Below are 57,671 nucleotides of genomic sequence, written 5' to 3'. Positions count from 1 at the left end.
CCGAAACTATTGGCGAGTGAAGGCCATGCGCGCTACATCGGTTACGGCGGCATGCTGATGGAATCGTTCGTGGCGGTGATGGCGCTGGTGGCGGCATCGATCATCGAACCGGGCGTGTACTTCGCCATGAACAGCCCGCCGGCCGTGGTCGGCACCGATGTGCATGCCGTCGCTGCGGCCGTGTCGCAATGGGGTTTCACGATCACGCCTGATCAGTTGGAAGCCACGGCACGCGAGATCGGCGAGACCACCGTGCTCGCCCGCGCTGGTGGCGCACCGACACTGGCTGTCGGCATCGCACAGATCCTGCACAGCGTGCTGCCCGGCGAAGGCATGATGGCGTTCTGGTACCACTTCGCGATCCTGTTCGAAGCATTGTTCATCCTCACGGCGGTGGACGCGGGCACGCGCGCAGGCCGCTTCATGCTGCAGGACCTGCTCGGCAACTTCATTCCGCCGCTGCGCCGCACCGAATCGTGGACCGCCAATCTCATCGCCACCGCCGGCTGCGTGGCGCTGTGGGGCTATCTGCTCTATCAGGGCGTGGTCGATCCGTTCGGCGGCATCCAGACGTTGTGGCCGCTGTTCGGCATCTCCAACCAGATGCTGGCGGGCATCGCCTTGATGCTCGGCACCGTGGCGCTGTTCAAGTTGAAACGCGACCGTTACGCCTGGGTGTGCGCGGTGCCTGCGGCGTGGCTGGTGATCTGCACCAGCACCGCCGGGTTGATCAAGATCTTCGACAGCAATCCCGCGCAAGGTTTCCTGGCGCAGGCCGGTAAGTTCCAGAAGGCGATCGACAGCGGCGAGATCGCCGCGCCCGCGAAGTCGGTGGAGCAGATGCATCAGGTGGTCACGAACGCCTACGTCAACACCGGGCTGACCGCGCTGTTCCTGTTCGTGGTGTTCAGCGTGCTGATCTATTCGGTGCTGAGCATCGTCAAGGCGCGTCGAAATCCGCAGCGCAGCGACAAGGAAACGGCATACGTCGAACTCGATCCGCGGCAGCTGGCGAACCTGTGATGGGCACTGCACTCGTCACGCTCGATCACTACCAGGCGCACAAACGCGTCTGGCGACGGCTCGTGCAGACCGCGCGACTGTGCTGCGGCGTGCCGGACTACGACAACTATGTCCGGCACATGCTGGAGAAGCATCCTGATCGCGAGGTCATGGATTACCCCACTTTCTTCCGCGAGCGGCAGGAAGCGCGGTATGGCGGTGGGAAAGGCTTTCGCTGCTGTTAGTAGCGGTGCGAGCGGGCAAGCCTGCGCCACGTAGCGGTCATCACGCCGTGGCGCAGCGTCCTCTTATCCAGCGCCAGCCATGGTGCGCAAGGTGATGCCCACGATATAAGCCAGCACCGTCCCGGTCGCATAACCCAATGCACCGAGCAAGGCGCCCACCGGCGCCAGAGAAGGATGAAACACCGACGCCACGACCGGCGCCGACGCCGGCCCGCCGATATTGCTCTGCGAACCCAGCGCGAAGTAGAAGAACGGCACGCGCAGCAGCCGGCCGACCAGATACAACAGCAGGATATGCACCGCGATCCAGATCAGGCCCAGCGCGAACAGCCAGGGTTTGTCGGCCAGCGCCAGGATGTCCATCTGCATGCCGATGCAGGCGATCAGGAAATACAGGAACAGCGTGCCGATCTTCGAGGCGCCCGCGCCGTCGAACTCGCGCAACCGGGTGAAACTCAACCCCAGGCCGATGAACGTGGACAACACCACAACCCAGACGAAGGGCTCATGCAGGCTCACCGTTTTCGCCCACGACACGTTGGCCAGAAACCAGCCAGCGATGGGCGTCGCGACCGCATGCGATAACCCGACTGCGCCCAGCGCGATGCCGACGATGATCATCAAGTCCGACAAGCTGGCAATGCGCTGGTGCTGCTTCTGATAGCTGACCAAACGCTGCTTCAGATCTTCGATCGCACGCGTATCCGCGCCGCTGCGCGCGTCGATCGCCTGCGCGCGGTTGGCGAGGAAAATCAGTACCGACATCCAGACATAGCCGACGCCGACATCGACGACCACAAACTGGCCAAACGTGGTTTCGTCGACTGCGAACACTTCCTTCATCGCAACCATGTTGGCGCCGCCGCCGATCCAGCTGCCCGCCAGCGCCGCCATGCCGCCCCACGTATCGCCGGCCACCGTTTCCGGATGGAACACGCTCATGATCCAGAACGCGGCGAAGGCGCCGAGCATCACGCTGATCGAGGACGCCGCGTACATGAGCAACAGTTTCGGACCGAGCCGAAGCACGCCCTTCAGGTCGATGGTCAGGGTCAGCAGCACCAATGCCGCTGGCAGCAGAACGCGGCTGGCGACCGGGTTGTAAAGCTTGCTGGCATTGCCATCGATCAAACCGGCGCTGTTGTAGATGCCGGGAATGAAGTAGCACAGCAGCAGGGCCGGCACGTAGGTGTAGAAGCGCCGCCAGAATCCCGATTCGCGCGATTCGGTCCAGAACACCAGCCCCAGCGTTCCGGCGATCAGACCGAGCACGACGATGTCGTTGGTGATCAGGGCGGTGCCGGCGGGTTCGCTCATCGTTCTCCCAAAAACGGTATCGGACACGACCCGGGGTTCTGGCCGAAGGCCGTTGTCCGGATCGACCCGCGCGTCATTGCCGGGTAGCGATCGTCGCTACCCGGCCACAGGTCACTGGCCGATGTGTTGCTTCAACCAGGCATTGACCGTGTCATGCCAGAGAATGCTGTTCTGCGGCTTCAGCACCCAATGGTTCTCGTCGGGGAAGTACAGGAATTTCGACTCGATGCCCTTGCGCTGCAATGCCGTGAACGCACCGATGCCCTGCTCCGCCGGAATGCGGAAATCCTGCTGGCCGTGGATGACCAGCATCGGCACGCGCCAGTCCTTGACGTGGTTGACCGGGTTGAACTTCTCGTAAGCCTCGGGCTTGTCGTACGGCGTGCCGCCCTGTTCCCACTCGGTGAACCATAGCTCTTCGGTGGAGTAGCCCATCATGCGCTGATCGAATACGCCGTCATGGTTGACCAGGCACTTCCACGGCGAATTCCCGCTCTTATCGAACCAGTTGCCGGCAATCCAGTTGACCATGAAGCCGCCGTAGCTGGCGCCGAGCGCGCAGGCCTTCTCGCCATCGAGGAAATCGTACTTCTCGAGCGCAGCCTTCCAGCCTTTCTGCAGATCTTCCAGCGGGCGGTCGCCCCAGTGTTCGCTGATCGCGTCGGTGAATTTCTGTCCGTAACCGGTCGAACCGTGGAAGTCGATCATCACCACGGCGTAGCCTTGTCCGGCATAGGTCTGCGGATTCCAGCGATAGCTCCAGCCGTTGCCGAAGCTGCCCTGCGGGCCGCCGTGGATCAGGAACGCCACCGGATACTTCTTGCCGGCGGTGTAGTTCCAGGGCTTCACGACGTAGCCGTAGACGGTGTCGCCGTCCCAGCCCTTAAAGTTGAACTGTTCGAAATCGCCGAAGCGAACATCCGGAAGCTGCTCCGCGGCGCTGGGAGTGATCTCGCGCATGGCGTTATCACTCCCATCTTCGAGCCCCACCGCGACGAGAATTCGATTGCCGCTCTTCAACGAATTATTGGCGACGGCGAGCGTCTTGCCAGCGATCACGAATTCGGCGACCGACTCACCACCCACCATTTGCGAAACACTGCCATCCTCTATCGTGACTTCGAACAGCGGGTGATTCCCCAGTTCCTGCGCGGTGGTGTAGATCTCCTTGCCGTCCGCGGACAAGGTGATGCCGTCGGCGGAGCGATCCCATTCCGGCGCGATCTCGCGCGTGGTGCCGCTGGCCAGATCCATCGCCATCAGTGCGAAGCGATCGGCCTCGAAGCCGGGACGCTTCATGGCGCGGTAGTACAGCGTCTTGCCATCGGCGGAGAATGCCGGACCGGTGTCCCAGGCGGGATTGGATGCGGTGAGATTCTTCGCCGTACCCGTGCCGTCCGCGCTCACCAGATACAGATCGAAATTGGTCGACCACGGTTCCGTGCGATCGGCCTTGCGCGCGCTCAGCACCAGCGACTTGCCGTCCGGTGCCCAGGCATATTCGCTGCTGTCGCCGAACGGTTTCGACGGAACGTCGCCGGATACGTCGGCGCCGGCCAGCGTCGCGGCCGCCGCGGCCTTGGCCTTCGCGGCCGGAAGCGCGGCGACGAAGACGCGATTGAGACGGCCATCGTTCCACGCGTCCCAGTGGCGGATGAACATGCGATCGAAGATCTTGCCGCTGGCCTTGGCCTTCTCGGCGGTGTCGGCCTTGTCCTTCGTGCACTTGAAGTCGGCCTTGCAATCGGCGAAGGCGACGGCACTGAATGCCACTCGCATGCCATCCGGCGACAGCTTGTAGCTCTCGACGTCGGCGGCGAAAGCAGTGAGCTGACGCGGTGCTCCGCCCGCGGCCGGAATCGCGTACAGCTGCGATGAGCCCGATTTCGCGCTCAGGAAGTACACGATGGAGCCATCCGGCGAGAACGACGGCGAATTGACGTTCCAGCCTTCCGGCGTCAGCCGCTTCGGCGGTGCCGCGTCGCGCGCGAACAGATCCTCGATCCACAACGACGTCGAACGCTTCGCAAGCTGGTCGTCGATGACCGCCTTGGCGAACACCAGTTTGCGTCCGTCGGGCGACAGCGTCGGCGAGGAATAGCGATCGAGCTTGACCAGATCACGCACCTCGAAGCCACGTTCGGCGAACGCCGATACGGGCAATGCGAGCAGGAGCGCGGCGGACAGGACGGCGTGTCGAAGCTTCATGGAAATCCTCAATCAGAAAGTCGATCGCCATCGCGTCGCGCTTCGGCGACGCGATGACACTAAACGATCACATCGGGCCGGATTCGGCGTCGCCCAGCGCCTTGGACTTGGCGCCGGTGCGATAGAGCAGCCAGCCGACCAGCACGAACACAGCGAGGCCGGCGATCTGGCCGAAATGGAATTTCTCGGGCAGCGCCAGCACGTCACCGCGCCCGGACACCACGATCGGAATCGCGATGAAGATGCCCATCAAGGCCTCACCGGTAATCAGACCCGCGGAGAACAGCGTGCCCGGGCGATGCAGGCGATCCCGCGCTTCCTCATTGCCACCGATCAGACCATGGCGGCGCTCGACCAGATACGACAGCAGGCCGCCGAGGAAGATCGGCACCATCAGTTCCAGCGGCAAGTAAATGCCGATGGCCGCCGCGAGCACGGGCACGCGGAAGTTCGAGCCGCGCTTCTTCAACACTTCGTCGAGCGCGATCACGATCGCGCCGATCACGCCACCGGCGATGATCATGTCCCAAGGCAGTTCGCCGCCAAACAGGCCCTTGGCGACGGACGCCATCAGTGTCGCCTGCGGCGCGTTGAGCGAATTCGGATGTTCCGGCGTGGCCGGTCCGATGCCGTAGGCGGTGGCGAGCAGATTCAGCACCGGCGCCATGATCAGCGCGCAGGAAAAGGCACCGATGCCGAGCATCAGCTGCTGCTTCCACGGCGTGGCGCCGACCAGATAACCGGCCTTGAGGTCCTGCAGGTTGTCGCCGCCGACCGCCGCCGCGCAGCACACCACCGCGCCGATCATGATCGCCGCAACGGCACCCAATGGAGCGCCGCCAGCGCCGATCGGGGTCCGCCCCTGATCACCGAGCAGAATCAACAGGACCACCGATGCGAACAGGATCGTCGCGATAGTGATGCCCGACACCGGATTGTTTGACGAGCCGACCAGGCCCGCCAGATACGCCGACACCGATACGAACAGGAAGCCAGCGACGATCATGATGATCGCCATCGGCACGCTGACATGCCACATGCCGACGATCGCCTGATACAGGCCCAGCAACGGCAGCACGAATACCAGCAACGCGATCAGCATCCACTTCATCGGCAGATCGCGCTCGGTCTCGGCGACGATATCACCAGAGCCCTTGCGCGCGGCGGCGATACCGCTCTTGATGCCCGACAGCAGTGATTTGCGCAGCGAGAACAGCGTCCAGATACCGCCGATCAACATGGCGCCGACGCCGAGATAGCGCACCTTCTCGCCGCGGATGATGCCGGCGGCCTCGAACGCGGTCTTGCCCACCAGTTGGGCCGCGAACGCCGGATCGGTATCCAGCAGGAAGGCGTGATAGATCGGAATCGCAATGTTGTACGACAGCACGCTGCCGGACAGCACCACGATGCCGATATTGAGACCGACGATGTAGCCGACACCTAGCAGCGCGGGCGACAGCCCCGTGCCCATGTAACCGAGATACTTGCCGAAGAAGCCGGCGCCGGCCGCGTTGTCCGGGATCATGCGCAGGCCGCTTTCGGCCATCAGTTTGACCACCGCGCCGATGGTCGCTGAAATGCCGAGAATTTTCAGGCCCGGGCCGGGATTCTCGCCGGCCTTGAGCACTTCCGCCGCCGCCTTGCCTTCGGGGAACGGCAGCGGTTCCTCGACGATCATCGAGCGACGCAGCGGCACCGAGAACAGCACGCCAAGCAGGCCGCCGAGGCCGGCGATCGCCAGCACCCATGAATAACGGAAGTCCTGCCAGTAGCCGAGGATGATCAGCGCCGGGATCGTGAAGATCACGCCCGCCGCGATCGACGAACCCGCCGAGGCACCGGTCTGCACGATGTTGTTCTCGAGGATCGTGCCGCCGCCGAGCAGGCGCAGCACGCCCATCGAGACGACCGCCGCGGGGATCGCGGTGGCGATGGTCAGGCCGGCGAACAAGCCCAGGTAGGCATTGGCCGCGGAGAGGATCACCGCCAGCACCATCGCCAGCAGTACGGCCCGGAAGGTCAATTGCGGCGGCGCCGGCTTGTTCATTTTCTAGCCTCAGAACCAAATTAGCCCGCCAAGCTAATCGCTGGCAGAGGGCAAGTCCAGTGCCCGGCTTTCAGGCGCCTGCGCCTGAAAGCCCCCAAAGTTTGCTGGGCAAACTTCGGGCCCCGGGGCTCGTTACCTCCAAATCCCCGCCGCTTCGCGGCGCCCCCTTTACCAAAGGGGGCTGTTCTCCAGCAGGCGTCGACATCGGCAATGCGCTTCCACGTTCCCAGGAAGGAAAACGGCGAGGCGTACTCCGTCTTACAATCGCGCACTTTCGCACGGAACCGAAGCGTGTCCACCAGCAGCCTCAGCGAAATCCCCGCACGCGAAGATTTCCTCGGGCACCCAAAAGGCGTCTACGTCTGCTTCTTCACCGAAATGTGGGAGCGCTTCTCGTTCTACGGGATGAAGGCGCTGCTGCTGTTGTATCTGCTCAAGCACCATGGCTTCGGCGACGACGCCGGGTACGACCTGATCGGCGCCTACGGCGGCCTGGTCTACGCCGTGCCGGTGATCGGCGGCATGATCGCCGACCGCTGGCTCGGCATGCGCAAGTCGGTCGTGCTGGGCGGCGTGCTGCTCTGCCTGGGCCATCTCGGCATGGCCGTGGAAGGCGAGCAGGCGCGAATGATCAACGGCGTGATGGTGCGCGATGAAACCGCGCTGCAGGTGTTCTATCTGTCGCTGGCATTGATCGTGATGGGCGTGGGCTTCCTCAAGCCCAACATCTCCACCATCGTCGGCAAACTGTATGCGGAAGACGATCCACGTCGCGATTCCGGCTTCACTGTGTTCTATGCAGGCATCAATATCGGCGGCCTGTTCGCCGGCCTGGTGTGCGCTTTTCTCGGCGAAACCTACGGCTGGAAATACGGCTTCGGCGCGGCCGGAGTCGGCATGGTGGCGGGACTCGCCATGTTCCTGTGGGGACAACGCTATCTCCACGGGCATGCCGAGCCGCCCGATCCGGGCAGATTGCGCGACAGCATTGGCGGATTGCGGCGCGAATACTGGATCTATCTCGGCACCTTCGCCGGCGTGTCGCTGATCTGGCAATTGATCCAGCGCAATTGGACCGTGCAGGGCGCGATGCATCTGGTCACGCTCGCCTTCGGCCTGTGGTTCGTGTGGTTCCTGATCCGCCACTGCAGCAAGGTCGAACGCCAGCAGATGATCGCGCTGCTGGTGATGATTCTCGCGGTGCTCGTGTTCTTCACTCTTTACGAGCAAAGTTACGGCTCCTGGGTGACCTTCACCGATCGCCTGATGACCAAGGACATGTTCCCCTCCCTGGCCAGCGACGCCAGCGGCACCCTGCCCTGGTCGCTGTTCGTGATGGCCGCCAGTCCGATCCTCATGGTGATCGCGCTGCGCGCGAGCGATCACGGGGATCGCACGCGCGCACTCGCGATGGTCTGGTTGCTGGTGATCGGCATGGCCGTGGCCTGTTTCCGCGACGTCGTGCTAGTGCCGCAGACCGCGGGCTCCCTCACCTTCCTCGGTTCGTTCTTCATCGTGCTGCTGTCGCCGCTGTTCGCCTGGCTGTGGCCGTGGCTGGAACGACGCGGGCGCAATCCGAGCAAGCCATTCAAGAGCGGCATCGGGCTGCTGTTCGCCGGGCTGTCGTTCCTGCCGCTGCTGATCGCCGCGCAGACGGCCGGCACCGGCGTTCCCGCCAGCGTGTGGTGGCTGGTGCTGGCCTATCTGCTGCTGGAGATCGGCGAGATGTGCCTGTCGCCGATCGGATTGTCGGCGGTCACCCAGTTGTCGGTGGCGCGCGTGGTCGGCCTGATGATGGGCGGTTTCTGGCTGGCGACCGCGTATTCGGAGTTGCTGGCCGCGCAGTTCGGGAAACTGGCATCGATCGAAGTGCCGGAAGGCACGGCGATGAACATTGCCGAGGCCGCGTCGAAGTACGCGCACCTGTTCTCGCTGATGCTGTGGATCGGCTTGGGCTGCGCCGTCGTTGCCTTCACCATCGCGCCGCTGCTGCGGCGGATGATGCATGGCGTGAAATGAAGCGGGCCGGAGAGTCCGGCCCGCTGGGGTTCGCTTATTTCGAAGATTGCGCTGATGCCGCCACCGCGCCTCCAATGTTGCGACCAAGAAAATCCAACAACTTTGTATAGAACTCCGCCCGATGGGACTGGGTATAGAAACCATGCCCTTCGGTCGAGTAATACAAAGTTTCGACCGGCACGTTAGCGGCTCGCAGAGCTTTCTCCATCGCTTTGGTGTGCTCGATCGGCGCACGTAAATCTTCGCCGCCGGCAGCGAGGAACACTGGAGCCTTGATGCGGTCAGCCATGCGGCTCGGCGAAATGGGCCCGAGGGCATCCTTTTCACCGATCCACTTACGTATGTAGTCTTCACCAGACTCGCTATCTTGTATATCGCCGCGTTTGTACATCATCGGCAGATCGTACACACCGACATATCCCGCCACGCATTTGTAGAGTGAGGGCTCCTTCGCCGCCCCCATCAGCGCGGCATAACCGCCATAGCTTGCGCCATACATGCAAATGCGGTTTGCATCGGCAATACCTTCGCGAATCGCCCATTTCGTCGCATCGGTCAGATCGTCTTGCATCTTCCCGCCCCACTCCCGTGCGCCTGCTTGCTGGAAGGCGCGGCCACGGCCACCAGAACCACGAAAATTGATCTGCAATACCGCGTAGCCTGCACCCGCAAGCATCTGAGCGTCATCGTCATATTGCCAATCATCGTAAATGCCGATGGGTCCGCCATGCGGGAGCACAACCATAGGCAAGTTCCGCGCTTCCAGACCGACCGGGAGCGTAATGTATCCCTTTAGCTCCAGGTCATCGCGCGCCCGCACAGTAATGGAGCGGCGTTCGCCTCGTCGCTTGGGATCAATCCATGGGCGCGTATTAAGCAAGAACGCAGCGGTTTTGACCTGTGTGTCGAAGACATAGAACTCATCTGCCTGCCGGTCTCCGCTCACCTGCACCAGTGCAAGCTTGCCGTCACTGGTATAGGAAGTGATGAATGGTGAGTGTTCCGGAAATGCCGCTTCGAGTGATCTATACAGCCTTGCCTCCGGAGATCCCGCGTCGAAAAAGGCCGTATGCAACTTACCGACGTGATAACGCGCCCCCACGGGAATCGAAGTTCCCTGCCGATAGATGATCTTGCCTGGGTCGGCATCAGCATCTTGCAGCACATCCTTGCGCGCCTTGGACTCCATGTTTACCGATATGATCTTGTTAGGACCCTTGGCTTGTTCAACTAGGATATAAGCAGTCTGGTTGTCTTCGGCAAAGCCGATGGGAGCTTCAGCATGGCCGCTGATGCTTTCATCGTTGATCAGTTCCCAATCGGTATCAACTCTGGGACGGTGATACAACTTGTTTACATTGTCGACGCCCCTTCCATAAACGAAGCGCACCTGGCCAGCATTGTCGGTCACAAAATTGGCATTTCGGATAGGCGCGCGTGCAATCTGCCTGCGCTTCCCGCTTCGCACATCCATGACCTCAGCGCGTGAGGCATAGTCAGCCCCGTACGTACTGGCCGAGATCACCACATTGTTTTCATCGTGCGGCAAATCATCGATTAGGAAAGCTGCGACAGCTTCGTTTTTCTTGGTGACGATATTGGTACCAGTCGTCATCACATCGACGCTCTGGCCAACCAATATTTCGGCATTCTTGCCATCAGCATCAACGGCGTAAAGATCGCCAGTCAGCCGCGGCTGATCCATTGCGCCAATTTTTCTCGCTGTGCTGATTAATACACGTTCTGGGTTCACCCATGCAAAATCGTAAACGATGGTGTTTTTTCCAATACTGAATCCACCAGTTACTTTATTGTCGGCCCGGCGCAGGATGACCAGCCCCGTCCTGTCCTCGAACGGAATGGTGGCGGCGTAGTATTCGCCGGTCGGCGAGATCTTGATGTCTCCGAATTCGGCCTTCTTGATGTAAGGCGTGATGTCGAATTGTTTGACCGGCTTGTCCTGTGCCGTTGCTGACATCGTGAACGTCAGCGCCAACGGCAGGAATGCGGACGATGCCGCCTTGAGTACTCGCTTCATGATGCCCCTCTAGTCTCTGCTTTACCGCTTATCGACGGTGATATGCGTCGGTGAACGGCGAACTTCCACCCCACCGGCAACCCGGCCGCTGCGATCCGCAACGGCCGGTGCCGGCACTACTTCATTTCTTTGCTGTTTCTGATGCCGCAGCTGTCGCCCCACCATTCCCGATATGCTTGTCGAAGAACGACAGCATCTTGGTGTACAGGTTGAGATTGTTCTCTTCCTTGTAATAGCCGTGCATCTCGCCGGACTGGATGATCATCCCTTCGGGCGGATTGCCCGCGGCCGTCAATGCCTTGTTCATCGCCTCGGTGTGCTCCGGCGGGCAACGCGGATCGCGCGCGCCGGCGGCCAGATAGACGGGCAGCTTGATCTTGTCGACGTAGTTGATCGGCGACATCGCATCCTGCTCCGCGCGGGTCTTGCCGAAAGCGCGCAGCAGGTAGCGGCGGCCGTCTTCGCGTTCGCTGGTGTCGCTCTTGTCCATCTGGATCTGCGCGTCATACAGACCGACGTAGCCAAAGGCACACTTGAACAACCCGGGATCACGCGCCGGTGCCATCAAGGATGCATAACCGCCAAAGCTGCCGCCGTAGATGCAGATGCGGTTCTTGTCCGCATATCCCTGCTGCACGGCCCAGTTGGTGGCATCGATGACGTCGTTCATGATGCCCTGCGCCCACTGGCCGTAGGCCTTGTCCTGGAAGCCCTTTCCGAAACCGCCCGAGCCACGGTAATTCACCTGCAGCACGAGGTAGCCGCGGCTGGCCAGCAGCTGCGTCTCCCAGTTGAAGCGCCAGTCATCGCGCGGCCCCATCGGACCGCCGTGCGGATTGACGATCATCGGCAGGTTCTTGCCGTTCGATCCGTTGGGAATCGTCAGATAGCCGTAGATCTTGAGCCCGTCACGCGTGGTGAGCGCGAAGGATTTCACGCTTGCCATCTTTTTCTGATCGAGCCACTTGCGACCCTGCAGCAGGAAGCGTGCCTTGCCGGTGTCGCGATCGTACAGATACAGCTCACCGGGATTGCTGTCGCTGTAGACGGAAACGACGATCTTCTTGCCATCCGTGGTCGCACTCGAGAAATCGACGAACTGGCCAGGGAATGCCTCTGCCAGCGATCCGTAAATCTCGGCATCCGGATGCTTCTCGTCGATCATGGTGACGCGAGGCGCGCCAGCCTCGGTGACCACCGCCAAAATCGTGCCGCCGTCGGACGCTTCGATATATCCGGCGGGATCGGAAACGGGGTCCTGGAACAGGCTGCGGAACTCGCCGCTGGACTTGTCGATGGTGCCGAACGCCTCTGGCTTGTTGCCGTCGCTCTGGGTCGCGTAGATCGTGCCGTCAGGTGACGCGCTCACCACCGAGAGCATCTTGCCCGAAGACTTGGAGCTATTGAGCAGCTTCCACTTGCCGCTCTCCTCGCGCACGTACAGCTCGTTCTGCGAGTCGTAGTCGCCCTCCTCGTTCTCGCTGTCGTGGCAGATCGCGTAGCGCGGTTGCTTGGCGTCATCGAGCACGATCTCGCAATTCCCACGTGGCGCGCGTGCCAGCGACTTGCGGCGACCGCTGATCGTATCCAACAGCACTATCTCGGTGCCGACGTCTTCCGACGAACGCGGATAGTTCACGCTCATCACGACGTTGGTATCGTCGTCCCTGAGAGTGTCCAGCAAGGCGAAGCTTTCGCTGCCGGTCTGCTTGCCGCGCTGCGTGACATCGCGCGTTCCGTAGAACACGAGCGGGCGCGGCTGCGAGCCATCGGCATTCACGCCATACCATTCGCCGGTACCGAACGGTCTTGCGAAACGTCCGACCTTGCGCACGGAATTGAACAGGAGCCGCTCGGGGCTCACCCAATAGAACTGTCCGACGCTCTTGTCGTCGGGCAGCTGATTGAGTTTGACCAGGCTCAGATCCTTGGTGCGCATCACCGCGAGGACGTCCTGCTCGCCCTTGTCGACGGTCATGGCCAGGTATTCGCCGGTTGGCGAAATCTTGACCTCGCTGTAGGTCGGATGCTTGACGAACTCGCTGATCGGAATCTGATCAGCGGCAAGCGCCGAAACGGATGACGCAGTGGTGGCGACAGCAACGAGCGCCGCGAACGCGGTGACACGTGATTTCACGAATTCCCCCTAGACACGTCCTTGACCAATCGGTCGGTCGGGCGATTCTAATGTCAGCCTGGGGCGAGGTCACCCAAAACCCGGGCCAGGTCCTGCTGCCAGAGCGGCAATTGCAGGGACAGGCCGGCTTCCAGGCTCGTGCAGTCCAGCCTCGAATAGGCCGGGCGCCGCGCGGGCGTGGGGTATTCGGCGGTGGTGATCGGCTTGACGGCCGGCGGCGCCTTGCCGAGCAGCCCCTGGGCGGCGGCCTGCGCGATGATCGCCTCGGCGAAGCCATGCCACGTCGTTTCCCCGGCCGCGGTCAGGTGGTGCACGCCGCGGAAGGACGGCTGCGCCACAGCGCGCGCGGTAACGTCCGCAATCAAGGCGGCGGATGTCGGCGTGCCGACCTGATCGGCGACGACACGCAGCTCGTCGCGTTCCTTCGCCAGGCGCAGCATGGTCAACAGGAAGTTCTTGCCGTGAGCGGCATACACCCAGGCCGTGCGCAGGATCAGGTGACGGGCGCCGCTGTTCTGGATCGCCTGCTCGCCCGCCAGCTTGCTGGCGCCGTAGACGCCGAGCGGCGCGGTCGGGGCATCTTCGCGGTAAGGATGCGTCGCGGTGCCATCGAATACGTAGTCCGTCGAGTAATGCACCAGCGGCACGTCGCGCCTGGCGCAGGTGTCGGCGATCACGCGCGGCCCCTCGGCATTCGCGCGGAATGCCGCCTCTTGGTCCTGCTCGGCACGATCCACCGCCGTGTAGGCGGCGGCGTTCACGACCAGATCGGGCACGATGCGATCGATCAATGCGGCCAGGCTCGCCGGCTGATCGAAATCGGCCGTCTCGCAGGGCACGCCGCCCGGCAATTCACCGCCGCGCGTGGCGGGCACGACTTCGCCGAGCGGCGCGAGACTGCGCCGCAGCTCGGTCCCGACCTGTCCGTTGGCGCCGAACAGCAGGATCTTCAAGGCGTACCCTTCGCCGGCACGTAAACCGGCAGGCGCGCTTCCGGCACGTCCGCGAGCAGCGGCGCGCGCGTGTCCTTCTCCGACAGGAGCGGCTCGGCCACCGGCCAGTCGATCGCCAGCTGCGCATCGTTCCAGCGCACGCCGGCGTCGGCGTCGCGGTCGTAGGTCTCGGTGCAGAGATAGGTGAACGTGGCGAATTCGCTCAGCACGGCGAATCCATGCGCGAAGCCTTCCGGAATCCAGAAATGACGGCGGTTCTCGCCGCTCAGCACCACCGCCGTCCACTTGCCGAAGCTCGGCGAACCGCGACGGATGTCGACGGCGACATCCCATACCTCGCCTTCCAGCACCGACACGTATTTCCCCTGCGGCTTCGGCCACTGGTAATGCAGGCCGCGCAGCACGCCACGCGCCGAACGCGAGACGTTGCCTTGCACGAAGTTCGGCGTCAGCCCATGCGCGGCAAGCTTGTCGCGATTGAACGATTCGAAGAAATAGCCGCGGTCGTCGCCGAACACTTGCGGTTCGAGCACCACGCAACCCGGCAGATCGGTCTCGATCACTTTCATGGCACGTGCCCGCGTTCGGCCAGGCTCAGCAGGTACTGGCCATAGCCGTTCTTGGCGAGGGCATTGCCCAGCACTTCGAGCTGCGCGTTGTCGATCCAGCCGTTGTTCCAGGCGATCTCTTCCGGACAGCACACGCGCAGCCCCTGCCGCGCCTCGATGGTTTCGATGTAGTTGGAGGCTTCCAGCAGCGATTGATGCGTGCCGGTATCGAGCCAGGCGTAGCCACGACCGAGCTGCTCCAGATGCAGGGCATTCTCTTCGAGATAGCAGCGGTTGAGATCGGTGATCTCCAGTTCGCCGCGCGCGGACGGCTTGAGGCTCGCCGCGAAATCACTGGCGCGCCCGTCGTAGAAATACAGACCAGTGACCGCATAGTTCGAACGCGGCTTCGCCGGCTTCTCTTCCAGGCCGATCACCTTGCCGGCGTGATCGAATTCGGCGACACCGTAGCGCTCCGGATCCTTGACCCAATAGCCGAACACCGTCGCGCCTTGATCGCGCGCATCCGCGCGCTTGAGCAGCGCGCTCAGGCCCGGGCCGTGGAAGATGTTGTCGCCGAGCACCAGACAGCTTGGCTTGCCGGCGACGAATTCCCGGCCGATCAGATAAGCCTGTGCGAGTCCGTCCGGGCTTGGCTGTACCGCGTATTCGATGCGCATGCCCCAACGCGATCCGTCTCCGAGCAGGCTCTGGAACAATTGCTGCTCGTGCGGCGTGTTGATGATCAGGACTTCGCGAATCCCCGCCAGCATCAGCACGCTGAGCGGGTAGTAGATCATCGGCTTGTCGTAGACCGGCAGCAGCTGCTTGCTGATCGACTGGGTGATCGGATACAGCCGGGTGCCGGAACCACCCGCCAGAATGATGCCTTTGCGTTCAGTCATAGATTGCCTTTAGGAAAGTCCGCGCCAGCCGGACAGGCTCTTACGAAGGATCAGGTTTTTGGAAAGCCCGCACTTGAATCTGCGGGCTCTTGCGAGGAACTCGGCTTACGCCGCATTGCCGATTCGTTCGAGGCGGTAACTGCCATCGAGCACACGCCGCACCCACGCCTGATTGGCAAGATACCAATCGACCGTATCGGCAATCCCCTGCTCGAAGGTGTGCGCCGGCGTCCAGCCAAGCTCGCTTTTCAGCTTGGAGGCATCGATCGCGTAACGCCGATCATGACCGGGGCGATCCTTGACGTAGGTGATCTGCGAGTTGCGCGGCTTGCCGTCCTCGCGCGGACGGCGCGTGTCGAGCAGCGCGCAGATCGCGTTCACCACTTCAATGTTCTGGCGTTCGGCATCACCACCGACGTTGTAGGTCTCGCCGACGCGGCCGCGTTCGAGCACGGCGCGAATCGCCGAGCAATGGTCGCCGACGTAGAGCCAGTCGCGCACGTTCTTGCCGTCCCCGTAGATCGGCAGCGGCTCGCCCGCGATCGCCTTGGCGATGACCAGCGGGATGAGTTTTTCCGGGAACTGGTACGGACCGTAATTGTTCGAGCAATTGGTGGTCAGCGTCGGCAGGCCATAGGTATGGTGGAAGGCGCGGACCAGATGGTCGGAAGCCGCCTTCGACGCCGAGTACGGCGAGTTCGGTGCATAGGCCGTCTGTTCGGTGAACTTGCCGTCATCGCCGAGCGAGCCGTAGACCTCGTCGGTGGACACGTGCAGGAACCGGAATGCCGTGGCCGCTTCGCCCTGCAGCGACTTCCAGTAGTCGCGCGAGGCTTCCAGCAGGGCCAGCGTGCCGACGACGTTGGTCTGGACGAAGGCGCCGGGGCCATCGATCGAACGATCGACATGGCTCTCGGCGGCGAAGTTGATCACCGCGTCCGGACGGCGCTCGGCCAGCAACCGGGACACCAGGGCGCGGTCGCCGATGTCGCCTTGAACGAAGGTATAGCCCGGACGCCCCTCGATCGATGCGAGGGTGTCGCGATTGCCGGCATAAGTAAGGGCATCGAGGTTGATGATCTCGATCCCTTTCGCAACCGCTTCCAGAACGAAGTTACCGCCGATGAATCCGGCTCCGCCGGTGACCAGCCAGGTTGGCATGCAGGGGGACTCCTAACGAAGTAATGCGAACCCGGCCGAGCGGCCGGAACAAGAATCCTGAACGAAATCAGGGCAAGGCCGGCATTGTACATGGCGCGATATGTAGCCCCGGTGCAGAGCCGGAGCGCCATCACGGTTGCTTTGGAAATCGTTTCCAAGTTGATGAAGACGCGTCCTGGCACACATGTGTGGCTTGAACACATACGGATTTCGTCTCATCCGGCGTCATAACCAATGACTGGGGTGATGCAGGTCCGCATGCCGCGATGCCGGTCACCACGATCGATCGAGCATGGGGGGCGATGCAATTCAAATCGTGGTGCGCACGAGTTCTTCGGCTGCCTGGGTCTGGAACCGGTTCCATCATCGCCGCCATTCCGGGCCGCGCCTGATGCGTACACGTTCGCCGAATTTGACAGTCGACATAGCTTGTTTTGTCGACCGCTAGACAAAATTTGGTCGCTTGTCAAGTAGTCGGTTGGCGCGCATGATGCTCGGTATCCCCCCGATCGCACCAGCGATATCAGCCCTGTTCCGGCTGGAGTCCGGACACCCAAGAAGCCAGGTTCCGGATGACGCAGCCAGTAGTAGAGATCGACAACCCGATGCAAACCAACAGAGGCGTGAGACAACCGCCCGCGGACAAATTCCACGCGCGGCGCGCCGAATTGGCGGAAGCAGCGCTGGAAACGCTGGGCGAACTTGGCTACGCGCGCACCAGCCTGCGCGAGATCGCGCAAAAGTCGGAATTCACGCACGGCGTTCTTCACTATTACTTCACGGACAAGCTGGATCTGATCACCTGCAGCATTCGCCACTACAAGGCGAAATGCGTCACCCGCTACGACGCGGTGATCGCTTCAGCGCAGACGCGTGAAGAATTGCTGGAAGGATTCATCGACAGGCTCTCGGAGACGATCCGCGAAGAGCCGCGTATGCATTGCCTGTGGTACGACCTGCGCTCGCAGGCGTTGTTCGAGGACGGATTCCGCGGCGACGTGGCGGAGATCGACCACAAGCTCGAGGACATGGTCTGGCGCATCATGAGCCGATACGCCGAGCTCGGCGACCGCGAGCTCATGATTTCCTCGAGCGCGCTCTACGCGTTGTTCGATGGGCTCTTCCAGCAGTATCTGCTGCGGCATGTGTCGAACGATCCCGATGCGGTGCCCGAACTGCTGCAGGAAGTCCGGCGCCTGATGCCGATGGTCGGCTGACCGCGAAGACATCTCCCCTCCGGCAAGCACCGCGGGCACGGGTATCGCTGGCCCTGGGGCGGCGCATCGCTTCGACAACGCAGTCCCTCGGCCGCATCGTTCTAGCGGGAATACATCGTCCCGTCTTCACGGCATCGCCTTGACGCGTCGTCCGCGTACATTGCGCGAATCCATCCACCGCTGTTGCTTCCATGACCCCAAATCCATCGGTGTCGGGCGCCACGCCCATCGACATCGCCGCGCTCATCGACAAGCGCAAGATCGGCGCATTCCAGATCGGCCTGTTCGCGCTGTGCGGCTTGTGTCTGGTCATCGATGGATTCGACGTGCAGGCGATGGGCTATGCCGCGCCGGCGATCCTCCAGGACTGGAAGATCGACAAGGCCAGTCTCGGCCCGGTCTTCGGCGCAGGATTGTTCGGCATGTTGATCGGCTCGTTGGTGTTCAGCCCCGTCGCCGATCGGATCGGACGTCGCCCCGTGCTGATCGGCGCCACGGTGTTCTTCGGTGTGTGCATGCTCGCCACGGCGCACGTCGGGACGATCGACGGCCTGCTGGCACTACGTTTCATCACCGGCATCGGACTCGGCTGCATCATGCCCAATGCCATGGCGCTGGCGGGAGAATTCAGTCCGTCGCGAAGCAAGGCTTCGATGATGATGATCGTCTCGTGCGGATTCACGCTGGGCGCGATCGCGGGCGGACTCGTGTCGGCGATGCTGATTCCGGCATTCGGATGGCGCGCGGTGTTCCACGCGGGCGGCATCGCGCCGCTGGTCCTCGCGGCCTTCATGATTGTCTATCTGCCGGAATCCTTGCAGTTCCTGGCGCTGCGCGGCGGACGGGAGGCGCGCATCACCGCAAGCCTGAAGCGCATCGCGCCTGATTTTCGATTCGATGGAGATGTTCGATACGCGATACACGAACAGGCTTCCACTGGAATCCCGATCGCACGCCTGTTCCAGGACGGCCGCGTTGTCGGAACGCTGCTGCTGTGGGCGATCAACTTCATGAACCTGATCAACCTGTATTTCCTTTCGAACTGGCTGCCGACATTGATCCACGATGCCGGACACGCGACCACCTACGCGGTGCTCGCGGGAACCACGCTGCAAGTGGGCGGCGCGATCGGCACACTGGCGCTCGGCTGGATCATCGATCGCAAGGGGTTCGTCCCGGTGCTGGTGGCCTCGTTCCTGCTGGTGACGTTCGCGATTGCGGCGATCGGACAACTCGCGGCGGAGCTGATCCCGGCATTCGTCGTGATCTTCATCGCCGGCTTCTGCATCGTCGGCGGACAGCCCGCCGTCAACGCGCTCGCGGCGAATTACTACCCGACCGCGTTGCGTTCCACCGGCATCGGCTGGAGCCTCGGCGTCGGCCGTGTCGGTTCGATCATCGGGCCCGTGTTGGGTGGCGCGCTGATCGGCATGCAATGGTCATCCACATCCTTGTTTCTCGCCGCCGCAATGCCTGCGGCGGTGTCGGCGATTCTGATGCTGGGCATGAAATCCCGAACCACATCTACACATAGGCATGCTTCGCCATGATCATCGACCATCTCGACCATCTGGTGCTGACGACGACGGACATCGACGCCTGCCGGGATTTCTACACCCGCGTCCTGGGCATGCGCCTGGAAACCTTTGCCGAAGGCCGCATCGCGTTCCGCTTCGGCAATCAGAAGATCAATCTGCACGAGCGTGGGCACGAGTTCGAACCGAAAGCGCACCTTCCAGTTCCGGGAGCGCTGGATCTGTGCTTCATTGCCGCCGTCGGCCTGGATGAAGTGATCGAGCATCTGCGCCGGGAATGCTGTCCGATCGTGGAAGGACCGGTGCAACGCACCGGCGCCACCGGCCCGATTCGTTCGGTATACGTGCGCGATCCCGATCTGAATCTGATCGAGATATCCGAATATCTGTGAAATCGCCTCGGGGTCTGCTTCCGATCGTTTGGCCGACGATCGCATCAGGATCAGCTACGCGCCCTTGTCCTTGGCGCGGCGACAGCGAGCGCGAAGATCGCGAGACCGAGCACGGCCGCCAGCCAGAACGGCAAGACCGGCCGCCAGTCGAATAACGCGCCAGCCAACGCGGTCGCAGTCGAAAATCCCACCGTATGCGCCACTGACAGCGCGCCGGCCACTCGTGACTGCCCTGCTTTCCGGGCCGACAACGAAGCCAGCGCGGTGTAGGTCGGCACGAGCAGGGCGCTGGCGATGCCAAGTGCCGCGAATCCCAGCCAGATGCCGCTCATGTTCGATGCCAGCGCGAACGAGATGCCGGAAAGCGCCAGAGCGCTGGCGCCAGCCCACAGCATTGCGCGTCCGGGACGGCAACGCGGCACGATCCACAGCTGCAGCACGATCACGATCGCCGCCGTCGCGGTGAGCATCCAGCCCAGAGACGCGGATGCCGCCGTCGACGACAGGCCGAAATGCACGCCGAGCCATGGCCCCGCCGCATACTGGATTTGCCCGAGCGCAGCCTGCATCGCGAAGGCCAGCGACAGCCACAGCCCGATCGAACGCCAGGGGAGTTTCGTCTTCTCGATCGCGCCGGCATGCCTCTTCGCGGTTCTGGCCAGCGGCAATGCAAGCAATGCGGGACACGCCGCCAGACTCAACAACCACAGCGGCCCATCCTGGCTAAGCCAGAGACTGACGGCCGCCAGCGCAGGCCCAAGTAATCGCCCCAACGTGAGCCCGGCCGACAACCGCGACAGCACAGCTAGACGTTGCCCGGGCGTGGAAAGATCGGCGAGCCAAGCCTGGCAGGTCGGCACCAGGCCGGACACCGTCAGCCCATACAGCACGCGCCCGGCCAGCAGCATCGTGTCGTGCCCTGCCCAATGCGGTCCACGACCGAGCTGCCACAACAGCAATCCATGGCTGAGCGCGAATCCGAGCAAGCCCACGGCCACCACCGCGCGCCGTCCGATGCGATCGGAGCATCGACTCCATGCCGGCGCGCCGATCAGGAACAACGCCGAACCGATCGCGAATGCGGTGGCGACACGCGCTGGCGACAAGCCGGTGCGTTCGAGCAGCACGGGTACGAACGTCAGCAGCGTCGTCTGCCCCAAGCCCATCACCAATACCGACGCGGCAAGCACGATCACCGTGCGTCGATCGACGCTTTCGTACTGCTGCTGATCGCGTGCGGATGCCGCCTGCGGCGCGAGGGACGCATCGGTAATCGCGATTTCTGTTGCGTCCGCTCGACTCGCGTCGTGCACTTTCACCTGCCGTATACAAACCTTTCTGTCACCCGGAATTTTAAGCGAAAGTCTTTATTTTGCAAACGATAATCGTTATCTTTTGACCACTTTCCGGGACAGCAGTCCCCACTCCAAGCACGCTCCCCCGACGTGGACACTCTCTCGATACGCCGCGAATTCGCTTCGCTCAGCGCTTTCATGAATTCGATTTGCCGCGAGTGGCCGGCCGCCACATGGCTTGCGCGCGACGAACATGCCCTGGCACAAGCTGACGGCGCATTGCACCTGCCGCTCACCCGCCCTGCCGGTGCGTTGCTGATCCCCGTCATGCATCGTTCGCCGGCGGGCCGTCATCGTTTCGCTGGCACGATCCATCTCGTGCTCGCGAATGGCACGGAGAGTGAAATCGATTTCGCGCAGGCGGTGGCCTTTCTCGCCGCGGAACCATCGCTCGCGCCCGGTGCCAGCGATCGCACGCGACGCCTGTTTCTGCGTCGCGTGCTCGACAGTGCAGCGAATGTGCTCGATGCAGAGTTCGAGCGTTCCGACGAACTGTCGAAACTGGCCTGGCCGGAGGCGGACTATCTCGCTGCCGAACAGGGATTGGTCTACGGCCACGCGGTGCATCCCACGCCGAAGAGCCGAGATGAATTCACGCGCGAGGACCTCGCCCGCTATAGCCCCGAATTCGGCGGCCGCACGCCACTGTGCTGGTTCGCCCTGCGCGAGGAAGCCTTGTGGCATACCGACGTCGGCGCCGGACATGCCGGTGGCTCGGCTTCGGATCAGATCTCCGCACTGATCGAAGCCGACCCGGCACTGGCGATGATGGCGGCGAAATATCCGCATGCCGAAGGCTGGCAGTTGCTGCCAGTGCATCCATGGCAGGCGCGCCTGCTGCGCCAGAACGCGGCTTATCTGCACTGGCGCGAGTGCGATCGCCTCGTGGATCTTGGCGAAGCCGGCGCCGACTGGTTCCCGACCTCATCGCTGCGCACGCTCTACGCGCCGCATGCGCCGGCGATGCTGAAATTCTCGCTGTCGGTACGGCTCACCAATTCCAAACGCGTGCTGCAGCCGGCTGAAGTCGCGCGCGGTCGATTGATCCACGGCGCATTCGCCAGCCGCATGGGACAGGCGCTGCGCGAGGAATGCCCGACGATCGGCATCCTCCACGAAACCGCCGCGCTCGCGCTCGCCGCACCGGATGGAAGTCCGCTGCCTGAAAGCTTCGTGATCTTCCGCGACAACCCGTTCCGCACCGGCGCCACCGCTTACACGATGGCGACGTTCTGCCAGGACGGCGTCGCCGGTCTGCCCTCGATGGCCGCGCGCCTGGTCCAGCGACTCGCCGACGATGCCGGCCGCTCCGTGCCCGAACTCGCATCGGAATGGTTCGGGCGTTTCCTCGACGTCGCGCTGAAGCCGTTCCTGATCGCGCAAGCCGATTATGGTTTTCTATTCAGCGCGCATGCGCAGAACACAGTGCTCGAACTCGAGGCGGGTTGGCCGGCGCGGATGTGGTTCCGCGACTGCCAGGGCACTACTTTCCACGCCGATACCATCGCTGCGCTGGCGACGGAAGTTCCCGGTATCGAAGCAGCGAGCGAACTGAGCTTCGACGAAGCCGCCACCAACCGCCTATTCGGTTATTACCTGATCGTCAACAACGTGCTCAATCTGGTGTCCACGCTCGCGGCCGACGGCGTCGCGACCGAAGCAGCACTGCTCTCGCGCATGCGCGAGTTCCTGCACGCGCTGCGCGCGCGACGCGCCTTCCAATATCCCCATTTCATCGACTACCTGCTGACCTCCCCCGAGCTGATGAGCAAAGGCAATTTCATGATCTGTTTCGCCGACTTGAACGAAACCACGCAGCCGGAGGGATCGTTCCGTTCCTACGTGCCCTTGCCCAATCCGCTCGCGGAGGCACAGGCATGAGCCACTATTGCCTGCCGCTTGGCGATGGCCGCGTCGCCCATGCCACACGTAGCGGCGCAGGCTATGCCCTGATCATCGGAGGCAAGCCGCAGGCGTTGCTGACGACTGTGGCGTCGGATCCGCAGCAGATCATCTTGCGCGGTCCCGCTCCCGGTGCCGATACGCTCGCCCTGATTCCCGTCCTCGCCGAACTGTTCTGCCGGCAGCCGGAACTGCAAACGGTGGCATTGGAACTCGACTGCGACCACACCTATGCCGCGGCTGCCACCCGCGCCGGCGTGGCCACCCAGGCGAGCGCGATCGACTCCCGCTGGCGCCTGCAAGTCGAACGCGGCAGCTTCTGGCAACACCCGGCGCTGTGGCTCACCGCGACGAATTCCGCCGGCATGGCGCTGCGCTACACGATGACCGGCGAGAAGCGCCACCCGCTGCGCGCGCCGCAGGCACGCGGCACGGTCTATCGCCGTTATCTTCCGGATCTGGATATGACGTTGAGTTTCCGCGTCGCCGATCTCAAGCGAGATCTGGACACGTTCCATGCCTGGATGAATCAGGATCGCGTGCACCGCTTCTGGGAATTGGCGGGCGATCGCGAGTCGCATGCCCGCTATCTGCAAGGCCAGCTCGATGATCCCAAGGGACTGCCGCTGATCGCGGAATTCGACGACGAACCCTTCGCCTATCTGGAAACCTACTGGGCCAAGGAAGACCGGCTCGCGCCGTTCTACGACGTGCGCGACTTCGATCGCGGCTGCCATGTTCTGGTCGGCAACAGCCGCCATCGCGGCCCGGCCAAGGTCACCGCGTGGATGCGGGCGATGTGTCATTACCTTTTCCTCGACGACCCACGCACGCAGCGCATCGTCGGCGAGCCGCGCGTGGACAACACGCGTTTCATCGACTATCTGCAGGCACAGGGCTTCGCCAAGCTCAAGGAATTCAACTTCCCGCACAAGCGCGCAGCGATGGTGGTTCTGGAGCGAGAAGCGTTCTTCGACCAGTACGGTCCCTGGGGTGAGACATGAACGCTGCCCCGCGATTCGAACAACTTGACGTTGAACAAGACATCATTGAGCAGGGCTTGACGACACTGCATTCCCCCGCACTGTGGCGCCGCGCCAACGTGCGCATGATCGAAAAGGCGCTCTCGGAACTGAGTTTCGAAGGCGTGATCGTGCCGCAGGTGGAAACGACGGACGGTGGCACCCAGGTGTTCACGCTATCGTTGGATGACGATGGCTTCCGTTGGCACGGCCGAATGAACCGTTGGCAGCAGCCGATCATCGTGTCGGGCAGCGTGGTCGATCTGTCCAATGGTGAGTCGGCCACAGATGCCACGGCCGTGCTCGCCGCGGTACTGGCGCCGTTGAAACTTCCTGCGATCACGCTTGCCAACTACCTGCGCGAAACCCTCAACACGCTTGCCACCGATACGCAAATGCTGGCCTCGCGCGAAGGGCTGCGTGCCATCGATTGGCTGGCACTGCCAGGTGATCGCCTGCAAAGCCTGCTCGATGGCCATCCCAAGGCGATTCCGTCCAAAGGCCGCATCGGCTGGGGCATCGAGGACAACCTGCGCTACGGCCCCGAACGCGCACCGGCATTCCAATTGCAATGGCTGGCCGTGCGTCATGACATGGGGCACCTCAACTCCACGCGTGACTGGGACGCCGATCGCCTGATCGCGGCAAGCTGCGCGCCTTCCGAACAGGCGCGTCTGCGCGAGCGGCTCGCCGCCGCCACAGCGCGGCCGGAAAATTACTGGCTGATGCCGGTGCATCCCTGGCAATGGCAGGCGGTGATCGCATCGCAGTTCGCGCAGCTGCTTTCCGACGGACGCATGATCGCGCTCGGCGAAGCCGGTGATCGTTACACGCCGCAACAATCCTTGCGCACACTCAACAATGTCGATCGGCCGGAGCAGCCCAATCTCAAGCTGCCTCTGACGATCCTCAACACCTCTGCGTATCGCGGCCTGCCCGCGCGTTATCTCGCGATCACGCCGGCGCTTTCCGATTGGCTGCAAGGCCTGTTGGCCTCCGACGCACTGCTGACCGAGTGTGACACGGTGGCTTTGGCCGAGCCGGCAACCGCCTTCGTGCCGCATCCCGTGTTCCACGGACTGGAAGGCGTGCCTTATCAGTTCGACGAAATGCTGGGCGCGGTCTGGCGCGAAAGCACCGAACAGCGTCGTGCCGGCGGGCAACGCATCCTGATGGCTTCGGTACTGCAGCAATGCGACGACGACGGCGTTCCGCTCGCGGCCGATCTGATCCGCGCCTCGAAACTGTCGACACACGAATGGCTGACGCGCCTGTTCGACTTGGCTGTTGTGCCGCTCTACCACTTGCAGGCGCGATACGGGCTCGGCTTCATCGCCCATGGCCAGAACCTGATGCTGCGTTTCGAGCACGAGGCACCCGCCGGCATTCTGCTCAAGGATTATCAGGGCGACCTGTTCCGCGCCGATGCCGCCTGGGCCACGTCCGAAGGCCTCGCGCCTGAAGTATGGAATGCATTGCCAACGATGCCGCCGCACTACCTCGTGCACAACTTGTGGACGGGACTGTTCGCCAGCGTCTTCCGCTTCATGGCCAGCGCGTTGCACACGCACGGCACATTCGACGAGGAAGCGTTCTATCGCTTGCTGGCCGAGCGCCTTCACCGTTATCAGGATGCGCATCCGGAACTGCTCGAACGCTTTGGCGAGCTGGACCTGTTCACGCCACAGATGCCACGGCTATCGCTCAACCGCGCACGCTTCGCCGCCGGCTATGGCGACTCGGCCGAACGACCGATCCACGCGCGCGGCCCCGATCTCCCCAATCCGCTGCTGTTCGCGACGACCTGAGACCCTCCCCCATGTCCGAACTCATCGACATCGCCGGCATCGGCGCCGGCCCGTTCAACCTCAGCGTCGCAGCCCTGCTCGCGCCGCTGGAACATGTGCACAGCCGTTTCTACGAGCGACGCACACGCTTTTCCTGGCATCCCGGCATGATGCTGCCAGGTGCGAAACTGCAGACCTCCTTCCTCAAGGACCTGGTCACCGCAGCCGACCCGACCAGCGATTACAGCTTCCTCGCCTATCTGGTCGCGCACCGGCGCTTCTATCGCTTCATCAACGCCGAATTCCAGTCGATCGAACGCCGCGAGTTCGCCGATTACCTGCGCTGGGTGGCCGAACGCCTGCCCAACCTGCGCATGGGCGTTGATGTGCGCGAAGTTCGCTTGGGTGAACATGGTTTCACCCTGCTGCACGCGGATGCGAGTCGCACGCATGCACGGCATCTCGTCGTCGGCACCGGCGCCAGTGCGCATGTCCCGGATTGGGCGCGGCCGCATGACTCGCACACGCACTGCCTGCACAGCTTGCGTTATCTGGATCGCGTGCCCGATGTCGAAGGCCTGCGCGTGGCGGTCATTGGTGGCGGTCAAAGCGGCGCCGAGATCGTGCTCGATCTGCTGTCAGGTGCACGTGGCAGGCCAGGCTCGATCACCTGGGTATCGCGGCGGCAGACCCTGGAGGCGCTGGACGAATCTCCGTTCTCCAATGAATTCTTCACTCCGCACTACGTCGATGCCTTCCATCGATTGCCCGCCGCGCGCAAACCGCCGATCGTGACGCGACAGAAGCTCGCCAGCGACGGCATCTCGCCGACGACGCTCACCCAGCTCTACCAAACGCTCTACAACGAAAGTTTCCTTGGCAGCGATGCATCCGGCGAACGAAACGATCGCCTGCGCATCCTGCCGCATCGCGAAGTGCGCACCATGGAACGAGAGGGCAATGCCTGGTCGCTGGTCGCGCACAACGGTTTCGATGGCGGAAACGAGCGCATCGATGCTGATGTGGTGATCCTGGCAACCGGCAATCAGACCTCACTGCCGGAGTGCCTGGAGCCCTTGCGCGACCGCCTGAACCTCGACGCCGAAGGACGCTATCAGCTGCATCGCGATTTCTCCGCCGATTGGGATGGCCCGGCCGAGCACCGCATCTACATCCAGAACGGCGGGCGCTACAGCCACGGCATCGCCGATCCGCAGTTGAGCCTGACCGCCTGGCGTGGCGCGACGATCGTCAACTCCATCCTCGGTCGCGCGCATTACGCGACCGAAGATGCAGCCCTGCCGATCGAGTGGGCGACTCGCGACAGTGCCGAGCCGCAGCCATCGCAAGTGCAGCGTGTGGCGTGACACCCTCACCCCAACCCCACTCCCGCAAGCGGGAGAGGAGTTAAGGCAAGGGCACTCTTCTCAAATTCTCCGCTTACCCGCCTTGTTAAGCCCGTCTCCCGCTTGCGGGAGTGGGGTTGGGGTGAGGGCTTGCCTCAGTAACGGATGCTGTAGCTCAGCCCGAACGTCCGGCCGCGGCCGCGGAAGTCGAACGTTTCCTTCGCCGCCAGCGCGCCGTAGTACACCTGGGCGCGTTGTCCCCAGATCGTCGTGTAATCCTCGTCCAGCAGGTTCTGCACGCCGAAATTGAGAGTGCCCTTCGGCAACTGCCAATGGCCGACGAGATCGACCGTCGTGTACCCGTCGAGTTCGCGATCGTCGCCGTCTTTCAAGTCGAAGCTGCGCAACGCCTGCAGACGGACGCCGATGCGATCCCCTTCCCAACCCGCGAAGGCGCCAAGCTTGGACGGGCTGGCATCGGTGACGGCTGCGCGTTCCCAGTTGCCTGCCTCATTCTCGTTCTCGGTGCGAATGGCCAGCACGTTGCCGCCGACCTGCCAACCGCCATGGAGGCGCCACGTCAATTGCGCTTCCACGCCGAAGTTGCGCACCTTGCGTTCGATCTGGTCGATGGCGAGCGTCACCGGCACCAGCACGATGTCGTGATCGGACCAGGCATAGAAAGCCGCGGCCTGCAGATCGAAGCTTTCGCCGTACTGACGCCAGCCAATTTCGACTTGCTTGGTCTTGATCCCATCCAACGGTTCGTTGCTGACACCGACGCCGTTGAGCAAACGCCAGTGCGCACCATCCAGCACATAAGTGCCCTGGCCGTAGTACTTGCCCGGATCCGGCACCTGGAAACCTTCCGTATAGTTCGCCCACAGCTGACGCTGCTTGTCGAACGCCCACACCGCGCCGACATTGAACAGATCCACGTCGTAATCGTTCCTACCACCGGCGATCGCGTCGGCGCTGGTGCCGATGTTGTTCGCCATCGCGGTCTGCTGGCCGGTGGCGACGAAGTCGCCGACTTCGATCTTGGTCTGCTGATGGCGCCAACCGGCGTTCAGACGCAAGGCCTCACTTACCTGCCACTGCGCCTGGATGAAGCCGGAAACCCCATCGACTGTGTACTTCGGATAGCGGCCAACCTCGGCCACCTGGCGCATGACGAGGCCGCCGCTGGCGGACGCCTGGCGGGTGTCGAACAACACCTGGCTGGAATCGAATGTTTCGTGGTCGACGTCGAAACCGTAGGTCAGGCCAAAATTGCCCCACTGCTTTTCCAGCACCGCTTTGAAACCGGACAGATCCGTGTTCTGCTTCGATGCCGAGTAGTAGGACAGACCGCGTCGGTTATCGATGCCATCGCCGTCAGTATCGCCAACATTGAGACTGAGCGTTCCCGGGAAGGGGTGAAAGTCCAGTTTTTCTGATCGTGCGAACACCTGCAGATAGAAATTCTGCCCGCCAAGTACATCTTCCGCACGGAAATCGGCATTGACCTGCCGACGCCGGCTCTGCGGTTCGACGTCGGAATCGAAACCGTCGCGGACTTCGATCAGTTCTGGACGCGGTGGCCGACCGAGCGCGCCGACGAGACCGGGTCCCAGGTACAGGCCGCGATCTCCCTCATAGCCTGAATCGTAGACCTGTCCAGTCAACCGCAGCGTCTTGCCATCGCCGAAGTCGAAATCGAGGTTGCCCATCACATCGAGCGACCTGTTGTATTGCAGGTCGGTCTGAGTGATGTCCATCAGCACCTGTTTGCCGTTGGCATCGTAGGCGGCGCCGTTGTCCTGATAGGCCACAGCGAGGCGGCCGGCCAGGGCACCGTTGCCGCCGGAGATCGATTGCGCCACGCGCAGGTCATGATCGCTGCCGGACTCGAAGCCGCTGCGCACGCCCACTTCGGTCTCGAAGGCCAGGCCTTCCCCGCCACGCTTGGTAATGATGTTGATGATGCCGCCAGTGGCGCCACCGCCGTAGATCGCGCTCGCGCCGGAGAGCACTTCGATGCGCTCGATGTTGAACGGATCGATGCTGTCGAACTGGCGGCTGATCGCGCGCGAACTGTTGAGCGAAACACCATCGATCATCACCAGCACGCTGCGGCCGCGCAGGTTCTGGCCGGCGTTGGTGCGGCCCTGCGGGCCGATGTCGAGTCCGGGAATCAGTTGCGACAGCGCTTCCTTCAACGGCACGCCGGCGCGGAACTGTTCTTCCAGCTGGGCCTGATCGATGACCCAGACGGTGCCGGGAATGGCACTGATCGATTGCGGCGTGCGTGATCCGACCGCGACCACGCGTTCGAGTTCGGTGGTCTCGGCGGCGGCAGTGGCATGGGAGGACAGCGCGAGGAGGACTGCGGTGGCGAGGGGGGCAAAGCGGAGCGAAGACAAGGCCGGAATTCCGTTAAATTCATGTTCCTACATTGTAAATGAGAATTAATGTTAATTAGCAATATTTCTCATTCCTCAATAAACTTGTATCACCGTGCGGCGACCCTCCGGGCCGCCGCCCGCCCATGAACCGGTCGGAAGACGCCGTATGCCCCTACTCGGCCTGTTGCTGGCACTGACAGCCGGCGTCGCCTGCTATCTCGCTTCGCCGCATCGGCGCTGGCGGATCGGGAGTTCGCTCCGTCCCTGGCGCTGGCTGGCCGCCGTTTGCGCGCTGGCGGCGCTGATCGTCTGGGTGCGCGCGCTCGGCGTCTTCGCCGGGTTCTTCGCCTGCCTGAGCGTGCTGATGCTGGCCTGGGTCGCCCTGCCGTATCTGAGCGCGGCACGGAGACAGGATTGATGGCCGTCGGCGCGCGCATGACCAGCCGCACGATCGCCGGCATCGTGCTCGGCTTCACCCTCTCCTGCGGAATCTGCGGGCTGTATACGGTGTTCGGGCCGCAGGCGCATTCGGAAAACCTGATCGTGGCATTGATGGTGATGCTGCCGATCTGGATCGCGGCCTGGGCATCGAGCTATGCGGTCGCCAGCGCGGCGCGCGCCTGGGGATGGCTGCTCGCCGCCAATCTCGTCGTGCATGGGCTGCTGTGGGTGTCCCGGCATCAGCACTGGGGAGGCTGGACGTCATGAAGGCCGCGACACTGCGCGCATTCCTCACCGTGCATACCTGGACCGGCCTGATCGCCGGCATGGCGCTGTTCATCGCCTTCTACGCCGGGGCGTTCACCGTATTCCAGGCAGCCACCGCACAGTGGCAGCGACCCGAACTGCGCGAGTCGCCGGCGACGACGCCACAACAGCTCGAATCGCTGCTCGAAGAGGTGACGCGCACGTATCCGCGCGCGAAAGAGAATCTCTGGGTCTATCTGCCGAGTCCGTTCGCACCGCGCGTGTTCGTGTTCTGGCGAGAGAAGAAACCCGAGGCGGAGCACCTGTTCGCGCTCGGGCGCGACGGGCGCGCGCACGAGATCAGCGAGGAATCGAAACTCTCCGACCTGATCAACCAGGTGCATTACAGCCTGGGCCTGCCCGAACGTTGGGGCACCTGGCTGATGGGCATCGTCAGCATTCTCTATGGCTTGGCGCTGGTATCGGGCGTGCTGGTGCATCTGCCGACGCTGGTCCAGGATCTGTTCGCACTGCGGCGCGGGCGCAATCTCAAGCGGATGTGGCAGGACGCGCACAACGTGATCGGCGTGCTGTCGCTGCCGTTCCACATCGTGTTCGCCTTCACCGGCACGCTGCTGTGCGTACTGGTGCTGTTCGTGGCGGGCCTCAACTTCATCGGTCTCGGCGGCAAGGGTGCGGCGCTTTATCAGCAGGCGCGCTATGCACCGGAGATGAGCAAACAAGACGTCGGCGCCGCGATGCTGTCACCGGCCGCCCTGCTCGCCGCCGCGCGTGAGCGCGCGCCCACGCTGCAGCCGCACTTCATGAACTACCGCAGCTACGGCGATGCCGCGGCCACCGTCAGCATCGCCGGCCCGGTGCCGGGCCATCTGTCGGATCTCGGCATCGTCACGCTCGAGACGCGCAGCGGCAAGGTCGTCGGCGTGCAGTTGCCGGGTGAGCGCGGCAACGCGCATACCGCCGTGCGCGGCGTGACCTCGATCCACTACGGCACCTTCGGCGGCCTGCCGGTGCAGTGGCTGTATTTCCTGCTTGGGCTGGCCGGCGCCTTCCTGTTCTATTCCGGCAATCTGCTGTGGATCGAGTCGCGGCGCAAGCGGCGCCAGATCGAGCAGCCGCGCATGCATCGGTTCCTCGCACGACTCACGGTTGGTGTGTGCCTGGGATGCTGCGCGGCGCTGTCGGCGGCTTTCCTCGCCAGCCTGCTGCTGCAGAACGCGGGAGGAGAATGGCGCACCTACTACGCCGTTTTCCTCGGCAGCGTGCTCTGGGCGCAACTGCGGCCGCCGGCGCGCGCGGCGATTGAGTTGGCGCTGTTCGCCGGTGTGTTGAGCCTGGCGGTGCCGATCACGAATGCCATCGTGACCGGCGATCACCTGCTCCACACCGCGATGACCGGGCAATGGCAGGTGTTCGGCGTCGACGCCGTGGCGATCGCGCTGGGCCTGGGCTTCCTGCGCATCGCCCAGGTCACATGGCGCCGGGCACACAACGGCGATCCGCACAGCGTCTGGTCCCTGGCATCGCCGGCGGATATCGCCCAGCCCGCTGGATGACCGGCAAAAGAAATGGCGGGGAACGAACTCCCCGCCATCAGAGCGTTATCTGGCCTGAGGCCGCGCCTCAGAACGGCGTGCCCTAGAACGGCGTGTGTCAGAACGGAATATCGTCGTCCGAGAAGTCGTCCATTGGCGGTGCCGACTGCTGCGACGGCGCCGGACGACGCTGTGGCGGCGCGGAATCCTGACGCTGCGGGCGCGGCGCGCGTTCGCCACCGCCGGCGGTGTCGCCCCGGCCGCCCAACATCTGCATCTCGTCGGCGATGATGTCGGTGGAGTACTTTTCCACGCCGTCCTGGCCCGTGTACTTGTCATAGCGGATCGAGCCTTCCACGTACACCTGGCTGCCCTTGCGCAGGTATTCGCCGGCGATCTCGCCGAGCTTGCCGAAGAACACCACGCGATGCCATTCGGTCCGTTCCTGGGTGTTGCCGTCCTTGTCCTTGCGGACCGAGGTGGTGGCCAGGCTGATGCGGGTGATCGCCATGCCGCCCTGCGTGTATTTGACGTCGGGGTCGTTGCCGAGGTTGCCGACCAGAATGACTTTGTTGATGCCGCGGGCCATCGAAGTTCCTTGAATTTCGCCTGTACTGGCGAGCAGTCTGCAATTATAAGCGTTCGCGGGGGATAGGCCCGAACCCCGCCCTGGGGTCGGGGAATCCCCTATTGAAGCAGGCCCCAGCGAAGCGGACCAGGCAGGCCGCATCCACGCAGCGCGGCTACGTATAATTGCCACTTGCCCCACCGGACCCCGCATGCACGCCTCAGCAAGCCCGCGGCAGCTCGATCTCGCCGCCATTCAGGCCCTCGCCGCCGCCGACATGGCCGCGGTCGACGCGCTGATCCGCCGCCGCCTGGCCTCCGACGTGGTGCTGGTCAACCAGATCGGCGAGCACATCGTCGCCGCCGGCGGCAAGCGGCTGCGCCCGATGCTGCTGTTGCTGGCGGCGCGCGCGCTCGGCCACGGCGGCCCGGATGCGCATCAGCTGGCGGCGGTGATCGAGTTCATCCATACCGCGACCCTGCTGCACGACGATGTGGTCGACGAATCCGACCTGCGTCGCGGCCGCAAGACCGCCAACGCCCTGTGGGGCAACGCGCCAAGCGTGCTGGTCGGCGATTTCCTGTACTCGCGCAGCTTCCAGCTGATGGTGGAGCTGGATCGCATCGAGGTGATGCGCATCCTCGCCGACACCACCAATTCCATCGCCGAAGGCGAGGTGCTGCAGCTGCTGCACGTGCGCAACCCCGACACCGACGAAACCGCCTACCTGCGCGTGATCGAGCGCAAGACCGCGGTGTTGTTCGCCGCCGCCACGCGTCTGGGCGCGCTGCTGGCCGGTGCAGACGCGGCCACGCAGCAGCGTCTGCACGATTACGGGATGAATCTCGGCTATGCCTTCCAGATCGCCGACGACGTGCTCGACTACAGCGCCGACGAATCCGCGCTCGGCAAGCACCTCGGCGATGACCTGGCCGAGGGCAAGGCGACGCTGCCGCTGATCCACGCGATGGCGCATTCCGATGCCGCCACGCGCGCGCGCCTGCGCGAGATCGTCGAGAACGGTGATGTCACGGCCCTGCCGGACGTCATCGCCGCGATCCAGGCGCAGGGCAGCCTGGACTACAGCCGCGCGCGCGCGCATGAGTACGCGCAAGCCGCGCAGCACGCGCTCGACGGATTGACTGACAACGAAGCGCTTGCCACCCTGCACGGATTGGCGCATTACGCCACCGCGCGCGATCACTGATTGCTGTTGTTCAAGCACTTTCGCCGGTCATTCCCGTCTCAGCGCACTGACGGCGCGTTTCGGTGCGGGAATGACCGACATTAGAGTGGATTAGTCTTCGCCGAACCGCTCTTCGAAGAAGTTGTCCATCATCTTGTAAGCGCGCTTGGCGGCACGCTCGTTGTACATGCAGCCCGGCTTGTTGGCGGTCTCAAGCGCAAAGCAGTGCACCGCGCCGCTGAAATTGACGAACTGCCAATCGGCACCGGCCGCCGTCATCTCCTTCTCCAGGTCGGCAACGTAGGGCTGGGTGCTTTCGTCGTCGGCGCCATTGAGGATCAGCAACGGCGTCTTCACGGCTTCCGCCTTGGGGCCGTAGGCGCGCAACCCACCATGGAAGGTGACGATACCCGCCAGCTGCGCGCCACTGCGCGCCAGTTCAAGCACCGTCGCGCCGCCGAAGCAGTAGCCGAACGCACCGATCTTGCTGGCGTCGAGCGGCGCATTTCCGGCCTGGGCCTTCAATACCTCGACCGCCTGGGTGATGCGGGCGCGCAACGCCGGAATGTCGGCATAGAGTTTCTGGACCTGCGCCAATGCGGCCTTGTCGTTCTTGGGGCGCACTTTCTTGCCGTACATGTCGACGACCAGGATCACGTAGTCGTCGCCGGCGAGCTGCTTGGCCTTGTCGACGGCGGCAGGGGTTGCCCCGTACCAGTCCGGCACCATCAGCAAACCGGGGCGCTGTTCCTTTGAAGCATCGTCGTAGACCAGGAACCCGCTGAAGGGCTGCTTGCCGACCTTCCACGCCACGGGCTTGGCCTGCATCGCAGCGAACGCGGGCACGGACAGCAGCAACAGAATCAAGGCGAGACAAATGCGACGCATGATGATCTCCCAGCTGGAAAGAATTTCCCGAATTGAATGTCCGCCGCGAGGCGGGGCGCAGATTGTAGGGCCGCCGCGGCGTCATTGCCGTGACGAAAACAGTGTTCCGGGTGGAGCGCGATTGTGACCCGATCGGAATGCGGGCGTTACGGCGCGATGCCCAGCCCTGGGATCGCCGTGATCGCATCCGGCGAGAACCCCGCCAGCTGGGCGAAATGGCGGCCGCGCTCGGTGTAGTCGCGATAGGCGCCGAAGCTCGGGGCACCCGGCGACATCAGGACCACGCCCTCGCCCGCGAGCCCCTGCCGCGCCAGTGCGACCGCTTCGCTCAAATCCGCGGCTTCGCGCAGGACGAAGCGTCCCTCGCCCGCCAAGTTTTCGAGCAACGCATGGATGCGGCCGCCGTTCTGCCCCATCGTGATGATGACGGCCGGCGCCTGCGTCCGCATTGCTGCGGCGAAGTCCGACCAGTCGAGACCGCGATCATGGCCACCGACGAGCAAGGCGACGCGCCGCCCCCGGAAGACATCGAGCGCGGCCAGGCTGGCATGCGGCGTGGTACTGATCGAGTCGTTGACGTAGGTAATGCCCTCGCGCGTACCCATCGTCTGCAGACGATGCGGCAACGGCCGGAATGAGGCCGCATGCAGCGCAAGTGTCGCGGCATCGAGACCGAGCGCTTCGATCGCCGTGAGCACGGCGCAGAGATTGCCGCGATTGTGGCGGCCTGGCAGTGGAATCGAAGCGGTATCGAAGATCTCGTCATCGCCACGACACAACACGTCGCCGCGCAGATGCCAACCGTCTTCGCGCCCGAACCAGCGCACGTCCGAATCCGGCAGCGTCAACGCGGCAAGACGGCGATCGGCGACATTCAGAACGGCGATGCGCGGCTTCGCTTCGGTGAGCAAGGCAAGCTTGTCGTCGATGTAGCGCTGTTCGCTGCCGTGCCAATCCAGATGTTCCGGAAAGATATTGATGACGACGGCAATATGCGGCCGAACACCGGCTCCCGCGACATCGCGCGTCTGGTAACTCGACAGTTCGATCGCCCAAAACTCGGCTTCGGCATCGAGCAGCTCCAGCAGCGGCAGCCCGATATTGCCGCACAACGCCGTGCGATGGCCCCCCGCGCGCAATAGATGCGCCAGCAGCGCGGTCGTGGTGCTCTTGCCCTTGGTGCCGGTCACGCAGACAGTGCGCGCATCGGGCCGTTCGGCGAACCACAGCGCGGTGCCACCGACGAAGTGCGTACCCTCGTGCGTGGCGATCATCGCCTCGGGCCGGTAGGGACTGATGCCCGGTGATTTGACGACGACATCGAACGCGGACAGGCGCCCCGCGCTGGCCTCGGTTTCGACCGAAAGCATCGTGTCGCCGATACCGCGCGCATCGGCGGCTTCTTCGGCGCTGCAGAACAACGTCAGCGGCAATCCAGGCAGCCGCGCGCGGATCGCGCGGTAGGCCGCGCGGCCTTCGCGGCCCCAGCCCCACAGCGCGACCCGCTTGTCCTCAAGCTGCGAAATTCGCACGCAACTGCTCCCACAACGCTGGCGGGATGCGATGTTCGTCGTCGATCGTCAGCAACGGCTCGAGAGCGAATTCTGCGACATCAAGCTGCGGCCGGATTTCCCGGCTGAAACGTTCGACCACGACGTCCTCGCGCCATTCCGGCCGCTCCGCCAAAGCAGCCATCGCGGCACGCGATTCGCGGCCTTCGCCGACGCACTCGAACGGCTTGTGATCACGGTATTCGAGTAGCGCATCGTAGCCTGGAATCTGCGCCGCATCATCGAGCAGATTGCGGCCAAAAATACCCACCAGTCGCGGCTTGGGCATGAACGGCGCCAACGCCAGGAACACAAAGTGGCATTTCGGACAGACCCCGCACCAGCGGCTGGTCGGTCGTTCGCCAAGTAGATGGAAATTACGGTTGCAGCTGGAAAAGTGCGCGTCGTAACGATCGGTCTTGGCGAATTGCCGCGCCACGGCCAGCTCGCTCAGCGGTCGCAGCAATGAGTAGTAGTGCAGATCGGCGGCGATGCGGCGCTGTACTTCCTCGCCGAACGCGCGCTCGCAAGCCCAGCCCTTGGACCATTGATGGTTCACCTCGCCCGTGCCCTCGATCAGGCTGCCGTAGCTGGCCGAGCGTTCGTTGGAAAACACGACCTGGTCGACACCCAGCAGCACGGCGGCGAACACCATGATCGCGGAGTTCAACACCGTCACCGGGATGTGCCCGTTCCAAGCGCCCTGACGATTGAACTCGAACAGTTCCGGCGCGAGCTGGCGGCCGAGATTGAGCGTCGGCAGCTCGGTGCGCTCGGCGCAGGCCTTGATGAGCTGCGAACCGCCGATCCAGGTGACCGTCTGTTCGACGCCGATCGAGCGCAGGGCTTCGATTGACACCAGCGAGTCCTTGCCGCCGCCGATCGCGACCAGTGCGTGCTTGCGCAGGCCCAGCGCGGGCGCGGTTCCATCGGTCGAAAGCGCCTGCTCGACCGGGAACTTGATCCGACCGTGCAGATTCAGCCCGTTGCGATAGGCGAATTCGCCCAGGCCGTTGACGTAGATTTCTTCCAGCAGCGCCGCTGTCCCCGCATCGATTCCATACGATTCGATGCGGATGTCCTCGGGCACGCCCGCCTTGTAGTAGCTCACGCCGGCGATCAAGTGCAGCAAACGCAGCGCCTGTTCCGCGGCGCGCGCACGCGCGTCGTCGAGCACGAACGGCGCGCCGGGAATCGTCACCGTCTCGATCAGCTCCGGGCCCTCGTCGAAGGCATAGACGAGCTGTGCGATGCCGGTTTCGGCGTCGAATGCGCAACGCACGAAACGAAAGACACGAACGGCGTCGCGATCAAACTGCAAAGCACTCATGCGATGACATCCTCTGCCGGCAGTGCGCGCAGGTTATAGGTATTGGACATGACAAACCCGTAGGCCCCGGCATCGGCGACAAGCACGATATCGCCCTCTCGCGTCTCCGCAGGCAGCGGGCGCTGCACGCCGAGCACGTCGCTGGATTCGCAGATCGGGCCGACCACGTCGAACAACTTGTGCGCCTCAGTGGGTTCGCCAAGACGTGTGAGATTGTGAACGCCATGATACGCGTCGTACAGCGCGGGCCGCATCAGCGTATGCATGCCGGCATCGAGGCCCACGCGGCGCACGCCCTGCTTTTCCACCACTTGCGTGACACGCGCCAGCAGCACGCCACATTCGGCGACGAGATAACGGCCGGGCTCGATCGCGAGCTGGTAGCGCGGATAGGCCGCCTTGATTTCGGCAAGGCCTACCGCCCACGCGTCGAGGTCGAAGGGCTCGTCATCCGGCTTGTAGGGAATCGGCAGGCCGCCGCCGATGTCGATCGTGTCGACGGTGCCGACGCTGTCGGCGAAGCCGGCCAGTTCGGCGTAGACGTCGCGCCAGTGTGCCGGCGAGTCGATGCCGCTACCAAGATGCGCATGGATGCCGGTGATGCGCATGTCGAGCTTGCGCGCCGCCTCGACGAAACCATCGAACGCGGACAGCGGCAGGCCGAACTTCGAGGACGCGCCGCCAGTGACGACCTTGGCATGGTGGCCATCACCGCGACCGAGATCGATGCGCAGCCACAGGTTGCGGCCACGGAACGTTTCCGGCCAATTGCGCAGTGCTTCGATGTTGTCGAGCGTGACGATGATGCCGCGCGCGAAGGCCGCTTCGTATTCGGCGCGCGGCGCGAAGCTTGGCGTGAACAACACGCGTGCCGGATCGAGATCGGGCAGCACGCTGAAAACGTGCTCGAACTCACCGCGCGACACGCATTCCAAGCCAAAGCCTTCCGCCACCAGCGCGCGCAACAGTTCCGGCCGCGCATTCGCCTTGACGGCGAAGAAGCGGCGGTCGATCGCTGTGACCGCGTTCAATGCCGCCGCGCGCGCACGCAACGTCGGCAGGTGGTAGACGTAACCCGGCGTACCAGCCTCGGCGCATGCCAGCAGGCGTTCGCGTTCGCCCTGCCACCACTGCGGCGCACGCTGCGGCTTGCCATGCGCAATCTCGCGCCAGCTGGGGCCGAACACGCTGGCGTCCTGCACTGGCATCGCGCCGCCTTCTATCAACTCGGCATGCAATTCCGGCAACAGGCCGTCGGCGTCGGCTTCATCGATGACGAAGGTGAGGTTGAGATCGTTCGAGGACTGCGAGATCAGATGCACGCGCTCGCGTCCGAACGTGGCCCAGATGTCGGACAGCTTGTGCAGCAACGAACGCATGCCGCGTCCGACCAGCGTGATCGCCGCGCAGGGCGCGATCACCTTCACCCGGCAGAATTCGGCCAGATCGTCGGACAGGCGCGCCAGCACGTCGGTGCTGACCAGGTTTTCGCTCGGATCAAGCGAGACGGTGACGTTCGTTTCCGAGGAGCCGATCAGGTCGACCGACAGACCGTGGCGCTTGAAGCGCTCGAACACATCGGCGAGGAAGCCGACCTGCTGCCACATGCCGACGGTTTCCATTGAAACCAGCACGATGCCGTTGCGGCGGCTGATCGCCTTCACGCCGGGCACGGTGGCGGCGCCGCCGTCGATGCTGGTGCCGGGAAGATCGGGGCGCTCGGTGTCGAGGATCGCCATCGGCACCTGGCCGTCGCGGCAAGGCTTGATCGAACGCGGATGCAGCACCTTGGCGCCGGTGGTGGCGATTTCCTGCGCCTCGGCGTAGTCGAGACGGGTGAGCAGGCGCGCATCGGGCACTTCGCGCGGGTTGGCGCTGAACATGCCGGGCACGTCGGTCCAGATCTCCACGCGCTGCGCGCCGAGCAGCGCGCCGAAGTACGCGGCCGAGGTATCGGAGCCCCCGCGACCGAGGATCGCGGTGCCACCGTCGCCATGCCGCGCGATGAAGCCCTGCGTGAGCAGCAGCCGTGTCGGCTGCGCGGCGAAGCGTTCCCGCCACGCGACATCGGCTTCGCGCTTGCAGTTCACCGACAGGCGGCCGGCCCAGTCGCTCTGGTTCGGCAGCGCCACGGCATCCAGCCAGTCGCGCGCGTCGCACCAGCCGAAATCCAGGCCCTGCGCGCGGAGATAGGCGGCGCCCAGCGTCGAGGAGAGCAGCTCGCCCTGCCCCAGCACTTCCGCCTGCCAGTCGAGCGGGCGCGATGTCGCGCGCGGATCGTCGAGCAGGGCCTGCAACGCGGACAACCGTGTGCCAAGCGCAGTGTCGGCATCGAGTTCGAGTTCGCTCGCGAAGCCGCGATGACGCTCGATCAGCGTCGCCACGCGCGCGGCACTGTCGGCGGCGCCGTCGGCAATCGCCGTCAACTCGTTCGTCACGCCCGACAATGCCGACACCACCACCAGCACGCGTGCGTCCCTGTCGTCGGCCCGCTGTTTCGCCAGGCGGCCTATCGTGTCCCAGCGATGACGACGCGACACTGAAGTGCCGCCGAACTTGAGCACGATCCAGCGATCGGCAGGAGGAGTTGTGGGCATTGATGAGGGGGAGTTGAGTAGAATCGGAGTTCGCGCCCGGCGTCCGGATGCGAACTCCGGATTCTAATCGAAGGTACGACCGTCATGACCCGCCGCCGCTACCTTCAGCTCGACGTTTTCGCCAGCCATCCCGGCGCCGGCAACCCGCTGGCGGTGGTCCTCGACGCGGAAGGGCTGGATGACGCCACGATGCAGGCCATCGCGCGCTGGACGCGGCTGCCGGAAACCACCTTCGTGCTGCCGCCCGCATCGGCGGACGCGGATTACCGGCTGCGCATCTTCAGCCCGCGCCGCGAGGTGCCGTTCGCGGGCCATCCGAGTGTCGGCACCGCGCACGCGGTGCTGGAGGCCGGGCTGGCGACACCCCGGGATGGCCTGCTGGTCCAGGACGGCATCGCCGGCAAGCTGCCGCTGCGCGTGGAAGGCATCGGCTCGCGCCGCACCATCGCCGTGCGCACGCCGCGCGCGCAGATCGGCGAGATCGCCTCCGCGACCGATCCGCGCCTGCGCGAAGCGCTACAAGGGCTGCCGCTCGGCGCGCTGCCGCCGGTACTGATGAACGGCGGACGCCGCTGGTGGCTGGTGGAACTCGCCGACGAAGCCGCGCTGCGCGGCGCGACGCCCGACTGGACCGCGATCGGCAAGCTCGCCAACGACACCGAGAGCATGGGGCTGTGCGTGTTCGCGCGCAGCCAGGATCCGGTCTATTACCTGGCGGTCCGGGCCTGGGTCGGCGCGCCCTCGCAGTTCGAGGATGCCGCCTCCGGCGCCGCCAATGCCACGCTGGCGGCGTGGCTGGCCTCGCAGAACGCCCTGCCTGGCAACAGCGGGCATTACCGCATCAGCCAGGGCCGCGAGGTCGGACATGATGCGATCATCGAATTGCTCGTCGACGATCAGGGAGATGTGTGGTCCGGCGGGCGCGTGGTGACGGTCTTGGAGGGATGGATCGACTGGGAAGGCGTTCGGACCTGAAACCGGTTGGAGGACACCGCAAGCATGTTTAGCCATGTCACGGTCGGAACGCGGAATCTGCGAAGCGCTGCGGAATTCTATGACGCCATTTTGCTTCCGCTGGGTCTGCAGCGTCGTCAAGTCACGCCCGATGGCGGACCGGAAGCCGCATGCTGGGTTTCGCCGAGTCAATCGCTGCCGCGCTTTTATGTGTACATGCCGTTCAATCGGGAACCGGCCACGGCCGGCAACGGAAGCATGGTTGCTTTTTTGGCTCCTTCAGCAAGTGCAGTCGAACTCGCCTATTCCGCAGGCATGAAAGCAGGCGGAATCGACGAGGGCGCGCCGGGAGAACGCGCCCGATACGACCCTGGCTATTACGGGGCGTATCTTCGGGATCCGGACGGAAACAAGGTGCATATCGCGTATCGCGGAGATCTGCATCAAGATGATGCCCGCGGCACCACTTGACGGCTCGTCAACGGAAACCGTTTCACAGCTTCGATCAGATCAAGCGCGGGAATCCATGGATATCGGGCTTCAATAACGCAGCTGTGCCAGCAACTCATCGCCCGACCAATCGCGGCGCCCCCCTTCCACGGCCGCCTGCACCAGCGCCGTCAACTGCGCATTGACTGGCGCCTCGCGGCCGAGCTTCGCGGCCAGCCGCACCACCTCGCCGTTGAGCCATTCCACCTCGGTCTGGCGACCCGCTTCCAGATCCTCCCACATCGACGAGCGCGCCAGCGGATCGATGCGGAGCATGCGGCCGAACAGGATCCGGAACAGGACATCGGGCAGTTCGAGCGCACCCGGAATCCAATGCGGTGGCAACGGTGTCAGCTTCGCCGGACGAATGCCGGCGGCGTCCAGCAAGCCCAGCGCCTCGCGCTGCGCGCGCGCGAGGCAATGTCGGTACGCCCGCTGCGACAGCTCTTCCCGGAGCGGCCGTCCCGACAGGGCATTCACCGCATTGTTGAGATTGAGCAGAAGCTTTGCCCACTGCACGGCCCGCATGTCGTCGTGCAATTGCAGCGGCAGGCCCGCGCGATCGAAGAGCGCGAGGAAAGGCGACAGCGCATCGTGCCGCGCCACCGCCAGATCGCCTTCCGTGCCCTGGTGGAACGCGCCTTCGCCCCCCTGCACCACGTTGAACGGCACCATGCCGGTCAACACCGTGCATCCGGGCAAGGCGGCGCGCAGGATGTCGTCGTTGCCGAGGCCGTTCTGCAGGCTGATCACCACGGCGCCAGGCCGCAACACCCGCGCAAGTTCGCGACCGGCATCGGCGGTGGCGGCGGCCTTCACCGTCACCAGCACCAGATCGGCATCGGCGGCCGCATGAGGTGTTTCTTGGAAGGCGACCTTCGCGGGCGGAACGTACACATCCAGACCGCGGTAATCGCTCAAGCGAAATCCGTGCGCGGCGATCTCACGCGCCAGTCGCGCCCGACCGACGAAGCTGACGGCCGCGCCCGACGCCAGCAGACGCCCGCCGACATAGCAGCCGATGCTGCCGGCGCCGAAGACACAGATACGCGGTGTCGCGGTCACGATCCGGAAACTTCCGAAACCAAGGCACGCTCTTCCTCACGCTTCACCGCGCGCCGCCCGAGCACGACCATCGCCAGCGCCGGCAGGTACATCAGCAATCCATAAACGGCACCGGGCATGGCGATCTGCGGCGATTGCAGCAGGCTCAGCGCGATCACGATCGCCAGCGTGCTGTTCTGCACGCCGACCTCCATCCCGACAGTGATCGAGTCGCGCAAGGCGAGCCCGCTGAGGCGGCCCAGCAGATAGCCGAGGCCGATCGCCGAGCAGCACAGCGTCAGCGCGGCGGGACCGAGCTGGCTCAGCCACTCCGGCAGACGCTCGCGTTCGGCAACCGAGATGGCGACGATCAGCAGCAGCAAGAAGGCCAGGGCGAACTTGCTCACCCATGGCTCCACGCGCACGGCAAACCCGCTGGCGTAGCGCCGGATCCCCATCCCCAGCAACACCGGGATCAGCACGAGCGCCGCCAGATGCAGAATGGTCTGCCCCACCGGCAGCCGGATCTCGCGCGTTTCGCCGGCGAAGAATTGCAGCGCCAGATTCACCAGCAGCGGCACGCTGACGAACGTGATCAAGGCGCTGATCACCGTCAGCGTGACCGCCAGGGCCACGTTGCCGCGCGCCAGGAACGTCAGGGCATTCGACGTGCTGCCGCTGGGACAGGCGGCGACCAGCACCAGCCCGACGGCGAATTCCGGTGACATCGGAAACAACCACGCCATCGCGAACCCCAGCGACGGCAGCAGCAGATAATGTCCCAGCACGCCGATCAGCACCGGCTTCGGATTCTCGCCGATGCGGCGGAAATCGCTGCCGCGCAGGGTGAGCCCGATGCCGCACATGATCACCGCGATCGCGATCGGAAGCGCGATCTTGACCAGAGGATTGTCCTGCACGATGCCCTCCCAAGGCGTCCGCGAAGGCGCGATGGCGGCGATCGTAACCCGGATTCACGGGCGCGCACCGGTTCCATACAACGAAGAAGGGGCCAATGGCCCCTTCTCGTCATCCGCGGAATGCAGTCCCGCCGATCATTCGGGACGCACGTCCACGCGCACGCGGATGGTGTCGCCCGGGTGGTAGTTGGTGCGGGTGGTGTAGCGGCGCCCGGCGTATTCGTAGGTGACGTCGTAGGCGGCCACGCGCGAAGTATCGACGCGGTAGTAATCGCCATTGGACGGCACCGGATCGCAGACCGTCACTTCGGCACGGCGCGGCGGTTGGCGATTGCGCTGATTGCTGTCGTAAACACCACGGCCAGCCATGCCGCCGACCATCGAGCCGATCGCCGCGGTGGCGTAGCGTGCCGAACCGCCGCCGACCTGGCTGCCGAGCGCGGCACCGACGATGCCGCCGATCACGGTGGCGACGTTGCGCCCGGTTTCGGTGCCGCCGCGATAGTCCCGATCGTCGCGATCATCGCGGTAGCCGTCGTTGCGATAGCCATCGTCACGGGAGTAGCCGTCGCGATCGTAACGATCGTCGCCGTTGTAATAGCCGCCGTCCTGGCGTGTGTAGCAGCGCTGCTGCTGCGAGGCCGGATAGCCGGACTCGATCACCGGATCGACGCGCACCACGCGCGCATAGTCGTACTGCGAACCGCTGCTGTTGCCGTAGCGGTCCACGGTTGGCTGCGGGTAGTAGCCGTCGCGCGAATAGTAGTCGGACTGCGCGGAAGCAGTTCCGACGGCCGCGGCAAGGCCCAGGGCGAGGAACGAGCTTGCAAAAATCTGGGAGGTCGCAAGACGCTTCATGGTGGCCGGCTCCAGGGCCGCGGGCGCAAACGCCGAATTGGCGCGTGTCTAACCTAGGGGCACCTCGATAACGCCGTGCTGAATCGAAAGCGTTTACAGGCTGGCGCCCCGGCCGCGTTTAGCGCGCCGACAGCCATCGCGCGACCTGCGATGACACCTCGACGGCCTGGCGTCCGAGCAAAGGACCGACATGGCTGCCCGCGGGGTCGTGGATCAGATCCGCATGCCAGCCCTGCGCCCACGCCGCGGTCAGGGCCGGAGAGACGCCTTCATCGCCTTCCGAGGCGATGAACAACACCGGACAGCCCGGTTTCTCCACCGAAACGCCAGCATAGGCCGTGCGCAGCACCGCGCCGCTGTCGTCGCGCCAGCGGCGGAAGGCGTACAACGCGGTGGCGTCGTCGGCGTCGATCATCGCCCGGCGCGTCGATGCCAGCCTGGCCTCGCGCCGCCAGGGAATCACGTCCGGCCAGCTTCGTTCAGGCAATCCTTCGTGCCAGGGCGATGGCGGCAGCGGGTTGATCAGGACCAGCGCATCCGCCTCATCGGCGCAAAGCGCGGCCAGCAGGCCGCCGAGACTGGCGCCGATCAGTGCGCGCGGACGCGGCAACGCGCGCAGCTGCTCGCGCACCTGAAACACGTAATCGTCGAAAGTGGTGAACGCCAAGCCGCGCGGAGACGGCAGCAGATCGAGCGCGTGCGCCTCCACGCCCGCCGCAAGCAAGCGCTCGCGCCAGACGTTCCACTCCCAGCCACCACCGCCCGCGCCGTGGACGCACAGCGCGGAAAATTTGTCGTCAGACAAGCAGCTCGGCTTCCAGCGTGATCGGCACGGCCGAGAGCGCCTTCGAAATCGGGCAATTCTGCTTGGCGTCATCGGCGATGCTGCGGAACTTCGCCGCGTCGATGCCCGGTACCTTGGCCTGGGTTTTCAGGCGGATCGCGCTCAGCGTCGGGCCGCCTTCCATCGACAGATCGACTTCCGCCTGCGTGTCCAACGCCGTCGGCGGATGCCCGGCCTCGGTGAGCTTGGCCGACAGTGCCATCGTGAAGCAGCCCGCGTGCGCGGCGGCGATGAGTTCTTCCGGATTGGTGCCCTTCTCATCGCCGAAGCGGCTGTTGAAACCGTAACGGGTGTTGTCGAGCAATCCGCTCTGCGGCGTGGCGAGGCTGCCCTTGCCGGATTTGAGATCACCTTCCCAGTGTGCGTTGGCCTTGCGCGTGATGCCCATGTCGGTGCTCCGTGATCGAGGGGGAACGAGATCGAGTAAGGATATCGCCGTAAGCGTTACAGAAGCGTCCGACCCGCGGGAACTTCGCGCTTCCGACGTGACGAATTCTTCACTAACCCAGACGGATTGCTGCGCCGCAACGGGACGCTACGTTTCTCAGCGCGGTATGGTGCATCTCCGCCATGACCGCCCGCCGAGCGTATTTGCTTAGGCGTTGCGCTCTCCCCCGGACAGCCATGACGTCCTTTTCCACCCAGCCAAGGGAGAAACGGACTCATGTCCTACAGCACTGCGCAAATCCGCAATGTGGCCCTCGCAGGCCACCCCGGCGCCGGCAAGACCACCCTCTTCGAAGCCCTGCTGCATGCCGGCGGCGCCATCCAGGCGGCAGGCACCATCGAACGCGGCAGCACCGTGTCCGATTTCGATCCGATCGAGAAGCAACGCGGCCACTCCATCGACGCCGCCATCGCCAGCACCGATCACGCGGGCATCCACGTCAACCTGATCGATACTCCCGGCTATCCGGATTTCCGCGGCCCCACCCTGTCGGCGCTGGCCGCGGTGGAGACGGTCGCGATCGTGATCGACGCCGATTCCGGCGTGGAATACGGCACCCGCCGCATGATGGAGCGGGCGAAGGAACGCAATCTCTGCCGCGTCATCATCGTCAACAAGATCGATCACGACGGCGCCAACTGTGCCCGCGTGCTCGAGGAACTACGCAACGAGTTCGGCCCCGAGGCACTGCCGCTGAACCTTCCGGCCGATGGCGGCAAGCGTGTGGTCGACTGCTTCGGCCCGTCGTCGGGCAGCATTGCCAATGAAATCAGCGATCTCGGCCCGACCGCCGACTGGCACCAGAAGATCATCGACCAGGTGGTCGAGATCAATGAAACGGTGATGGATCACTATCTCGATCTGGGCGAGAGCGGCCTGTCCGGCCAGGAACTGCACGACGCATTCGAGCAGTGCCTGCGCGAAGGGCATCTGCTGCCGATCTGCTTCGTCTCCGCACGCAGCGGCGTCGGCGTCAAGGAACTGCTCGATATCGCCGAGAAGCTCTTTCCACATCCGGGCGAAGCCAATCCGCCGCCCTTCGTGAAAGGAACCGGCGCGGACGCGCAACCGGTGGCCGCGCAGCCCGATCCGGGCGCGCACGTCATCGCCGACGTGTTCCGCATCGTCAACGATCCCTTCGTCGGCAAGCTCGGCATCTTCCGCGTCTATCAGGGCACGGTGAAGAAGGACACGCAGCTGTTCGTCGACGATGGCCGCAAGCCGTTCAAGGTCGCGCACCTGTTCAAGCTCAAGGGCAAGGAACACGTCGAGATCACGCAGGCGGTGCCGGGCGACATCGCCGCGGTCGCCAAGGTCGACGAAATGCATTTCGACGCCGTGCTGCACGATTCGCACGACGAGGACCAGATTCATCTCGCGCCGCTGGATTTCCCCAAACCGATGTTCGGCCTCGCCGTGGAAGCCGCCAGCAAGGGCCAGGAACAGAAGCTGTCGACCGCGCTGCACAAGCTGGCCGAGGAAGACCCCTGCTTCCGCGTCGAGCACGAAACCGAGACCAACGAGACGGTGATCCGTGGCCTGTCCGACCTGCACCTGCGCATCAACCTCGATCGCTTGAAGGATCGCCACGGTGTCGAGGTGACCACGCGCCCGCCGCGCATCGCCTACCGCGAGACCGTCAGCGCCAAGGCCGAAGGCCATCATCGCCACAAGAAACAGACCGGCGGTGCCGGCCAGTTCGGCGAAGTGTTCCTGCGCATCGAACCGCTGCCGCGCGGCAGCGGCTTCGAATTCGTCGACGAAGTGAAAGGCGGCACGATTCCGGGGCAGTTCCTGCCGGCGGTGGAAAAAGGCGTGCGCCAGGTGCTCAACGGCGGCGCGATCGCGGGCTATCCGATGCAGGACGTGCGGGTGATCGTCTACGACGGCAAGCATCATCCGGTCGACAGCAAGGAAGTCGCCTTCGTCGCCGCCGGCAAGAAGGCCTTCCTGGATGCCATCACCAAGGCGCGGCCGCAGGTGCTGGAACCGATCGTCGATCTCGATGTGGCCGCGCCCGAGCAGAATATGGGCGACATCAGCGGCGGCCTCGCCGGCAAGCGCGCGCGCATCAACGGCACCGACGCGGCCAAGGGCGGCGAGATCGTGATCAAGGCGCAGGTGCCGTTGTCGGAACTGGAAGGCTACGCCGCGGAGCTGAAGTCCGTCACCGCCGGCCGCGGCCGCTATTCACTGGATTTCAGCCACTACGAGCCCGTGCCGGCGCAGGTGCAGCAACGACTCGTGGACGCCTACAAGCCGAAACACGAGGAAGATTGACTGCTCGCCCAATCAGCCCCTTCCCCACGCCAGGAAGGGGCGTCGTCCCTGAGACAATCCCTCTCGCCATCGCTAACATCCTGGCGATGAACGCCCCCGCCGCTTCCGAAGTTCGCACGGATCCGGAACTCAGCGAGATCGTGTCCGAAACGATGTCGGCGATCTCCAATCCCACCGACCTGATCGTCAGCCTGGTCACGGTCGCGCTGACGATCGCGGTGTCGTTGTGGCTCACGAACCGAATCCGCCAGCGCTTCGCTCGGACCTTCGTGCGCCGCACCTTGATCGAGTACCTGGCCACGCCCGTGCTCGTGATGGCGCTGCTGGGCATGCTCAGCCTGTTCGGCGGCATCTTCGACAACCCGCTGCTCAACTTCGCCTTCACGCTGATCTTCCTGTTCGGCGTGGTGTGCGTCCTCGGCGCCGTCATCGAGCTGTTGTTCCGCCCGACACCGTTGCTGCGCATCCTGCTGCGCCTGGTGACATTGGTGTTGTGGCTGGTGATGGTGCTGGGTCTGTTCGGCGACCGCCAGCCGCTGATCGGCGAATTCTTCGCCGCTAAGATTCCTATCGGCGAGATCACGCTCTCCACCAACGGCATCTTCCGGGGACTGGTCGCGGGCGTGGTGATCATGATCGTCGCGCTCTGGGGCGATCGCGCCATCGACGGGCTGCTGCGCCGGAACCACCACCTGCGCCCGAATTTCGTGCTGGCGCTGTCGCGCATCTTCAGTGTGCTGATCTGGGTGGCCGCGCTGGCGCTGATCTTCTCGATCAGCGGCATCAACCTGACCGCGCTGGCGGCATTCAGCGGTGCGCTCGGCATCGGACTCGGCCTGGGCCTGCAGCGCCTGGCCGCCAGCTACATCAGCGGCCTGATCGTGCTGTTCGAGCAATCGGTGCGCGTGGGCGACAACATCGCCACCGGCGGCATCACCGGCCGGGTCACCAGCATGACCATGCGCTACACCATGGTCCGTACCCGCGACGGCATCGAGGCGATCGTCCCCAACGACAGCCTCACCAGCAGCACGATCGTCAATCAGTCCTGGTCCGACCGCAATTTGCGCCTGGTCTGCACCTTGCTGGTCAAGGCCGACACCGATCTCGTCACCGCGCGCGCCCTGCTCCTGAAGGCGATGTCCGCGCAGGCGCGCGTCCTGCAGGAGCCGCCGCCGGGCACCTACATCACCGGCGTCACCGACAAGGGCGTGCTGCTGGAAGGCCATTTCTGGATCTGCGATCCCGAGAACGGCCAGCACAATGTCTCATCGGACATCTACGACGCGACGCTGGCCGCATTCCGCGACAACGGCATCCGCCTGGCGGCCGAATGATCGACAGGCTGTCGCCAGACGCCGCCCGTGGGCTCGCCGACGCCATCCTGGCGCTGCACGTGGGCGTGGTGGCGTTCGTCGTGCTGGGGATGCTGGCGATCCTGATCGGCGGCCCATTCGGCTGGGCGTGGGTGCGCCGACCGGCCTTCCGCATCGCGCATCTGCTGCTGATGCTCTTCATCGCGCTACAGGCCTGGCTGGGTGAACTCTGCCCGCTGACGGTCTGGGAGCAGGCGCTGCGAACCCATGCAGGACAAGCCACTTACAACGAATCCTTCATCCAGCACTGGCTGTCGCGGGCGATCTTTTTCGACGTGCCGTGGTGGACTTTCGTTGCCGCCTACAGCGCGTTCGCCGCGCTCGCCGTGCTGTGCTGGCTGCTCTGGCCACCCCGACGCACGCGTCGGCGCTGACCGCCGTTCCTCCCCCATTCGTAAAAAAACAGCGCTTTTTTTGCGTTTTCCTATTGGCGCGGACGCGCAGTTGCCCTACATTTCCACTGCCGACAAGATCGGCCAGACAATTCCAATCATCCATTACGGAACAGGAAAACATGGCGAAGAAAGCAAAAACTGCGGCTAAGAAGGCTGCCCCGAAGAAAGCAGCGAAGCCCGCGGCGCCGAAGCCGATCAAAGAGGCGCTCGGCAAAGCGGGCCTCGTGGCGTACATCGCCGATGCCACCTCCGTCGCGGCGAAAGACGTCCGCGCCGTACTGGCTGCGCTCGAAGGCGCGGTCCACGCATCGGTCAGCAAGAAGGGCGCGGGTACGTTCACGCTGCCGGGCCTGCTGAAGGTCAATGTCCAGGACGTGCCGGCGAAGCCGAAGCGTAAGGGCATCAATCCCTTCACCAAGGAAGAGCAGTGGTTCGCTGCCAAGCCCGCGACCCGCAAGGTCAAGGTGCGCACGCTGGCCAAGCTCAAGGCTGCCGCGCTCTCCTGATCGTGCTGTTCTGATTCAGGCGTCGTGCCATCGGCGGGGATGTGGCGATCCCCTTCCCGCCGATGTCGAGAGGCCGGTGCTTTTCCTCGGGAAAGCCCGGCTTTTTTCATGTCCGCGCGAACACGCCGGCCATCGCATCCCCGTCGACGCCGCGAGAAGCACGCAGTAGGATGCCGCCGTTGCCCAAGGCCGGAGAATCCTCGTGAACAAGCGCATCGTGATCTGCGGCCTGCTGATGTCGCTGGCTTCGCTGATCCTGGGATACGTCGTCCACGGTCTGCTGCTCGGCCACGACTATCAGCCGTTGATGGGCACGCTGATCCGCACGCAGGAAGATTCGCAGCACTACTTCCCGTGGATGATCGTCGCCCACCTGTTGACCGGCTATGCGATGACCTGGATCTACGCGAAAGGATTCACCGCCGGCAAGAGCGTGTCCGGCCAGGGCTTGCGCTTCGGCATCGCGGTGGCGCTGCTGGTGGCCGTTCCCCACTACCTCATCTATTACGCGGTACAGCCGACACCGGCCGTGCTGGCGGTCAAGCAGATCGTGTTCGACAGCCTGCGCTTCGTGCTGCTGGGCCTGCTCGTGGCCTACCTGCACCCGCAGCGCGCGACACTGGCCGAGCGCGCGTGAGGCGCATGCATGCCCTTCTGCTAATGGAATGTTCACCCGGCTTGCGTAGGGTGCGCATGAAAACTTCCCGCTGACCGGAACCCGATGGCAATGGCTTCCTCCACGAAATCCTGGCTGCTCGCAGGCACGCTCGTCCTCCTCGCCGCCTGCGGCGACAAGTCTGCGACGGACGCGCAGCAGCAGGACGACCAGCAGGCCGGCCTGCCGAAACCACAGCAAGGCGATGGATCGGTCACCGGCATGTCGTCGAAACCGGGGCCTGGCGATGTGCCGCTCTCCGGCAATCCGCCGCCCGCGCCGACACCGGCGCAGGATCAAGTCGATCTGCTCAATCCGAATCCGGAGACAGGCGCACTTCCTGGCGGCGCGCCTGCCACCGATAGCTCGGGCGCAGCATCGACGGAGCCGACCGTCGAGGACGCGGCCGCGGTCATTCGCGATTACTACACCTCCATCGACAGCCGCAGCTACGCGCGCGCCTACGCGCTGTGGTCGAACGGCGGCCAGGCCAGCAACCAGACGCCGCAGCAGTTCGCCGACGGCTTCGCCAACACCGCACGCGTCAGCATCGAAGTCGGCGCGCCGGGCAATGAGGATGCCGGCGCCGGCCAGCGTTACATTCAAGTGCCGGTGACGATCACCGCGACACAGACCGACGGCAGCGTGCGCCGCTACGACGGCACCTACACCCTGCACCGCACAATCGTCGACGGCGCCACTGCCGAGCAGCGCGCCTGGCGTATCAATTCGGCGGATTTGCGCGAACTGAAGCCGTAATTCCCGACCGGTACCCACCACGCGTTTCGATTCACACATCAACGAAACGCCGACCTCTATTTCACCATTCCCGCCTTCGCGGGAATGACAACGGCAACGGGCTTCTACAACTCGAATCGGTAGCTGAGCTTCACCAGCAACTGCTCGTCATCGCGCAACGCGAAACTGTCGTGCAACAGGCCGCCGAGATCATCCGAATCGTCGTACCGATCGAGCCCGCCACGGCCGTAGACCACGTAGAGATACGACAGTGGCGCCAGTTCATAGCGATAGCGGATCTGGAACCCGAGATTGCTCAGGCCAATGTCGTTGACCGGTTCATCGCTGCGAACCGCATTGCCGGCCGCGTCCACACGATAGGCTTGTTGCAGCTTCGCGTTCACGGCGATCGCCTGCAGCTTCACCCGCAGTTCCTGCCGGCTGCCGATGTTCCAGTTCAGCCCGGCATTGAAATCCAGTTCGCGCTCCTCGAACCTGCCGATCAGATTGTCGTATTCCCAGTTCAGCCAGTTCTGGATGTGATCGGTGTAAAAGCCGGCATAGACGCTGAAGGCGTCGTTGATGAAATAGGTACCGGTGTACTTGAGGCTGTAGCCGAGCCGCCTGCTTTCGTTCACCAGCCCGCGCGTGAACAGTTCCGATTCGAGCTCGTGCGCCCAGTTGCCCTTGCGCGGGCGCTCATACTGGAAATCGACATAGAACCCCGCCGGAATTTTCAGTGCACCATTGCCGCGAGTCAGCAGATCATCGACGCCGGCGCTGTTGAGATTGATCTGCGCATACTCGTAACTGCCATCGCGCAGGCGGCTTTCGCGGCTGATGCGGAGCTGGTCGTTGAGCCTGTCGCCGTGATCGTTGCGGTTGGTGGTGATGCGGAAGCGCCAGTCCTTGGAGGCATAACGCGACTCCGTCGGCAGATCGGTGAAGCGGCGATTGACCTGCCAATGCAGGTAGTTGGTGCTGTTGCGCGACAGATAACCGGCATCGTTGATCTGCAGATCGTTGCCGAAATGCATGGCGATCCATTGCTGGCGCCAGCCATGATCCATCTCGTAGTCGGCCCAGACGGTCGCGCCCATGTCGCGCACGGTGTCGCCGGACTGTTCGATCTGGCTGCCGAAAAGACGCGTGCGGATGTTCCAGCGTGGCGTCGGCCGCCAGTTGTGATCGAAGCCGAGCACCGTGGCCTCGCGATCGAGATAAGGTCGTTCGACCTGGGTGAGCATCAATCCCAGGTTCTGATTGCTGAAATCGCGCACCAGGCGCAGTGCGCGGAACGAGCGGCCGACCTCGTCACCCTCCTCCGCGGCGAACACGCCGTACTTGGTCGCACCCACGCTGCCGTTGAGCTTGACCGCCGCCGTGATGTCACCGGACCCGTTGCCGTCGTCGGCCGGGCCGCCGACGCGCCGCGTGTAGAGCAGCTGGCTGAAGTCCGAGGGCGTGGTGTATTCGAACAATCCTTGGTTCTCGGTGAAGAACGGCCGCTTATCGCTGATGAAGGTCTCGGTGGCGCCGAAGTTTACCACCAGGTCGTCGCTTTCCACCTGCCCGAAGTCCGGATTGATCGTCGCCGTCGCCTGGAACTGGCCGTTGGGCTTCCAGAAAATGTCGACGCCGCCGTCGAAATCACGATCGTGGCGCACGTTGTCGTACAGACCGGAGACGTAGGGCGTGACCGCCAGCAACGCCTGGTTGTACTGCTTCAGTTCAACCGGATTGAAGTCGGACAGGAACCGTGGCCGCTCGAAACTGGCACCTGGCCAGGCCGAGCGCTCGCCGGTCGAGCCAATCACGCGATCCAGATAAAGCTTCACCGTGCGCATGTCACCATCGGCCTTGTGCATCGGCGCGATGTACCAGGGGATCAGCATCTCGACCGTCCAACTGTCGGCGTCCTCGGCGACCGCGCGCTGCCAGTTGCCGTCCCAGTCCTCGTTGAACTGGTTCTCGTTGGTGATCACCGCGTCATAGACGTCGCCGGTCGAGGCGACCGTGAAGTCATAGCCGGTGCGGCCGTCGCCGTCGAAATCGATCATCAGGTTGACGCGGTCGACCTGATCGTTGAAATCGCGCCGCACGCGCTGGCGCGTGCGCGGAACGGACGCCGGCTGCAGGTTCCTGAAAGCGATCGCCAGGCCTTCCGGCGTGGCGAGGATCCAGGCTTCCGTCGGCACCGAGGCCGGCGTGCCGTTCAGCGGTTGCACCTTGCGGAAGTCGGTGACATGGCGTGCGTCGCGCCACTCCTCCGGATCGATCCGGCCATCGATTTCAACAGCGTAGGCAGGCGCGGACAGTGCGGTCAGCACAGCCAGGGCCAGTCGGGCAGCGCGCATCAGAGGATTCCCATCGGGCGAATGCCCGTTGGCGCGCAAGTTACCGTCACCGCCAGCCGTTACCGACTGGCATCAGTCATGGCAACCTTTTTCCGCTTTGCTGCATCCGGCAGAGCAGGACCGCCGGTCCGGTGCCGTCAGCGCTTGGGCTGGAGCATGGTCCCGGTGCAGTTCTTGGCGCCGCACTTGCAGGCCCACAGCTTCTTCAGCTTGGCGGTGTGCGGCTCGTCGAGGACGATGCCGTAGTTGTAGGTCAGTTCCTCGCCCGGCTTGATGTCGCGGCTGGCCTCGATGAACACCTTGTCCTTGTGGTGTTTGCCCTTGCTGTTCTCCTCGATCACGGATTCGCAGTTCGGCTTGCAGCTGTGGTTGATCCAGCGCGCGATGTTGCCGTCGACGTTGGCGTCGATCACGTAATCGTCGTTGAGCGTGAACAGGAAGGTGTGGCCGTTCTCGTCGTCGTCGCCGTAAGCCTCGTCGACCTCTGCGTGGGTGCGGAGCTTGCCCTTGTAGCGGACGATGCGCTCACCTTTCTTGATGTCTTCGGTGGCGAAAACGCCGTTGCCGTGGATGGGGGATAAGCGGGCGGCGATCTTTTTCTTGGGCATGGGCGATCCGTGGGGGTGAGGGGCCGCGTGCTAGCGGACGCCCTCAAGGCGTCTGCTGCGGCCCCGAACGCCCGGCCATGGATGGCCGGGCAGGTGCATCCGCAGCCAGCAATGCCGCGCCACGGACGGCCTCCATATTACCAAGGGACGCAAGCACACCTTCACCCTCCCCAGACACGCGCCACAACAACGCAACGATCCGTTGCGCCATGCCCCGCTAAACAAGCCCTTCCCACACCGATCCAGCCATTGAGCCCGGCCTGGCTAAAAGCGTACAATTTCGGTACTATTTGAACTCCCAGCCAGAAGCCGTCGCCCGCGCGGCTGCTTCGAGCCAGCCGCCATGCTCCGAATCACCAAGCTCACCGACTACGCCACCGTCGTCCTGACCGTGCTGGCGAACGAACCCGAGGCTGTCGCCAGCGCCGCCGGTCTCGCCGAGCGAGCTGGCCTCGAAGCGCCAACCGTGGCCAAGGTCCTCAAACCCCTCGCCCAGGCCGGCCTGGTCGAAGCCTTCCGCGGCGCCAACGGCGGCTATCGCCTGGCGCGCCCGGCCAGCGAGATCAGCCTGCTCGAAATCGTCAACGCGATGGAAGGCCCGCTCGGCATGACCGAATGCAGCCTGCACTCGGGCACCTGCGGCATCGAACGCTCCTGCAACGTGCGCGCCAACTGGCGCCGCATCAACGACGTCGTCGCCGACGCCCTGCGTGGCATCTCGCTCGCGCACATGCTCAACGACGCCCCGCCCGACGCTTCCCCCCTCACCCGCAAGCCAGCCGGTACGCGCCCCGCGTCCCGCGCGATCCCTGCGCGACTGGCAGCCAGCTGACCCCACATGTCCGTAGAAAACGCCGAAATCCTTGAACAGCTCGGGCGCCGCTACAGCGCCGGCTTCGTCACCGACATCGAGTCCGACAGCTTCCCGCCCGGTCTCGACGAAGACGTCGTGCGCGCCCTGTCCGCGAAGAAACAAGAGCCCGAATGGATGACCGAATGGCGCGTGGCCGCCTACCGCCATTGGCTGACCATGCCGATGCCGCACTGGGCCAAGCTCAACATCGCACCGATCGACTTCCAGACGATCAGCTACTACTCCGCGCCAAAGGCCAAGTACGCCTCGCTCGACGAAGTGCCGCAGGAACTGCTCGACACCTACGAAAAGCTTGGCGTGCCCCTGCACGAGCGCGCCAAGCTCGCCGGCGTCGCCGTTGACGCGGTATTCGACTCGGTCAGCGTCGGCACCACCTTCCGCGCCGATCTTGCCAAGCACGGCGTCATCTTCTGCTCGATGTCCGAGGCCATCCGCGAACATCCGGACCTGGTCAGGCAATATCTCGGCAGCGTCGTCCCCACGCACGACAACTACTTCGCCGCGCTCAACGCAGCGGTGTTCTCCGACGGCAGCTTCGTCTACATCCCCAAGGGCGTGCGCTGCCCGATGGAGCTGTCCACGTACTTCCGCATCAACGCGATGAACACCGGGCAGTTCGAACGCACCCTGATCATCGCCGAGGACAAGAGCTACGTGTCCTACCTGGAAGGCTGCACCGCGCCGATGCGTGATGACAACCAGCTGCACGCGGCGGTGGTCGAACTGGTCGCGCTGGAAGATGCCGAGATCAAGTATTCCACCGTGCAGAACTGGTATCCGGGCGACGAGGAAGGCCGCGGCGGCATCTACAACTTCGTCACCAAGCGCGGCGAATGCCGTGGCGCGCGCAGCAAGATTTCCTGGACCCAGGTCGAAACCGGCTCGGCGATCACCTGGAAATACCCGTCCTGCGTGCTGCTCGGCGACGACTCCACCGGCGAATTCCATTCCGTCGCCCTCACCCACCATCGCCAGCAGGCCGATACCGGCACCAAGATGGTCCACATCGGCAAGCGCACCAAGTCGAAGATCGTCAGCAAGGGCATCAGCGCCGGGCGCGGCCAGAATTCCTACCGCGGGCTGGTGAAGGTGGAACGCAGCGCCGAGGGCGCGCGCAACTACACGCAATGCGATTCGCTGCTGATCGGCAAGCAGTGCGGCGCCCACACCTTCCCCTACATCGAGGTCAAGCATCCCAGCGCGACCGTCGAGCACGAAGCCACCACCTCGAAGATCTCCGACGACCAGCTGTTCTACTGCCGCAGCCGCGGCATCTCGCAAGAGGACGCGGTGAGCCTGATTGTCGACGGCTTCTGCAAGCAGGTGTTCAAGGAGCTGCCGATGGAGTTCGCGGTGGAGGCGAAGAAGTTGCTGGAAGTGAGCCTGGAGGGTTCCGTCGGATGAAAATCACGTCACTGCTTGTGCTTCTTGTCTTGTCGCAGAGCGCCCTCGCCGGCGACGCCGAGACTACGCAATGCCAGACCGACGGCAGCCAGCTGCAGTTGAACGCATGCGCGGCCGAGGATTTCGCCAGAGCCGACAAAGAGCTCAACGGCGTCTACAAGCAGATCCTCTCGGAATACAAGGACAATCCGTTGTTTCTCGAGAAGCTCAAGGCCGCCCAGCGGCTTTGGGTCCAACTGCGCGACGCCGAGGTCGAGGCCAGATTCCCCGTCGCAAAATCCGAGCGTGGCACCCAGGTTTGGGGGTCGTCCTATCCGATGAGTGTCGATGGCTACCGTGCCGAGCTCACCAGACAACGAACACGCCAACTGCATCTCTGGCTCGACGGCTTGCCGGAAGGCGACCTGTCTGCCGGATCGGTCCGCTGGAAACAGGACTAAGCGGCGAAACCAGCCGATCGCATCCCGCTGTACCACCATCGGACGACTGATCGTCAACTTTCACAGCCTTCGCAGAAACAGAATCATGCTCAAGATCGACAACCTCCACGCCAGCGTCGCCGGCAAGGACATCCTCAAGGGCGTCACGCTCGAAGTGAAACCGGGCGAAATGCACGCCATCATGGGGCCGAACGGCGCCGGCAAGTCCACGCTCGGCAACATCCTCGCCGGACGCGATGGCTACGAGATCACCAGTGGCAGCGTCAGCTTCGGCGGTCAGGACCTGCTCGAACTGGAGCCGGAAGCACGCGCCGCCGCCGGCGTGTTCCTCGCCTTCCAGTATCCGGTGGAAATCCCGGGCGTGAACAACACCTACTTCCTGCGCAGCGCCCTCAATGCGCAGCGCAAGGCGCGTGGCGAATCGGAACTGGACTCCATGCAGTTCCTGAAACTGGTGCGCGAGAAGCTCGCCGTCCTGCACCTGGACGACAAGCTGCTGCATCGCGGCGTCAACGAAGGATTCTCCGGCGGCGAGAAGAAGCGCAACGAGATCTTCCAGCTCGCCGTGCTCGAACCCAAGCTCGCGATCCTCG

Annotated in this window: 49 protein-coding genes (2 of these 49 cut by a window edge); 26 read left to right on the top strand and 23 right to left on the bottom strand. The window is 64.0% G+C overall.

All coding sequences use genetic code 11. The annotated features are described in order from the left end of the window. A protein-coding gene (locus AC1RNP_RS05455) for a carbon starvation CstA family protein (RefSeq protein ID WP_493050231.1) crosses the window boundary here: on the top strand, nt 1–1,023 show its final stretch. Its footprint begins 1,050 nt before the window's first position; 1,023 of the gene's 2,073 nt are visible here — the last part of the coding sequence; its start codon lies beyond the left edge, outside the window; the stop codon is at nt 1,021–1,023. Beyond that, nucleotides 1,023–1,247, top strand: coding sequence for a YbdD/YjiX family protein (locus tag AC1RNP_RS05450; RefSeq protein WP_226468829.1), 225 nt, complete (start codon nt 1,023–1,025; stop codon nt 1,245–1,247). Before AC1RNP_RS05455 ends, AC1RNP_RS05450 begins: the two co-directional genes overlap by 1 nt. A 63-nt stretch (nt 1,248–1,310) precedes the next feature. Here the strand turns inward: AC1RNP_RS05450 and AC1RNP_RS05445 are convergent, their stop codons facing one another. The 3 genes from AC1RNP_RS05445 to AC1RNP_RS05435 all read right to left on the bottom strand — a co-directional run bounded on the left by AC1RNP_RS05445 (nt 1,311) and on the right by AC1RNP_RS05435 (nt 6,822). Next, nucleotides 1,311–2,564 (bottom strand): DUF819 family protein, encoded by a 1,254-nt coding sequence (locus tag AC1RNP_RS05445; RefSeq protein ID WP_493050230.1) that lies wholly within the window; start codon nt 2,562–2,564, stop codon nt 1,311–1,313. A 111-nt stretch (nt 2,565–2,675) separates the two neighbouring features. Continuing rightward, nucleotides 2,676–4,772, bottom strand: a complete 2,097-nt coding sequence (locus tag AC1RNP_RS05440) for a dipeptidyl-peptidase 5 (RefSeq protein ID WP_493050229.1) — start codon at nt 4,770–4,772, stop codon at nt 2,676–2,678. A 67-nt stretch (nt 4,773–4,839) separates the two neighbouring features. Further along, nucleotides 4,840–6,822: an OPT family oligopeptide transporter gene (locus AC1RNP_RS05435; RefSeq protein ID WP_493050228.1), complete on the bottom strand. Its 1,983-nt coding sequence runs from the start codon at nt 6,820–6,822 to the stop codon at nt 4,840–4,842. Between the two features lie 291 nt (nt 6,823–7,113). Between AC1RNP_RS05435 and AC1RNP_RS05430 the strand changes: the two genes are divergently transcribed. Continuing rightward, nucleotides 7,114–8,841 carry a peptide MFS transporter gene (locus AC1RNP_RS05430; RefSeq protein ID WP_493050227.1) on the top strand — a complete coding sequence of 576 codons (1,728 nt, stop codon included), beginning with the start codon at nt 7,114–7,116 and terminating at the stop codon, nt 8,839–8,841. Nucleotides 8,842–8,875: 34 nt separating this feature from the next. On the opposite strand, the gene AC1RNP_RS05425 is transcribed toward AC1RNP_RS05430, so the two are convergent. From AC1RNP_RS05425 to rfbB, 6 genes are all read right to left on the bottom strand, one after another. Next, entirely contained in the window at nt 8,876–10,879 is a 2,004-nt protein-coding gene (locus AC1RNP_RS05425) for an alpha/beta hydrolase family protein (RefSeq protein WP_493050226.1), read from the bottom strand. Nucleotides 10,880–11,000: 121 nt separating this feature from the next. Then, nucleotides 11,001–13,016 carry an alpha/beta hydrolase family protein gene (locus tag AC1RNP_RS05420; RefSeq protein ID WP_493050225.1) on the bottom strand — a complete coding sequence of 672 codons (2,016 nt, stop codon included), beginning with the start codon at nt 13,014–13,016 and terminating at the stop codon, nt 11,001–11,003. A gap of 53 nt (nt 13,017–13,069) precedes the next feature. Beyond that, complete coding sequence (gene rfbD, locus AC1RNP_RS05415; RefSeq protein WP_493050224.1) at nt 13,070–13,969, bottom strand: dTDP-4-dehydrorhamnose reductase; 900 nt, start codon at nt 13,967–13,969, stop codon at nt 13,070–13,072. Beyond that, on the bottom strand, nt 13,966–14,538 hold the full coding sequence (gene rfbC, locus AC1RNP_RS05410; RefSeq protein WP_493050223.1) for a dTDP-4-dehydrorhamnose 3,5-epimerase: 573 nt from the start codon (nt 14,536–14,538) through the stop codon (nt 13,966–13,968). Before rfbC ends, rfbD begins: the two co-directional genes overlap by 4 nt. Next, nucleotides 14,535–15,422 carry a glucose-1-phosphate thymidylyltransferase RfbA gene (gene rfbA / locus AC1RNP_RS05405; RefSeq protein WP_493050222.1) on the bottom strand — a complete coding sequence of 296 codons (888 nt, stop codon included), beginning with the start codon at nt 15,420–15,422 and terminating at the stop codon, nt 14,535–14,537. Before rfbA ends, rfbC begins: the two co-directional genes overlap by 4 nt. A 105-nt stretch (nt 15,423–15,527) precedes the next feature. After that, nucleotides 15,528–16,583, bottom strand: coding sequence for a dTDP-glucose 4,6-dehydratase (rfbB, locus tag AC1RNP_RS05400; RefSeq protein ID WP_493050221.1), 1,056 nt, complete (start codon nt 16,581–16,583; stop codon nt 15,528–15,530). A gap of 605 nt (nt 16,584–17,188) precedes the next feature. Between rfbB and AC1RNP_RS05395 the strand changes: the two genes are divergently transcribed. The 3 genes from AC1RNP_RS05395 (at nt 17,189) to AC1RNP_RS05385 (ending at nt 19,727) form a co-directional block, all read left to right on the top strand. Continuing rightward, nucleotides 17,189–17,800 carry a TetR/AcrR family transcriptional regulator gene (locus AC1RNP_RS05395; protein ID WP_493050220.1) on the top strand — a complete coding sequence of 204 codons (612 nt, stop codon included), beginning with the start codon at nt 17,189–17,191 and terminating at the stop codon, nt 17,798–17,800. Between the two features lie 191 nt (nt 17,801–17,991). Continuing rightward, on the top strand, nt 17,992–19,350 hold the full coding sequence (locus tag AC1RNP_RS05390; protein ID WP_493050219.1) for an MFS transporter: 1,359 nt from the start codon (nt 17,992–17,994) through the stop codon (nt 19,348–19,350). After that, nucleotides 19,347–19,727, top strand: a complete 381-nt coding sequence (locus AC1RNP_RS05385) for a VOC family protein (protein WP_493050218.1) — start codon at nt 19,347–19,349, stop codon at nt 19,725–19,727. Before AC1RNP_RS05390 ends, AC1RNP_RS05385 begins: the two co-directional genes overlap by 4 nt. A 50-nt stretch (nt 19,728–19,777) precedes the next feature. Here AC1RNP_RS05385 and AC1RNP_RS05380 read toward each other — a convergent pair whose 3' ends face one another. Further along, a complete protein-coding gene (locus tag AC1RNP_RS05380; protein ID WP_493050217.1) occupies nt 19,778–21,046 on the bottom strand; it encodes an MFS transporter in 1,269 nt (422 codons plus the stop codon). Nucleotides 21,047–21,220: 174 nt separating this feature from the next. On the opposite strand from AC1RNP_RS05380, the gene AC1RNP_RS05375 reads away from it, so the two are divergent. Genes AC1RNP_RS05375 through AC1RNP_RS05360 form a run of 4 tightly spaced genes read left to right on the top strand, consistent with a single transcriptional unit; the run spans nt 21,221 to nt 27,160 of the window. Next, a complete protein-coding gene (locus AC1RNP_RS05375; protein WP_493050216.1) occupies nt 21,221–22,963 on the top strand; it encodes an IucA/IucC family protein in 1,743 nt (580 codons plus the stop codon). Next, nucleotides 22,960–23,988 carry a GNAT family N-acetyltransferase gene (locus AC1RNP_RS05370; RefSeq protein ID WP_493050215.1) on the top strand — a complete coding sequence of 343 codons (1,029 nt, stop codon included), beginning with the start codon at nt 22,960–22,962 and terminating at the stop codon, nt 23,986–23,988. Before AC1RNP_RS05375 ends, AC1RNP_RS05370 begins: the two co-directional genes overlap by 4 nt. A 56-nt stretch (nt 23,989–24,044) precedes the next feature. Next, a complete protein-coding gene (locus AC1RNP_RS05365; protein WP_493050214.1) occupies nt 24,045–25,814 on the top strand; it encodes an IucA/IucC family protein in 1,770 nt (589 codons plus the stop codon). An 11-nt stretch (nt 25,815–25,825) separates the two neighbouring features. Continuing rightward, complete coding sequence (locus tag AC1RNP_RS05360) at nt 25,826–27,160, top strand: lysine N(6)-hydroxylase/L-ornithine N(5)-oxygenase family protein (protein ID WP_493050213.1); 1,335 nt, start codon at nt 25,826–25,828, stop codon at nt 27,158–27,160. A 134-nt stretch (nt 27,161–27,294) separates the two neighbouring features. Here the strand turns inward: AC1RNP_RS05360 and AC1RNP_RS05355 are convergent, their stop codons facing one another. Next, the gene (locus AC1RNP_RS05355) at nt 27,295–29,544 is read right to left on the bottom strand and encodes a TonB-dependent receptor (protein ID WP_493050212.1); all 2,250 of its coding nucleotides are present in this window, start codon (nt 29,542–29,544) and stop codon (nt 27,295–27,297) included. Nucleotides 29,545–29,692: 148 nt separating this feature from the next. Here AC1RNP_RS05355 and AC1RNP_RS05350 point away from each other — a divergent pair, with 148 nt between their 5' ends. From AC1RNP_RS05350 to AC1RNP_RS05340, 3 genes are read left to right on the top strand one after another with little or no spacing between them, the layout of a single operon-like run. Then, nucleotides 29,693–29,944: a hypothetical protein gene (locus AC1RNP_RS05350; RefSeq protein WP_493050211.1), complete on the top strand. Its 252-nt coding sequence runs from the start codon at nt 29,693–29,695 to the stop codon at nt 29,942–29,944. Beyond that, nucleotides 29,944–30,234 carry a hypothetical protein gene (locus AC1RNP_RS05345; RefSeq protein WP_493050210.1) on the top strand — a complete coding sequence of 97 codons (291 nt, stop codon included), beginning with the start codon at nt 29,944–29,946 and terminating at the stop codon, nt 30,232–30,234. Before AC1RNP_RS05350 ends, AC1RNP_RS05345 begins: the two co-directional genes overlap by 1 nt. Further along, nucleotides 30,231–31,790 carry a PepSY-associated TM helix domain-containing protein gene (locus AC1RNP_RS05340; RefSeq protein ID WP_493050209.1) on the top strand — a complete coding sequence of 520 codons (1,560 nt, stop codon included), beginning with the start codon at nt 30,231–30,233 and terminating at the stop codon, nt 31,788–31,790. Before AC1RNP_RS05345 ends, AC1RNP_RS05340 begins: the two co-directional genes overlap by 4 nt. A gap of 97 nt (nt 31,791–31,887) precedes the next feature. On the opposite strand, the gene AC1RNP_RS05335 is transcribed toward AC1RNP_RS05340, so the two are convergent. Beyond that, nucleotides 31,888–32,358, bottom strand: coding sequence for a single-stranded DNA-binding protein (locus AC1RNP_RS05335; RefSeq protein WP_493050208.1), 471 nt, complete (start codon nt 32,356–32,358; stop codon nt 31,888–31,890). A gap of 190 nt (nt 32,359–32,548) precedes the next feature. Between AC1RNP_RS05335 and AC1RNP_RS05330 the strand changes: the two genes are divergently transcribed. Continuing rightward, nucleotides 32,549–33,544 (top strand): polyprenyl synthetase family protein, encoded by a 996-nt coding sequence (locus AC1RNP_RS05330; RefSeq protein WP_493050207.1) that lies wholly within the window; start codon nt 32,549–32,551, stop codon nt 33,542–33,544. Between the two features lie 90 nt (nt 33,545–33,634). Here AC1RNP_RS05330 and AC1RNP_RS05325 read toward each other — a convergent pair whose 3' ends face one another. The 4 genes from AC1RNP_RS05325 to AC1RNP_RS05310 form a co-directional block, all read right to left on the bottom strand. Continuing rightward, nucleotides 33,635–34,411 (bottom strand): dienelactone hydrolase family protein, encoded by a 777-nt coding sequence (locus tag AC1RNP_RS05325; RefSeq protein WP_493050206.1) that lies wholly within the window; start codon nt 34,409–34,411, stop codon nt 33,635–33,637. Between the two features lie 146 nt (nt 34,412–34,557). Further along, a complete protein-coding gene (murD, locus tag AC1RNP_RS05320; RefSeq protein WP_493050205.1) occupies nt 34,558–35,943 on the bottom strand; it encodes a UDP-N-acetylmuramoyl-L-alanine--D-glutamate ligase in 1,386 nt (461 codons plus the stop codon). Further along, nucleotides 35,924–37,291, bottom strand: coding sequence for a UDP-N-acetyl-alpha-D-muramoyl-L-alanyl-L-glutamate epimerase (gene murL, locus AC1RNP_RS05315; RefSeq protein ID WP_493050204.1), 1,368 nt, complete (start codon nt 37,289–37,291; stop codon nt 35,924–35,926). The genes murD and murL overlap by 20 nt, the downstream gene beginning before the upstream one ends. Then, entirely contained in the window at nt 37,288–39,888 is a 2,601-nt protein-coding gene (locus AC1RNP_RS05310; RefSeq protein WP_493050203.1) for a bifunctional aspartate kinase/diaminopimelate decarboxylase, read from the bottom strand. The genes murL and AC1RNP_RS05310 overlap by 4 nt, the downstream gene beginning before the upstream one ends. 84 nt (nt 39,889–39,972) lie before the next feature. Between AC1RNP_RS05310 and AC1RNP_RS05305 the strand changes: the two genes are divergently transcribed. Both AC1RNP_RS05305 and AC1RNP_RS05300 read left to right on the top strand, forming a co-directional pair. Next, on the top strand, nt 39,973–40,863 hold the full coding sequence (locus AC1RNP_RS05305) for a PhzF family phenazine biosynthesis protein (RefSeq protein WP_493050202.1): 891 nt from the start codon (nt 39,973–39,975) through the stop codon (nt 40,861–40,863). Nucleotides 40,864–40,887: 24 nt separating this feature from the next. After that, entirely contained in the window at nt 40,888–41,313 is a 426-nt protein-coding gene (locus tag AC1RNP_RS05300; protein WP_493050201.1) for a VOC family protein, read from the top strand. Nucleotides 41,314–41,382: 69 nt separating this feature from the next. Here AC1RNP_RS05300 and AC1RNP_RS05295 read toward each other — a convergent pair whose 3' ends face one another. The 5 genes from AC1RNP_RS05295 to AC1RNP_RS05275 form a co-directional block, all read right to left on the bottom strand. Continuing rightward, nucleotides 41,383–42,396, bottom strand: coding sequence for a 2-dehydropantoate 2-reductase (locus AC1RNP_RS05295; protein WP_493050200.1), 1,014 nt, complete (start codon nt 42,394–42,396; stop codon nt 41,383–41,385). Further along, on the bottom strand, nt 42,393–43,295 hold the full coding sequence (locus tag AC1RNP_RS05290; RefSeq protein WP_493050199.1) for a bile acid:sodium symporter family protein: 903 nt from the start codon (nt 43,293–43,295) through the stop codon (nt 42,393–42,395). Before AC1RNP_RS05290 ends, AC1RNP_RS05295 begins: the two co-directional genes overlap by 4 nt. A 135-nt stretch (nt 43,296–43,430) precedes the next feature. Beyond that, a complete protein-coding gene (locus AC1RNP_RS05285) occupies nt 43,431–44,153 on the bottom strand; it encodes a glycine zipper 2TM domain-containing protein (RefSeq protein WP_493050198.1) in 723 nt (240 codons plus the stop codon). Between the two features lie 118 nt (nt 44,154–44,271). After that, nucleotides 44,272–44,958 carry an alpha/beta hydrolase gene (locus AC1RNP_RS05280; protein WP_493050197.1) on the bottom strand — a complete coding sequence of 229 codons (687 nt, stop codon included), beginning with the start codon at nt 44,956–44,958 and terminating at the stop codon, nt 44,272–44,274. Continuing rightward, nucleotides 44,951–45,385: an OsmC family protein gene (locus tag AC1RNP_RS05275; protein WP_493050196.1), complete on the bottom strand. Its 435-nt coding sequence runs from the start codon at nt 45,383–45,385 to the stop codon at nt 44,951–44,953. The genes AC1RNP_RS05280 and AC1RNP_RS05275 overlap by 8 nt, the downstream gene beginning before the upstream one ends. 276 nt (nt 45,386–45,661) lie before the next feature. On the opposite strand from AC1RNP_RS05275, the gene fusA reads away from it, so the two are divergent. From fusA to AC1RNP_RS05245, 6 genes are all read left to right on the top strand, one after another. Further along, the gene (gene fusA / locus AC1RNP_RS05270) at nt 45,662–47,725 is read left to right on the top strand and encodes an elongation factor G (RefSeq protein WP_493050195.1); all 2,064 of its coding nucleotides are present in this window, start codon (nt 45,662–45,664) and stop codon (nt 47,723–47,725) included. 86 nt (nt 47,726–47,811) lie between these two features. After that, nucleotides 47,812–49,062: a mechanosensitive ion channel family protein gene (locus AC1RNP_RS05265; protein ID WP_493050194.1), complete on the top strand. Its 1,251-nt coding sequence runs from the start codon at nt 47,812–47,814 to the stop codon at nt 49,060–49,062. Then, entirely contained in the window at nt 49,059–49,475 is a 417-nt protein-coding gene (locus tag AC1RNP_RS05260; RefSeq protein WP_493050193.1) for a DUF2784 domain-containing protein, read from the top strand. The genes AC1RNP_RS05265 and AC1RNP_RS05260 overlap by 4 nt, the downstream gene beginning before the upstream one ends. A gap of 140 nt (nt 49,476–49,615) precedes the next feature. Then, nucleotides 49,616–50,002, top strand: coding sequence for an HU family DNA-binding protein (locus AC1RNP_RS05255; protein WP_226468864.1), 387 nt, complete (start codon nt 49,616–49,618; stop codon nt 50,000–50,002). Nucleotides 50,003–50,204: 202 nt separating this feature from the next. After that, entirely contained in the window at nt 50,205–50,639 is a 435-nt protein-coding gene (locus AC1RNP_RS05250; RefSeq protein WP_226468865.1) for a hypothetical protein, read from the top strand. 90 nt (nt 50,640–50,729) lie between these two features. Beyond that, a complete protein-coding gene (locus AC1RNP_RS05245; protein ID WP_493050192.1) occupies nt 50,730–51,416 on the top strand; it encodes a hypothetical protein in 687 nt (228 codons plus the stop codon). Nucleotides 51,417–51,520: 104 nt separating this feature from the next. On the opposite strand, the gene AC1RNP_RS05240 is transcribed toward AC1RNP_RS05245, so the two are convergent. Both AC1RNP_RS05240 and AC1RNP_RS05235 read right to left on the bottom strand, forming a co-directional pair. Continuing rightward, the gene (locus AC1RNP_RS05240) at nt 51,521–53,752 is read right to left on the bottom strand and encodes a DUF5916 domain-containing protein (protein ID WP_493050191.1); all 2,232 of its coding nucleotides are present in this window, start codon (nt 53,750–53,752) and stop codon (nt 51,521–51,523) included. Between the two features lie 137 nt (nt 53,753–53,889). Next, nucleotides 53,890–54,360 carry an SET domain-containing protein gene (locus AC1RNP_RS05235; RefSeq protein ID WP_493050190.1) on the bottom strand — a complete coding sequence of 157 codons (471 nt, stop codon included), beginning with the start codon at nt 54,358–54,360 and terminating at the stop codon, nt 53,890–53,892. A gap of 343 nt (nt 54,361–54,703) precedes the next feature. Between AC1RNP_RS05235 and AC1RNP_RS05230 the strand changes: the two genes are divergently transcribed. From AC1RNP_RS05230 to sufC, 4 genes are all read left to right on the top strand, one after another. Beyond that, complete coding sequence (locus AC1RNP_RS05230; protein WP_493050189.1) at nt 54,704–55,192, top strand: SUF system Fe-S cluster assembly regulator; 489 nt, start codon at nt 54,704–54,706, stop codon at nt 55,190–55,192. Nucleotides 55,193–55,198: 6 nt separating this feature from the next. After that, entirely contained in the window at nt 55,199–56,638 is a 1,440-nt protein-coding gene (sufB, locus tag AC1RNP_RS05225) for a Fe-S cluster assembly protein SufB (protein ID WP_493050188.1), read from the top strand. Then, nucleotides 56,635–57,078 (top strand): lysozyme inhibitor LprI family protein, encoded by a 444-nt coding sequence (locus AC1RNP_RS05220; protein ID WP_493050187.1) that lies wholly within the window; start codon nt 56,635–56,637, stop codon nt 57,076–57,078. Before sufB ends, AC1RNP_RS05220 begins: the two co-directional genes overlap by 4 nt. Before the next feature lie 85 nt (nt 57,079–57,163). After that, nucleotides 57,164–57,671, top strand: the 5' portion of a protein-coding gene (gene sufC / locus AC1RNP_RS05215) for a Fe-S cluster assembly ATPase SufC (RefSeq protein ID WP_493050186.1). It continues 257 nt past the right edge of the window; 508 of the gene's 765 nt are visible here — the first part of the coding sequence; its start codon is at nt 57,164–57,166; the stop codon falls past the right edge of the window.

The sequence above is a fragment of the Luteimonas sp. GW821-FHT14E02 genome (assembly GCF_058803905.1).
Note: the sequence above shows the minus strand (reverse complement) of the source record. Positions and strands in the feature narration are given on the sequence as shown.

Coding starts and splice junctions, on each gene's coding strand:
- AC1RNP_RS05385 (WP_493050218.1), top strand. CDS start 19,347: ATGATCATCGACCATCTCGACCATCTGGTGCTGACGACGACGGACATC.
- AC1RNP_RS05330 (WP_493050207.1), top strand. CDS start 32,549: ATGCACGCCTCAGCAAGCCCGCGGCAGCTCGATCTCGCCGCCATTCAG.
- AC1RNP_RS05435 (WP_493050228.1), bottom strand. CDS start 6,822: ATGAACAAGCCGGCGCCGCCGCAATTGACCTTCCGGGCCGTACTGCTG.
- AC1RNP_RS05395 (WP_493050220.1), top strand. CDS start 17,189: ATGCAAACCAACAGAGGCGTGAGACAACCGCCCGCGGACAAATTCCAC.
- AC1RNP_RS05425 (WP_493050226.1), bottom strand. CDS start 10,879: ATGAAGCGAGTACTCAAGGCGGCATCGTCCGCATTCCTGCCGTTGGCG.
- AC1RNP_RS05335 (WP_493050208.1), bottom strand. CDS start 32,358: ATGGCCCGCGGCATCAACAAAGTCATTCTGGTCGGCAACCTCGGCAAC.
- AC1RNP_RS05445 (WP_493050230.1), bottom strand. CDS start 2,564: ATGAGCGAACCCGCCGGCACCGCCCTGATCACCAACGACATCGTCGTG.
- AC1RNP_RS05265 (WP_493050194.1), top strand. CDS start 47,812: ATGAACGCCCCCGCCGCTTCCGAAGTTCGCACGGATCCGGAACTCAGC.
- AC1RNP_RS05310 (WP_493050203.1), bottom strand. CDS start 39,888: ATGCCCACAACTCCTCCTGCCGATCGCTGGATCGTGCTCAAGTTCGGC.
- AC1RNP_RS05235 (WP_493050190.1), bottom strand. CDS start 54,360: ATGCCCAAGAAAAAGATCGCCGCCCGCTTATCCCCCATCCACGGCAAC.
- rfbB (WP_493050221.1), bottom strand. CDS start 16,583: ATGCCAACCTGGCTGGTCACCGGCGGAGCCGGATTCATCGGCGGTAAC.
- AC1RNP_RS05245 (WP_493050192.1), top strand. CDS start 50,730: ATGGCTTCCTCCACGAAATCCTGGCTGCTCGCAGGCACGCTCGTCCTC.
- AC1RNP_RS05275 (WP_493050196.1), bottom strand. CDS start 45,385: ATGGGCATCACGCGCAAGGCCAACGCACACTGGGAAGGTGATCTCAAA.
- fusA (WP_493050195.1), top strand. CDS start 45,662: ATGTCCTACAGCACTGCGCAAATCCGCAATGTGGCCCTCGCAGGCCAC.
- AC1RNP_RS05370 (WP_493050215.1), top strand. CDS start 22,960: ATGAGCCACTATTGCCTGCCGCTTGGCGATGGCCGCGTCGCCCATGCC.
- AC1RNP_RS05260 (WP_493050193.1), top strand. CDS start 49,059: ATGATCGACAGGCTGTCGCCAGACGCCGCCCGTGGGCTCGCCGACGCC.
- AC1RNP_RS05340 (WP_493050209.1), top strand. CDS start 30,231: ATGAAGGCCGCGACACTGCGCGCATTCCTCACCGTGCATACCTGGACC.
- AC1RNP_RS05255 (WP_226468864.1), top strand. CDS start 49,616: ATGGCGAAGAAAGCAAAAACTGCGGCTAAGAAGGCTGCCCCGAAGAAA.
- AC1RNP_RS05350 (WP_493050211.1), top strand. CDS start 29,693: ATGCCCCTACTCGGCCTGTTGCTGGCACTGACAGCCGGCGTCGCCTGC.
- rfbC (WP_493050223.1), bottom strand. CDS start 14,538: ATGAAAGTGATCGAGACCGATCTGCCGGGTTGCGTGGTGCTCGAACCG.
- AC1RNP_RS05220 (WP_493050187.1), top strand. CDS start 56,635: ATGAAAATCACGTCACTGCTTGTGCTTCTTGTCTTGTCGCAGAGCGCC.
- rfbA (WP_493050222.1), bottom strand. CDS start 15,422: ATGACTGAACGCAAAGGCATCATTCTGGCGGGTGGTTCCGGCACCCGG.
- murL (WP_493050204.1), bottom strand. CDS start 37,291: ATGAGTGCTTTGCAGTTTGATCGCGACGCCGTTCGTGTCTTTCGTTTC.
- AC1RNP_RS05240 (WP_493050191.1), bottom strand. CDS start 53,752: ATGCGCGCTGCCCGACTGGCCCTGGCTGTGCTGACCGCACTGTCCGCG.
- AC1RNP_RS05375 (WP_493050216.1), top strand. CDS start 21,221: ATGAATTCGATTTGCCGCGAGTGGCCGGCCGCCACATGGCTTGCGCGC.
- AC1RNP_RS05360 (WP_493050213.1), top strand. CDS start 25,826: ATGTCCGAACTCATCGACATCGCCGGCATCGGCGCCGGCCCGTTCAAC.
- sufB (WP_493050188.1), top strand. CDS start 55,199: ATGTCCGTAGAAAACGCCGAAATCCTTGAACAGCTCGGGCGCCGCTAC.
- AC1RNP_RS05345 (WP_493050210.1), top strand. CDS start 29,944: ATGGCCGTCGGCGCGCGCATGACCAGCCGCACGATCGCCGGCATCGTG.
- AC1RNP_RS05230 (WP_493050189.1), top strand. CDS start 54,704: ATGCTCCGAATCACCAAGCTCACCGACTACGCCACCGTCGTCCTGACC.
- AC1RNP_RS05390 (WP_493050219.1), top strand. CDS start 17,992: ATGACCCCAAATCCATCGGTGTCGGGCGCCACGCCCATCGACATCGCC.
- AC1RNP_RS05450 (WP_226468829.1), top strand. CDS start 1,023: ATGGGCACTGCACTCGTCACGCTCGATCACTACCAGGCGCACAAACGC.
- AC1RNP_RS05440 (WP_493050229.1), bottom strand. CDS start 4,772: ATGAAGCTTCGACACGCCGTCCTGTCCGCCGCGCTCCTGCTCGCATTG.
- AC1RNP_RS05300 (WP_493050201.1), top strand. CDS start 40,888: ATGTTTAGCCATGTCACGGTCGGAACGCGGAATCTGCGAAGCGCTGCG.
- AC1RNP_RS05285 (WP_493050198.1), bottom strand. CDS start 44,153: ATGAAGCGTCTTGCGACCTCCCAGATTTTTGCAAGCTCGTTCCTCGCC.
- AC1RNP_RS05325 (WP_493050206.1), bottom strand. CDS start 34,411: ATGCGTCGCATTTGTCTCGCCTTGATTCTGTTGCTGCTGTCCGTGCCC.
- AC1RNP_RS05305 (WP_493050202.1), top strand. CDS start 39,973: ATGACCCGCCGCCGCTACCTTCAGCTCGACGTTTTCGCCAGCCATCCC.